Annotated in this window: 54 protein-coding genes and 1 other annotated feature (1 of these 55 only partly in view); of the genes, 41 read left to right on the top strand and 13 right to left on the bottom strand. The window is 40.2% G+C overall.

Annotated features, from left to right (window positions below; translation table 11 throughout):
• Window positions 1-356: 356 nt before the first annotated feature.
• Window positions 357-1,484, top strand: coding sequence for a TIGR04053 family radical SAM/SPASM domain-containing protein (locus IQ19_RS23840; RefSeq protein WP_144545795.1), 1,128 nt, complete (start codon window positions 357-359; stop codon window positions 1,482-1,484).
• Window positions 1,485-1,520: 36 nt separating this feature from the next.
• Here IQ19_RS23840 and IQ19_RS23845 read toward each other — a convergent pair whose 3' ends face one another.
• A complete protein-coding gene (locus IQ19_RS23845; RefSeq protein ID WP_144545797.1) occupies window positions 1,521-2,222 on the bottom strand; it encodes a Crp/Fnr family transcriptional regulator in 702 nt (233 codons plus the stop codon).
• A 339-nt stretch (window positions 2,223-2,561) separates the two neighbouring features.
• Between IQ19_RS23845 and moaA the strand changes: the two genes are divergently transcribed.
• The gene (gene moaA, locus IQ19_RS23850) at window positions 2,562-3,578 is read left to right on the top strand and encodes a GTP 3',8-cyclase MoaA (RefSeq protein WP_144545799.1); all 1,017 of its coding nucleotides are present in this window, start codon (window positions 2,562-2,564) and stop codon (window positions 3,576-3,578) included.
• 400 nt (window positions 3,579-3,978) lie between these two features.
• Here the strand turns inward: moaA and ric are convergent, their stop codons facing one another.
• A complete protein-coding gene (gene ric / locus IQ19_RS23855; protein ID WP_144545801.1) occupies window positions 3,979-4,671 on the bottom strand; it encodes an iron-sulfur cluster repair di-iron protein in 693 nt (230 codons plus the stop codon).
• A gap of 434 nt (window positions 4,672-5,105) precedes the next feature.
• Between ric and IQ19_RS23860 the strand changes: the two genes are divergently transcribed.
• The 3 genes from IQ19_RS23860 (at window position 5,106) to IQ19_RS23870 (ending at window position 7,766) form a co-directional block, all read left to right on the top strand.
• On the top strand, window positions 5,106-6,371 hold the full coding sequence (locus tag IQ19_RS23860; protein ID WP_144545803.1) for a molybdopterin molybdotransferase MoeA: 1,266 nt from the start codon (window positions 5,106-5,108) through the stop codon (window positions 6,369-6,371).
• Complete coding sequence (mobB, locus tag IQ19_RS23865) at window positions 6,359-6,901, top strand: molybdopterin-guanine dinucleotide biosynthesis protein B (RefSeq protein ID WP_144545804.1); 543 nt, start codon at window positions 6,359-6,361, stop codon at window positions 6,899-6,901. The genes IQ19_RS23860 and mobB overlap by 13 nt, the downstream gene beginning before the upstream one ends.
• A 148-nt stretch (window positions 6,902-7,049) precedes the next feature.
• Complete coding sequence (locus tag IQ19_RS23870) at window positions 7,050-7,766, top strand: YwiC-like family protein (RefSeq protein WP_144545806.1); 717 nt, start codon at window positions 7,050-7,052, stop codon at window positions 7,764-7,766.
• A gap of 29 nt (window positions 7,767-7,795) precedes the next feature.
• On the opposite strand, the gene IQ19_RS23875 is transcribed toward IQ19_RS23870, so the two are convergent.
• On the bottom strand, window positions 7,796-8,488 hold the full coding sequence (locus tag IQ19_RS23875; protein ID WP_199749544.1) for a Crp/Fnr family transcriptional regulator: 693 nt from the start codon (window positions 8,486-8,488) through the stop codon (window positions 7,796-7,798).
• 277 nt (window positions 8,489-8,765) lie between these two features.
• On the opposite strand from IQ19_RS23875, the gene argC reads away from it, so the two are divergent.
• The 7 genes from argC (at window position 8,766) to argF (ending at window position 18,228) form a co-directional block, all read left to right on the top strand.
• Window positions 8,766-9,797, top strand: coding sequence for an N-acetyl-gamma-glutamyl-phosphate reductase (gene argC / locus IQ19_RS23880; protein WP_144545808.1), 1,032 nt, complete (start codon window positions 8,766-8,768; stop codon window positions 9,795-9,797).
• A 13-nt stretch (window positions 9,798-9,810) separates the two neighbouring features.
• The gene (gene argJ / locus IQ19_RS23885) at window positions 9,811-11,043 is read left to right on the top strand and encodes a bifunctional ornithine acetyltransferase/N-acetylglutamate synthase (protein ID WP_144545810.1); all 1,233 of its coding nucleotides are present in this window, start codon (window positions 9,811-9,813) and stop codon (window positions 11,041-11,043) included.
• 11 nt (window positions 11,044-11,054) lie between these two features.
• A complete protein-coding gene (gene argB, locus IQ19_RS23890; protein ID WP_144545812.1) occupies window positions 11,055-11,828 on the top strand; it encodes an acetylglutamate kinase in 774 nt (257 codons plus the stop codon).
• Window positions 11,825-12,982 carry an acetylornithine transaminase gene (locus tag IQ19_RS23895; protein WP_144545814.1) on the top strand — a complete coding sequence of 386 codons (1,158 nt, stop codon included), beginning with the start codon at window positions 11,825-11,827 and terminating at the stop codon, window positions 12,980-12,982. Before argB ends, IQ19_RS23895 begins: the two co-directional genes overlap by 4 nt.
• A 77-nt stretch (window positions 12,983-13,059) precedes the next feature.
• On the top strand, window positions 13,060-14,142 hold the full coding sequence (locus tag IQ19_RS23900) for a carbamoyl phosphate synthase small subunit (protein WP_144545816.1): 1,083 nt from the start codon (window positions 13,060-13,062) through the stop codon (window positions 14,140-14,142).
• On the top strand, window positions 14,135-17,275 hold the full coding sequence (locus IQ19_RS23905; protein ID WP_144545818.1) for a carbamoyl phosphate synthase large subunit: 3,141 nt from the start codon (window positions 14,135-14,137) through the stop codon (window positions 17,273-17,275). The genes IQ19_RS23900 and IQ19_RS23905 overlap by 8 nt, the downstream gene beginning before the upstream one ends.
• Window positions 17,272-18,228 carry an ornithine carbamoyltransferase gene (gene argF / locus IQ19_RS23910; protein ID WP_144545819.1) on the top strand — a complete coding sequence of 319 codons (957 nt, stop codon included), beginning with the start codon at window positions 17,272-17,274 and terminating at the stop codon, window positions 18,226-18,228. Before IQ19_RS23905 ends, argF begins: the two co-directional genes overlap by 4 nt.
• 38 nt (window positions 18,229-18,266) lie before the next feature.
• On the opposite strand, the gene IQ19_RS23915 is transcribed toward argF, so the two are convergent.
• Complete coding sequence (locus IQ19_RS23915; RefSeq protein WP_144545821.1) at window positions 18,267-19,070, bottom strand: undecaprenyl-diphosphate phosphatase; 804 nt, start codon at window positions 19,068-19,070, stop codon at window positions 18,267-18,269.
• 207 nt (window positions 19,071-19,277) lie between these two features.
• Here IQ19_RS23915 and IQ19_RS23920 point away from each other — a divergent pair, with 207 nt between their 5' ends.
• Together IQ19_RS23920 and clpB are read left to right on the top strand one after the other, a co-directional pair.
• Window positions 19,278-19,457, top strand: coding sequence for a YjzC family protein (locus IQ19_RS23920; protein ID WP_110065343.1), 180 nt, complete (start codon window positions 19,278-19,280; stop codon window positions 19,455-19,457).
• A 317-nt stretch (window positions 19,458-19,774) separates the two neighbouring features.
• The gene (clpB, locus tag IQ19_RS23925) at window positions 19,775-22,375 is read left to right on the top strand and encodes an ATP-dependent chaperone ClpB (protein WP_144545823.1); all 2,601 of its coding nucleotides are present in this window, start codon (window positions 19,775-19,777) and stop codon (window positions 22,373-22,375) included.
• Window positions 22,376-22,460: 85 nt separating this feature from the next.
• On the opposite strand, the gene IQ19_RS23930 is transcribed toward clpB, so the two are convergent.
• On the bottom strand, window positions 22,461-22,652 hold the full coding sequence (locus tag IQ19_RS23930) for a DUF2929 family protein (RefSeq protein WP_144545825.1): 192 nt from the start codon (window positions 22,650-22,652) through the stop codon (window positions 22,461-22,463).
• Window positions 22,653-22,897: 245 nt separating this feature from the next.
• Between IQ19_RS23930 and IQ19_RS23935 the strand changes: the two genes are divergently transcribed.
• From IQ19_RS23935 to IQ19_RS28740, 6 genes are all read left to right on the top strand, one after another.
• Window positions 22,898-23,635 (top strand): alpha/beta fold hydrolase, encoded by a 738-nt coding sequence (locus IQ19_RS23935; protein ID WP_144545827.1) that lies wholly within the window; start codon window positions 22,898-22,900, stop codon window positions 23,633-23,635.
• A gap of 81 nt (window positions 23,636-23,716) precedes the next feature.
• Window positions 23,717-24,550, top strand: coding sequence for a Rossmann-fold NAD(P)-binding domain-containing protein (locus IQ19_RS23940; RefSeq protein ID WP_144545829.1), 834 nt, complete (start codon window positions 23,717-23,719; stop codon window positions 24,548-24,550).
• Window positions 24,551-24,683: 133 nt separating this feature from the next.
• Window positions 24,684-25,661, top strand: a complete 978-nt coding sequence (locus tag IQ19_RS23945; protein WP_144545831.1) for a BMP family ABC transporter substrate-binding protein — start codon at window positions 24,684-24,686, stop codon at window positions 25,659-25,661.
• A gap of 13 nt (window positions 25,662-25,674) precedes the next feature.
• Window positions 25,675-25,869 (top strand): ComZ family protein, encoded by a 195-nt coding sequence (locus tag IQ19_RS23950; RefSeq protein ID WP_144545833.1) that lies wholly within the window; start codon window positions 25,675-25,677, stop codon window positions 25,867-25,869.
• Window positions 25,870-26,286: 417 nt separating this feature from the next.
• Entirely contained in the window at window positions 26,287-26,637 is a 351-nt protein-coding gene (locus IQ19_RS28735) for a nuclease-related domain-containing protein (RefSeq protein WP_242021111.1), read from the top strand.
• A complete protein-coding gene (locus IQ19_RS28740) occupies window positions 26,628-26,954 on the top strand; it encodes a hypothetical protein (protein WP_242021113.1) in 327 nt (108 codons plus the stop codon). Before IQ19_RS28735 ends, IQ19_RS28740 begins: the two co-directional genes overlap by 10 nt.
• 267 nt (window positions 26,955-27,221) lie before the next feature.
• Here IQ19_RS28740 and IQ19_RS23960 read toward each other — a convergent pair whose 3' ends face one another.
• Complete coding sequence (locus IQ19_RS23960; RefSeq protein WP_144545835.1) at window positions 27,222-27,587, bottom strand: hypothetical protein; 366 nt, start codon at window positions 27,585-27,587, stop codon at window positions 27,222-27,224.
• Between the two features lie 237 nt (window positions 27,588-27,824).
• On the opposite strand from IQ19_RS23960, the gene IQ19_RS23965 reads away from it, so the two are divergent.
• The 10 genes from IQ19_RS23965 (at window position 27,825) to IQ19_RS24010 (ending at window position 38,518) form a co-directional block, all read left to right on the top strand.
• On the top strand, window positions 27,825-28,757 hold the full coding sequence (locus tag IQ19_RS23965) for a beta-ketoacyl-ACP synthase III (protein WP_144545837.1): 933 nt from the start codon (window positions 27,825-27,827) through the stop codon (window positions 28,755-28,757).
• A gap of 63 nt (window positions 28,758-28,820) precedes the next feature.
• Window positions 28,821-30,059, top strand: coding sequence for a beta-ketoacyl-ACP synthase II (fabF, locus tag IQ19_RS23970; RefSeq protein ID WP_144545839.1), 1,239 nt, complete (start codon window positions 28,821-28,823; stop codon window positions 30,057-30,059).
• Between the two features lie 305 nt (window positions 30,060-30,364).
• The gene (locus IQ19_RS23975; protein WP_144545841.1) at window positions 30,365-31,021 is read left to right on the top strand and encodes a DUF2268 domain-containing putative Zn-dependent protease; all 657 of its coding nucleotides are present in this window, start codon (window positions 30,365-30,367) and stop codon (window positions 31,019-31,021) included.
• A gap of 155 nt (window positions 31,022-31,176) precedes the next feature.
• Window positions 31,177-32,202: an ABC transporter ATP-binding protein gene (locus IQ19_RS23980; protein WP_144545843.1), complete on the top strand. Its 1,026-nt coding sequence runs from the start codon at window positions 31,177-31,179 to the stop codon at window positions 32,200-32,202.
• The gene (locus IQ19_RS23985) at window positions 32,202-33,218 is read left to right on the top strand and encodes an ABC transporter ATP-binding protein (RefSeq protein WP_199749545.1); all 1,017 of its coding nucleotides are present in this window, start codon (window positions 32,202-32,204) and stop codon (window positions 33,216-33,218) included. Before IQ19_RS23980 ends, IQ19_RS23985 begins: the two co-directional genes overlap by 1 nt.
• Before the next feature lie 35 nt (window positions 33,219-33,253).
• Complete coding sequence (opp4A, locus tag IQ19_RS23990; RefSeq protein ID WP_144545847.1) at window positions 33,254-34,984, top strand: oligopeptide ABC transporter substrate-binding protein; 1,731 nt, start codon at window positions 33,254-33,256, stop codon at window positions 34,982-34,984.
• A gap of 95 nt (window positions 34,985-35,079) precedes the next feature.
• Complete coding sequence (opp4B, locus tag IQ19_RS23995) at window positions 35,080-36,045, top strand: oligopeptide ABC transporter permease (RefSeq protein WP_144545849.1); 966 nt, start codon at window positions 35,080-35,082, stop codon at window positions 36,043-36,045.
• A gap of 12 nt (window positions 36,046-36,057) precedes the next feature.
• On the top strand, window positions 36,058-36,978 hold the full coding sequence (opp4C, locus tag IQ19_RS24000; protein ID WP_144545850.1) for an oligopeptide ABC transporter permease: 921 nt from the start codon (window positions 36,058-36,060) through the stop codon (window positions 36,976-36,978).
• A 486-nt stretch (window positions 36,979-37,464) separates the two neighbouring features.
• Window positions 37,465-37,680, top strand: a complete 216-nt coding sequence (locus tag IQ19_RS29450; RefSeq protein ID WP_144545852.1) for a YuzI family membrane protein — start codon at window positions 37,465-37,467, stop codon at window positions 37,678-37,680.
• A 91-nt stretch (window positions 37,681-37,771) separates the two neighbouring features.
• Complete coding sequence (locus tag IQ19_RS24010) at window positions 37,772-38,518, top strand: YjbA family protein (RefSeq protein ID WP_144545854.1); 747 nt, start codon at window positions 37,772-37,774, stop codon at window positions 38,516-38,518.
• Window positions 38,519-38,557: 39 nt separating this feature from the next.
• Here the strand turns inward: IQ19_RS24010 and trpS are convergent, their stop codons facing one another.
• On the bottom strand, window positions 38,558-39,547 hold the full coding sequence (gene trpS, locus IQ19_RS24015) for a tryptophan--tRNA ligase (protein ID WP_144545856.1): 990 nt from the start codon (window positions 39,545-39,547) through the stop codon (window positions 38,558-38,560).
• A gap of 123 nt (window positions 39,548-39,670) precedes the next feature.
• Window positions 39,671-39,889 (bottom strand) — a binding site (T-box leader).
• A gap of 616 nt (window positions 39,890-40,505) precedes the next feature.
• On the opposite strand from trpS, the gene IQ19_RS24020 reads away from it, so the two are divergent.
• From IQ19_RS24020 to IQ19_RS24045, 6 genes are all read left to right on the top strand, one after another.
• Window positions 40,506-42,152 (top strand): peptide ABC transporter substrate-binding protein, encoded by a 1,647-nt coding sequence (locus tag IQ19_RS24020; protein WP_144545858.1) that lies wholly within the window; start codon window positions 40,506-40,508, stop codon window positions 42,150-42,152.
• A gap of 94 nt (window positions 42,153-42,246) precedes the next feature.
• Entirely contained in the window at window positions 42,247-43,182 is a 936-nt protein-coding gene (locus tag IQ19_RS24025) for an ABC transporter permease (protein WP_144545860.1), read from the top strand.
• A complete protein-coding gene (locus IQ19_RS24030; protein ID WP_394137198.1) occupies window positions 43,182-44,099 on the top strand; it encodes an ABC transporter permease in 918 nt (305 codons plus the stop codon). Before IQ19_RS24025 ends, IQ19_RS24030 begins: the two co-directional genes overlap by 1 nt.
• Window positions 44,100-44,111: 12 nt before the next feature.
• On the top strand, window positions 44,112-45,179 hold the full coding sequence (locus tag IQ19_RS24035) for an ABC transporter ATP-binding protein (protein ID WP_144545864.1): 1,068 nt from the start codon (window positions 44,112-44,114) through the stop codon (window positions 45,177-45,179).
• A gap of 2 nt (window positions 45,180-45,181) precedes the next feature.
• Entirely contained in the window at window positions 45,182-46,117 is a 936-nt protein-coding gene (locus tag IQ19_RS24040) for an ABC transporter ATP-binding protein (RefSeq protein WP_144545866.1), read from the top strand.
• Window positions 46,118-46,586: 469 nt separating this feature from the next.
• Entirely contained in the window at window positions 46,587-47,753 is a 1,167-nt protein-coding gene (locus IQ19_RS24045) for a putative glycoside hydrolase (RefSeq protein WP_199749546.1), read from the top strand.
• 152 nt (window positions 47,754-47,905) lie between these two features.
• Here IQ19_RS24045 and IQ19_RS24050 read toward each other — a convergent pair whose 3' ends face one another.
• On the bottom strand, window positions 47,906-48,091 hold the full coding sequence (locus tag IQ19_RS24050; protein ID WP_144545870.1) for a hypothetical protein: 186 nt from the start codon (window positions 48,089-48,091) through the stop codon (window positions 47,906-47,908).
• 270 nt (window positions 48,092-48,361) lie between these two features.
• On the opposite strand from IQ19_RS24050, the gene IQ19_RS24055 reads away from it, so the two are divergent.
• The 5 genes from IQ19_RS24055 to pepF all read left to right on the top strand — a co-directional run bounded on the left by IQ19_RS24055 (window position 48,362) and on the right by pepF (window position 54,418).
• On the top strand, window positions 48,362-48,937 hold the full coding sequence (locus IQ19_RS24055; RefSeq protein WP_144545872.1) for a GNAT family N-acetyltransferase: 576 nt from the start codon (window positions 48,362-48,364) through the stop codon (window positions 48,935-48,937).
• Window positions 48,938-49,437: 500 nt separating this feature from the next.
• Window positions 49,438-49,833, top strand: coding sequence for a transcriptional regulator SpxA (spxA, locus tag IQ19_RS24060; protein WP_144545874.1), 396 nt, complete (start codon window positions 49,438-49,440; stop codon window positions 49,831-49,833).
• Window positions 49,834-50,209: 376 nt separating this feature from the next.
• Window positions 50,210-50,872, top strand: a complete 663-nt coding sequence (mecA, locus tag IQ19_RS24065; RefSeq protein ID WP_144545876.1) for an adaptor protein MecA — start codon at window positions 50,210-50,212, stop codon at window positions 50,870-50,872.
• Between the two features lie 371 nt (window positions 50,873-51,243).
• Window positions 51,244-52,458: a competence protein CoiA gene (locus tag IQ19_RS24070; protein ID WP_144545878.1), complete on the top strand. Its 1,215-nt coding sequence runs from the start codon at window positions 51,244-51,246 to the stop codon at window positions 52,456-52,458.
• A 142-nt stretch (window positions 52,459-52,600) separates the two neighbouring features.
• Complete coding sequence (gene pepF / locus IQ19_RS24075) at window positions 52,601-54,418, top strand: oligoendopeptidase F (protein WP_144545880.1); 1,818 nt, start codon at window positions 52,601-52,603, stop codon at window positions 54,416-54,418.
• A gap of 44 nt (window positions 54,419-54,462) precedes the next feature.
• Here the strand turns inward: pepF and IQ19_RS28225 are convergent, their stop codons facing one another.
• The 5 genes from IQ19_RS28225 to IQ19_RS24095 all read right to left on the bottom strand — a co-directional run.
• A complete protein-coding gene (locus tag IQ19_RS28225; protein WP_181396143.1) occupies window positions 54,463-54,636 on the bottom strand; it encodes a hypothetical protein in 174 nt (57 codons plus the stop codon).
• A gap of 371 nt (window positions 54,637-55,007) precedes the next feature.
• Window positions 55,008-55,883 (bottom strand): ClpXP adapter SpxH family protein, encoded by an 876-nt coding sequence (locus IQ19_RS24080; protein WP_144545882.1) that lies wholly within the window; start codon window positions 55,881-55,883, stop codon window positions 55,008-55,010.
• Window positions 55,880-56,284: a globin domain-containing protein gene (locus IQ19_RS24085; protein WP_144545884.1), complete on the bottom strand. Its 405-nt coding sequence runs from the start codon at window positions 56,282-56,284 to the stop codon at window positions 55,880-55,882. The genes IQ19_RS24080 and IQ19_RS24085 overlap by 4 nt, the downstream gene beginning before the upstream one ends.
• A 280-nt stretch (window positions 56,285-56,564) precedes the next feature.
• On the bottom strand, window positions 56,565-57,209 hold the full coding sequence (locus IQ19_RS24090) for a lytic transglycosylase domain-containing protein (protein WP_144545886.1): 645 nt from the start codon (window positions 57,207-57,209) through the stop codon (window positions 56,565-56,567).
• A gap of 31 nt (window positions 57,210-57,240) precedes the next feature.
• Window positions 57,241-57,671 carry the 3' portion of a CYTH domain-containing protein gene (locus IQ19_RS24095; protein WP_144545888.1) on the bottom strand. The gene runs 163 nt beyond the window's last position, so the window shows 431 of its 594 coding nt (coding positions 164-594); its start codon lies off the right edge, out of view — the gene reads right to left on this strand; it ends in the stop codon at window positions 57,241-57,243.

Genomic DNA, 57,671 nt, shown 5'->3' on the forward strand with positions numbered 1-57,671 from the left:
AATTGGTTAAAGGGTTGGAGGATGGTCGTTAATCACCAGGAATAACGACCATATTAGGTAAGTATCTTATTTTTCGTCGTTAATCAGCAGCATTAATGACCATAGCCAACTAACAGCATCGAGTTTCGTCGTTAACATAATAACCTCTTTCAGCAGCACATCCCCAATCTTCCTGGCTCAGCTTTGTCACATCCCTGTCAAATTTCCTGAAAAGAACGTATATTTGTGAGATAGTTCACTTAATTGCGATAGGAATTACCCTATAATAACGATGCAAAGACAAAATATCGTTCACTTCAAATGGCATTACATTGAAGAAGCTGCCTGGATTAGAGGTGGCTAAGGAGGCATCTATTATGGGATTCAGTAGAGATTTTAATAAAGACCCTTTTATTGTGATATGGGAATTAACAAGAGCTTGCCAGTTAAAATGCCTGCATTGCCGAGCCGAAGCCCAATACAGAAGAGATCCGAGAGAGCTCTCCTTTGAAGAAGGGAAAGCATTGATCGACCAAATATATGAAATGAATAACCCTATGCTTGTATTCACCGGTGGAGATCCTTTAATGAGACAGGATGTTTTCGAAATTGCCGAATATGCAGTGAGAAAAGGTGTCCGGGTTTCCATGACACCGAGCGCCACTCCAAATGTGACAAAGGAAGCAATCGAAAAAGCCAAAGAAGTAGGCCTATCTCGCTGGGCGTTCAGCCTCGACGGCCCAAATGCGGAAATTCATGACCATTTCCGGGGGACATCAGGTTCCTTTGATTTAACGATTGAAAGGATAAAATATTTGCATGAGCTGGAGATCCCAGTCCAAATTAATACGGTTATTTCACGTTATAATATTGATTATTTGGAGGAAATGGCTAAGGTGGTAGAGGAACTGAAATGTGTTCTTTGGAGCGTATTTTTCCTTGTTCCAACAGGAAGGGGGCAGGAAAAAGATATGATTTCTCCTGTTGAGCATGAAATGGTATTTACCTGGCTTTATGATTTGAGCAAAAGAGTGCCATTTGACATAAAAACAACTGCTGCACAGCATTACCGCCGCGTGGTCATTCAGCAAAAAGTGAAAGAAGCAAAAGCACAGAACGAAGATATTCAATATCTCGATGCTCTTACACAGCAAGGCTTAACTGGCTCAATTGATGGTTTGGGCAGGGCGCCAAAAGGAGTAAACGACGGCAACGGATTTGTTTTCATTTCGCATATAGGCGATGTTTATCCGAGCGGCCTTCTTCCTGTTAAAGCAGGCAACGTAAGGGAACAGCCTCTTGCCGAAATTTATAGGGAATCTCCAATTTTTAAAGATCTAAGAAATCCTGATAAATACAAAGGAAAATGCGGACAATGCGAGTTCCGTTATGTTTGTGGAGGATCCAGATCGCGTGCCTATGCCATGACTGGAGACTATTTGGAAAGTGAACCGTTCTGTGTGTATATTCCCAAAGCACTTAGGAAGAAAGTGAAGACCACTTAAAAAGAAAAAAAGAGTGCAGCTGAAATGGCTGCACTCTTATTCAATGCTGCAGTATACTGCCGGACAATTTTCACAGCCAATTTCATTCTTTAAGTATTGCAGATTCTTAACGACTATTTTTCCATTTAAGCTGGTAATGATATCGTCCTTTTTTAATTCGCTTAGAATCCGATTTGTGCTTTCCCTTGAAGTTCCGCAGAAGTTGCCCAGCTCCTGATTTGTGAGGGGAAGGTCAATCAGAATTCCTTCGTCAACCTTGAATCCGTAGCTGTTGGTCATCCTAATAAGAGTGGAATAAAGGGCGCCTTTTTTTCCGTTCAGGACAAGGTCCCTGAATTTTGTCTGTGTTTTGCGGAAATGATCACTCATCCATTTCATAAATTCAAAAGCAAGGCTGCTGTTTTTAAAGATTTCCCTTTCCAGCACATCCTTTTTAATAATAGCGATTTCACCCGCTTCCAGCACTAAAGCATTTAATAAATATTTAGGGGAACTTGTAAAAAGGGTCAATTCACCAATGATGTCATTTTTCCCGCATATTCTAAACGTAAGCTCTCTACCATCAGCTGTTATTTTGCTGATTTGAATTTTGCCGGAAAGAATGATATAGAGCTCATCAGCATCCGTTCCTTCCTGAAATATGTATGAGCCTTTTTTTGTTTGCATATGCCGGTCTGCGAAGTGTAGAAGCTCCTTAATTTCAATCGAATGGGTTGGTTTTATGTTTGCCTGTGTCATACTAAACCTCCTTTTATAAAAAAATCTTTCTGTCTTTTTTCACAATAATAACATCCAAATAGTGAAAACATACCCGGTGTTTGTGTCTTAATTGTGGCATTTTTTTTCTGTTTTTTGAAAACGAAGATTTATCTGGCCGTTGCATCATCAAAAAAATTTAATTAACCTGTTAACATTAGGAGAGTTTTATGTTCTAATAGTAAAAGCCCTTAATTTGAGGTGTTAGGTTATTTCTGTTATTTTAAGGGAAAGGTTAAAATATAAATCAAATATGAAACATATTAACTTTAAATAGATGGAAAAATAAAGGGAGTCACTCTTTAAATGGAGTTGAAAGCAATGGCTAAAACAATCATAAAAGACCAATTGAATAGACCTTTGAGAGACCTGCGCATATCTGTTATTGACCGCTGTAATTTCCGCTGCCAATACTGTATGCCGGCAGATATTTTCGGGCCTGATTTTGCTTTTCTCCCTAAAAGCGAGCTGCTTAGTTATGAAGAGATTGAACGGCTTGCCAAAATCTTCGTAAGCCTTGGAGTAGAAAAAATTAGATTAACAGGCGGAGAACCCTTGATGAGAAAAGACTTGCCCAAACTGGTAAAAATGCTCTCGAACATTAAGGGGCTGAACGATATTGGGCTCACTACCAATGGTGTATTGCTCCCCAAACATGCCAAGGATCTGAAGGAAGCAGGACTAAAAAGGGTGAATATCAGCCTGGATAGCTTGGATGATGAACTGTTTGGAAAAATTAATGGACGCAATGTGGGTGTCAAACCCGTACTAAAAGGGATTGAGGCAGCAAAGGAAGCTGGACTTGGCGTTAAACTAAATATGGTCGTAAAAAAAGGGCTGAATGATTCGGAAATTGTGCCAATGGCCAAGTTTTGCAAAGAAAACGGATTGCAGCTCCGTTTTATTGAATATATGGATGTCGGAAGCACAAACGGCTGGAAAATGGACGAAGTTGTCACCAAAAAAGAGATCTATGAAATTCTAAAGGAACATTATTTATTAGAACCAGTAGATCCGGATTACTTCGGTGAAGTTGCCAAGCGCTACCGATATAAGGGCTCAGATGTTGATGTTGGATTTATTACCTCTGTCTCTGAATCCTTCTGTTCAAGCTGTACACGTTCAAGGCTGTCAGCAAATGGGCAAATCTTTACGTGTCTCTTTAATGGCGAAGGACACGATTTGAAGGAGTTTATGAGAAAAGGCGCTAACGATGAAGAAATAACAGAGCGCATTGTTAACATTTGGAATGTAAGAAAAGACCGATACTCCGATGAACGAACGGAAGAAACGATAGCCAACAGGAAAAAGATTGAAATGTCCTATATAGGCGGGTAAAGTTTGATTAAAAAGGCCAGCTCAGCAAAGTCATGGAATTTTGGCTTAGCAGAGCTGGCTTTTTATTATTAGGCTATGTTAAAGCTCATTGTTGATTTTGGCACTATGTTAATTGGAGCGGAAGGTGCGAGATCCTCAAAAATGCCTTCACATTTCCTTCGTTAGGTCTTTATTCGAGGATACTGGTTCAATGTCCTGCGGGTAAAGCGGGGTTTAAGGGAGACCCCGCAAGGCGCATGGGTCGAGGAGCGTCGATCCATGCGCCTTGCGCGGAAATCAACAGGCAAGGTTAGCTGATTAAAGTAATTGAATACTGTACATTGCTAAAACTTAAATGGCAAGGTGTGTGAGGAAAATAAAAAATCTGCAGCTGAAAATTCTACAGATTTTTTTATTTGCATTAAATATATCGAGGGAACAGAATATTATTTTCAAGGTGAACATGCATAAAAGTCTGCCCTTCAAGGTCTTCCAGGCGTTTATATACAAGGCGGTAAGATCCGCAGGCATCTGCTGGCGGTGCAAAATCAGATGTAATATCCCGCAATTCTTTTAAAATCGCGCCGGCATGGTCATGTTCTTTTTCGAGTTCTTGTATATAGCTAATTATTTCTTCGCGATTTTCAACAGCAGGATCCTCGAGCATAAGCAGCAATGGAAAAACAGATTCTTCTTCCTTGGCAGTATGTTCGAGCATTTCCTTCTTAAGTTCAAAGAACAAATCGTGTACTCTTAGCAGTTCCTCATGGCTTCCGCCGTGAACTCTTGCAACCTTTGTAACATAGGGACTCAAAAGTGAAAGCTCTTCCTCAAGCGGTCGATGGTATTGATTGATGACATGTTCAATAATATCTTCTGAAGTGCTTTCCGTCCAAACCTTCAAATCCTCTTTTGGGTTTTCTTTTTGAATTACCTCGTTTAACTCTTTTAAAAGAACTTGCATATCAGCAGATTGTTCAGCAGCGGCACGAAGCAATGGGATATTTCCTCCGCAGCAGAAGTCAATGCGGTGGCGTTTGAACACATCACTTGTCTTAGGGAATTCGTTTACAATATCTTTTACAAGACGATCTTCTGTAAGTTGCATGGTCATTGAGTGTTCCTCCTTTAATCTTGTGAACTATATCTATAGAATAAAGGACGAATGGCGGCAAGTTGGTGATGGGCATCACACCTGAAGGTTTTTTTAAAAATTTTTTACTGTAAAAGCATGCAGGCGAAGGAAACGCTATGTGTGATGTTTGTCATGTTGGGCCATTTCATGTACGTTTATAATAAAGTCAGTGTTAATGCTTATTTTTGATTTTTGCACCCTGTTGATTGGAGTGGAAGGGGCGAGATCCTCGAAATTGCATTCGCATTTTCTCCGTGCGGTGTTTATTCGAGGATGCTGATTCAATATCAAGCGGGAGGAGGCTCCCGGACCGCCCGCGGTTCGCTGAGTCCCTGGAGCGGAAATCAACAGGACCATAATTAAAGAAACAGAAAGAGGGCATTTTTAGTCTTTTATACATAGGAGCTGATAATATGTTGGAAAAAAGAACTCCCATTCCAGTCGGGGAAGCAGTTGAAAAAATAATGGCTTATCAAAAAAGCGGAAGTATAGAATATGTTTCCATTAATGATAGCTTTGGCCGCTTTCTGGCAGAGGATTTAAAAGCTACCAATGATGTCCCCCATTTCGATAGATCGCCATATGATGGCTTTGCGGTCCGGTCAGCAGATACAAAGGAAGCTTCAATGGAAAATCCCCTTGAATTTGAAGTAGTAGACCATATTGGTGCCGGACACGTAACCTCCAAACAGGTGGGCTCCTTTCAGGCTGTAAGAATTATGACTGGCGCGCAAATGCCTGAAGAATGTGATGCCGTTGTCATGCTGGAATTGGCAAAGGCATATGAGAGGAACGGCAAAAATTATATGTCCATCAAGCGGGTCTATAATCCTGGAGATAATGTTTCCTTCAAGGGGGAAGATGCCAAGGAAGGGGAATCCCTAGTCAAAAAAGGCACGAGGATTAATCCCGGAATACAGGCCATTCTCGCAACTTTTGGCTATGCTGAGGTTCCTGTTGCCCAAAAGCCTGTCATCGGATTATTTGCAACAGGTACGGAGCTTTTGGAGGTACATGAGCCATTGGAGCCAGGAAAGATCAGAAACAGCAATGCACACATGATTTCGGCGCAAATAGACAGAGCCGGGGCAGAGGTTATTTATTTCGGCAAGCTTCCGGATGAATTTGATACCTGCTTCAATGCTGTTAAAGAAGCATTGGAAAAAGTGGATATGCTGATCACGACAGGCGGCGTGTCAGTGGGTGATTTTGATTATCTTCCTGCCATTTATGAAAAACTTCAGGCAGAGGTTCTTTTTAACAAGGTTGCAATGCGCCCTGGAAGTGTCACGACAGTTGCCCAGCATGAAGGCAAGCTGCTGTTTGGCCTTTCAGGAAACCCTTCTGCCTGCTACGTCGGATTTGAACTATTTGCAAGGCCAATCATCCGCAGGATGCTTTTTGCTGAGAAGCCGCATTTAAGGAAAGAAAAAGCTGAGCTTGTAGCTGATTTTCCAAAAGCAAATCCATTTACCCGATTCGTTAGAACGGCACTGAATTATTCTAATGGCAGGCTTGTAGCTGCACCAAGCGGAGTTGATAAATCAAATATTGTCATGAGCCTTGCGGGCGCCAATTCATTAATGATCCTGCCAGGCGGTACAAGAGGCTATGGCAAAGGGGATGAAGTAGAAGTCTTATTGCTGGAGGACCATGAAGGAAGCGAATGGCCATGGTAAAGGAGCCTGTTATTATTCAGGTCTCCGGTTATCAAAACAGCGGCAAAACCACTTTGGCAATTAGATTAATCTCCGAATTAAAAAAAGCGGGTGCTTCCGTTGTAACCATTAAGCACCATGGGCACGGAGGAAAGCCTGAGGTTCCTTGCGGGAAGGATGCCAGCAGACATATTGAATCAGGGGCAGCGGCGACACTAGTTGAAGGGGGAGGCAGGCTCCTTATCCAGGCAGAGAAAAAAGCTTGGAGCCTCGAGGAACAAATCAGCGTAGCTTCACAGCTTCACCCGGATATAATTATTATTGAAGGGCATAAGCAGGCTCCATACCCAAAAGTACTCCTTTTAAGGGATGCAGACGATCGACACCTGCTTAAGCAGCTAACAAATATCGTGGCAGTGTTTTACTGGAATGAGGAAGTGAAGATCCTGGAAGATGGGGATCCACAAGTTCCATTTTTCAGTATCTATGATTCTAAAGGACCTGAGTGGCTCATTGATTATTTAAAGAGCAGATTAAAGCGTAGGTCTTAAATTTTTTTACCCTCTGGCGTCAATGACCCAGAGGGTTTTTTAGCATTATTGAACGTTATGTGTCGGATGAGCCAGAGTGATGAGCCTCACTTATTTCCAAGGAGAAAAGTTATATAGTATAGGCAGAAAGCAATGGGGAGGAGTATAGATGAAATTATTTTTGCCGAAACAGCATGGAGCTTGGGCAATGCTGATCCTGCCTTTTTGGCTGGGAGCAGCATCGTCTGAAATTATTTGGCCTCATATCCCCTTTTTTTTAGGATGGACATTATTATATCTGGCTACTTATCCGTCCCTTCTTTTGTTTAAAAGGAAAAGAATCACCTATTATGCAAAGTGGACAGCTATTTATATGGTGCCAGCCATTTTGCTGCTTTTGGTGCCTCTATTGACAAGGCCATCGATCATTGTATTCGGACTTCTCATGGTTCCTTTTTTTATCATAAATGCCTATTTCTCATCAAAAAATCAGGATAGGGCACTGGGAAATGACTTCAGTGCAATTTTTTCATTTTCAATAGCAGGCCTGGCGAGCAGCTATTTGCCCGGTGGGGAAGTTACAGCGCTATCCTGGACAGTATTTGCAGCTTCCGTTTTATTTTTTTCAGGCAGCACCTTTTATGTAAAATCAATGATTCGGGAGAAGAAGAACCTTTCCTTTAGGTGGATATCGTGGATTTATCATGCGGCAGTTCCGCTTGTTTGTCTATTGATGGGGGAGTGGGTTGTGGCAGCAGCGTTCCTTCCCAGCCTCTACAGATCGATTGCGTTTTATGGAAAACTTTTTTCTCCTAAAAGAATTGGCATCTATGAGATTGCAAATGCCGCTATTTTCTTTATCATGATTTTAATAGCCATGAACTAAAAAAAGCCGGCCCGATTAGGCCGGCTTTTCTATTCAATATTGCAAATGTCGACGGGACAATCTTCACAGTCAATTTCCATTTTCAAATAATCAAGGTCAAGAATCGTAATGATACCTTTATTAATAGAAATAGCTCCTGTTTTCCGCAATTCGCTTAAAAGGCGATTCACGACTTCCCTGGAAGTTCCGCAAAAATTGGCCAGCTCCTGATTCGTAAGCGCCACATCTATTAAAATTCCTTCTCGGGATCTAGCCCCATAGCTATTGGAAAGGCGAATCAAAGTCGAATACAGGGCACCTTTTTTTCCGTGCAGGATCAAATCCCTGAATTTAGTCTGGGTTTTCCGATGCTGCAGGCTCATCCACTTCATTAGCTCCAAGGCTAGCTTGTTATCCTTGCTTAACTGATCCTCAAGTGCATCTTTGTATATAACGGCTGCCTCCCCGCTTTCAGTTACTTTAGCATTTAACATATATTTTGGCGAGGAAGAAAACAAAGATAATTCGCCAACCAAATCTCCATCCGTACACATACGGACTGTCAATTCACGGCCATCCGGAATAATTTTGCCTACCTGTACTTTCCCGCTCAGAACGATATATAGCTCCTTGGCCGCTGAGCCTTCCTGAAACAAGAAACTGCCTTTTTCCATTTTTACTTTATGGTGAACGGCCAGCAATAATTCTTTTAGCTCTGCTGATATCCCTGTCATTGGCTGCATGCTAAAACCACCTTTTCCCTAAATCATGTCCGTGGGAAAACGAACCTAGTCCAGATAAGTAAACAAAATTATCGAACTTACTTTTGATTTAAAGGGAAAAATGCAGTGCCGTCAACCTTTTCACCATTAAAAATGAAATCCGTATTTTAGGAATGTTTAAAACTTCGGGAAAATAGGTTGCAATTTTTTACTGCAGTTTCTATAATAAGAGAAACATAAACTTATAAATATGTATAACATTGATTAAATATACAAAATAGCAAGGAAGGGAGCAGTTATGAACGTTTCAATTATCGGAACAACCGGATATGGAGGTGCGGAATTGCTTCGCATCCTGCAGCACCATCCTGAATTTAACATTAAATCAATCCATTCAACGAAGGAAGATCTCCCCATCTGGAATGAATATCCGCATTTATATGGAATCATGGACAAAGCTTTACAAAAAATTGATCCCGATCAGATTGCAGAGCAATCAGAAATTGTCTTTCTGGCTACACCATCTGGGATATCAGGCAAACTGGCAGAAGCATTCTCGGGGAAGAGCATTAAGGTAATTGACCTTTCAGGTGACCTAAGAATTCCTGCAGATGAATATCTTGAGTGGTATAAACACGAGCCTGCTAACGAAAGCCTTGTTGAAAAAGCTGTATATGGGCTTTCAGAATGGCATCATGAGGAAATAGCTGCGGCTGAATTAATTTCCAATCCCGGCTGTTACCCAACATCGACACTGTTAAGTCTGGCCCCGATTGTAAAAGAAAACTTGATAGACCCAACAGGTATTATCGTGGATGCCAAATCCGGGGTATCTGGGGCAGGAAGATCACTTTCAAGAACTACAAGCTATGCGGAAGCAAATGAAAATTTGCGTGTGTATAAGGTAAACCAGCATCAGCATACACCGGAAATCGAACAACAGCTCATGAATTGGAATGCCGGAATTAAACCCATTACCTTCACGACCCATCTCCTCCCGATTACAAGAGGAATCATGACAACTAGCTATGTACAATTAACAAAAGAATATACTACTTCACAGATTCTTGAGCTATTCCAGTCAGTCTATGAGAAACATCCATTCATACGCATACGGCCGGAAAATACTTTTCCTTCTGTAAAAGAAGTGGCAGGCTCCAATTATTGTGATATAGGAGTACATGCCGATTCCCGGACAGGAAGGCTGACAGTAGTTTCAGTGATTGATAATTTAATGAAGGGGGCAGCAGGGCAGGCTGTCCAAAATGCCAATATTATGAGCGGGCTGGATGAAGCAGCAGGCCTTGGTTTTGTACCGCTCTATCCATAAGGAGGAATAGCAAATGCCAACATTATCACAAACTGCAGAAGTAACAGAACTATCCTCAGGAAGCATAATTACACCAAAGGGTTTTGCTGCTGCTGGCGTCCATGCAGGACTTCGATATTCAAAAAAAGATTTGGGGATTATTTTAAGTGAAACTCCGGCACATTGTGCGGCCGTTTATACAACAAGCCATTTTCAGGCTGCCCCGCTAAAAGTGACACAGGAAAGCATTGCATCGGAAGGGCTTATCCAGGCAGTCATCGTTAACAGTGCATGCGCCAATGCCTGTACAGGGGAGCAAGGGCTAAAGGATGCCTATCAAATGAGAAAATCTGCTGCAGATAAGTTCAATTTAGTGGAGCAGCATGTAGCCGTTGCCTCAACAGGTGTTATTGGTGAGTATATGCAAATGGATAAAATTGAAGCTGGCATTCAGACACTGCAACCTGGCAGCGAAACGGTTCACTCAGAGGATTTTCAAACAGCGATTTTAACGACTGATTTAGTGATGAAAAAGTGCTGCTATACGGCAGTCATCGATGGAAAAATGGTCACAATGGGCGGTTCGGCAAAAGGTTCAGGGATGATACACCCGAATATGGCGACCATGCTGGCATTTATTACGACAGATGCAAACATAGACAGCAGTCATTTGCAGACAGCTTTAAAGCAGGTTACTGACCGGACGTTCAATCAGATTACTGTTGATGGAGATACATCAACCAATGATATGGTTCTAGTAATGGCCAATGGAAAAAGCGATACAGATAAGCTTTCCCCGGATCATCCTGATTGGGAGGTATTCTTGCAGATGCTTGCAAAAACAAGTGAGAGCCTTGCCAAGCAGATCGCAAAGGATGGAGAAGGAGCGACAAAGTTAATTGAGGTTAAGGTTACCGGGACAGAGACAGACGAAGACGCTAGAAAGGTTGCGAAGCAGATTGTCGGCTCGAACCTTGTCAAAACGGCTATTTATGGAGCGGATGCTAACTGGGGCAGGATTATAGGCGCTATCGGGCAGAGCCAGGCAAACATTAATCCTTTTTCCGTTGATATCGCTATCGGGCCTATCATAATGCTAAAAGATAGTGAACCTCAGGCATTTTCAGAGGAAGAAGCAAAACAATACTTAACAAATCCTACAGTGAAAATTTCGGTTGACCTCCATCATGGAGAAGGAAAAGGAAAGGCATGGGGCTGCGATTTATCCTATGATTATGTCAAAATTAATGCAAGCTATCGTACTTAGGAGGTTGCAAATTGAAGAGTATAGTCATTAAGTGCGGTGGAAGTGTTATGGAAGAATTGGATGATTCATTTTTTAAGAGTCTGGCAGATTTGAAGAATCGGGGATATCAGCTTGTTTTTGTCCATGGAGGCGGTCCTGCCATCAACAAAATGCTAGAGCTCTATCAAGTACCCCATGAATTTGAGAATGGCCTAAGAAAAACGACTCCAGAAGTGATGGAAGTTGCAGAAATGGTATTGGCTGGCCAGTCAAACCGCAAGCTTACCGCCATGCTCGAAAAGCACGGTTTCGAAGCATTCGGAGTAAATGGAAGCGACGCGGGATTATTTAAGGGGGAGTTTCTGGATCAGGAGAAGCTGGGATTGGTTGGTGAAATTACGAGTGTTAATCAGCCCGTTCTTGAAATGTTCCTTAGTGAAGGTTTGGTGCCTGTAATAACACCTATTGCAGCAGGTGAGAACGGAACAAAGCTGAATATAAATGCCGACTATGCAGCGGCCGCAGTTGCCAGCGCAATTGATGCTGAACACTGTATCTTTGTAACAGATGTAAAGGGAATCTTCATTGACGGCAAGCTTTCTCCTCATTTGGATACAGAAGAAATTGAACAGCATATAAAAGATGAAAAAATAACAGGCGGGATGATTCCAAAGGTAACTTCGGCAATGAAGGCGATCAGCAAAGGATTAAATAGTGTAATGATCGTATCAGGCAAGGATAAGTTTTATGAAAATGGCAGTTGGGTCGGTACGAATGTTTCTGCCAAAATGGAGGTTTTCAAATGAGTTATCTATTCCCGACATATAGCCGGTGGGAAGTGGAGCCGGAATCAGCAGAAGGAAGTATTTTAATCGATAAAGACGGAAAACGCTATTTGGATTTCACCTCGGGCATTGGGGTTTGTAATTTAGGGCATCGTCCACCTGCAGTACAAGAAGCAATCAGCACCCAGTTGAATAAATTTTGGCATGTTTCCAATTTGTTTATACAGGAGCAGCAGGAAATCGCAGCAAAACATCTCTCGCAAGCAGCTGGCATGGATCTTGTTTTCTTTGCCAATAGTGGAGCAGAAGCAAATGAAGCTGCAATCAAGCTTGCAAGAAAAGCAACGGGGCGCCAGAAAATTATAACATTCCATCAGTCCTTCCATGGCAGAACCTTTGCAACCATGGCTGCTACAGGCCAGGAAAAAATAAAAGAAGGATACGGCTCCATGCTTGAAACATTTAAGTATATTCCTTTTAATGATTTTAGCGCTTTAAAGGGCGAGATGGATGAAAAAACAGCGGCTGTAATGCTTGAAATTGTCCAGGGGGAAGGAGGCATTCATATAGGGACACAGGAGTTCCTTAAGAAAACCGAGCAGTTATGCAAAGAATACGGGGCACTGCTAATTATTGATGAAATTCAGACTGGGATTGGCAGAACAGGAAAGGCTTTTGCATTTCAGCATTTTAATCTTGATCCGGATATCGTAACATCTGCCAAAGGGCTGGGAAGCGGATTGCCAATCGGTGCAGTGATCGGGAAGAAAAAATTAGAAAAAACTTTCGGACCAGGCAGCCATGGCTCAACATTCGGAGGAAATCCGATTAGCATTTCAGCGGCAATAGCCACAATGGAGACAATTTTTCAGGAAGAATTCTTAAAGGATGTGCAGGAAAAGAGCGTTTATCTGTCTAATAAATTGACTGAACTGCTTGAACCGATTCCAGCAGTGAAGGAAATACGCCAGCTTGGAATGATGATTGGCATTGAAACAGATGTAAATCTTCCATCCTTGTTAAAGGAATTAAGGGAAAAGGGTTTGCTGGCCTTGCCGGCAGGGGAAAATGTATTGCGCATGCTGCCTCCGCTGACTGCAACAGCAACAGAAATAAATGAAGCGGCCGAAACTCTTAAATCCACACTATTGGAATACTCTAAATCAGCTGTGTAGGCTGTATTATTTTTCATTGAAATGCATAAAAATTTATTAATTCATATAAATATACAGATAGCTTCGAGGTGTTGATAATGGAAGGTTACCTTCATTTAAAAAGCGGCCATTCTTATAAGGGCCAGTGGCTGACAAATCAGCCTAAAAAGGATATTGAGGGAGAAATTGTATTTTTTACAGGGATGACAGGCTACCAGGAAGTTTTGACAGATCCTTCATATAAAGACCAAATTATTGTTTTTACGTATCCTTTGATCGGAAATTATGGGATAAATGAATCTGATTTTGAGAGCAAGAAACCTCATGTGGCCGGGGTTATTGTATATGAAGGAAGCAAATGCCCTTCCCATTATAAATCAGCCTATACACTGGAGGAATATTTGCAAAAATGGAACATCCCCTTAATGGGGCATATGGATACAAGGGCAATCGTAAAGAAAATCCGGTCAGAAGGAAGCATGCCGGCAAAAATGTCCTTAAATGAAAGTGCAGAAGCTGAATCATTTCTTCTCCCAAAGGATGAAAAGGTTTGTAAAGTATCTTCAGAAGTGATTGAGACCTATGGTGAAGGAAAGAGCCATGTCGTGGTAATTGATTTTGGAGCAAAGAAGTCAATTGTAGATTCCTTGCTGAAAAGATCCTGCAAGGTTACTTCGGTTCCTTTTAACACAAAAATAGAAGAAATAAAAAAATTAAATCCTGATGGAGTAGTGCTTTCCAATGGACCAGGAGATCCAAAGGAACTAAAGGGCATATTGCCGGAAGTAAAAAAAATACTGGAGCAGTATCCAACATTGGGTATCTGTCTGGGACATCAGCTTGCCGCACTGGCTTTTGGCGGGAATACAAAAAAACTGTCATTCGGCCATAGGGGAGCAAATCATCCGGTTGCAGATATGCAAAAAGGCACCGTTTTTATGTCCTCACAAAACCATAGCTATGTGGTGGATGATGAAAGCTTAAAAGCAACTGGCTTTAAAACACGATATGTAAATCTGCATGACCAGTCAGTTGAGGGACTCATGCATCAGTTACTGCCAATCCAGACCGTTCAGTTCCATCCGGAGGCCCATCCGGGGCCGGCAGACGGGGATTATATTTTTGATGAATTTATGATCATGATAAAAGCCGAGAATAGGAGAGTATTTGCTTATGCCTAAAGACACCAGTATCCAATCCATTTTAGTGATCGGCTCAGGCCCGATTGTTATCGGCCAGGCAGCAGAATTTGATTATGCAGGCACACAGGCTTGTGCGGCATTAAAAGAAGAAGGCTATAAGGTTATCCTCGTCAATAATAATCCGGCCACTATAATGTCTGACAAGGCTTTTGCAGATAAAATTTATTTCGAGCCATTGACTGCAGACAGTCTTGAAAAAATTATCCGCAAAGAACGTCCCGATGGGCTGCTTGCCACCCTGGGAGGCCAGACCGGGCTTAATCTGGCTTTCCAGCTGAGTGAAACAGGCACGCTGGAGCGTTATGGAGTGAAGCTTTTGGGCAGCAGCATTGAATCAATTAAGAAAGGCGAAGACCGTGAAGCTTTTCGAAAATTGATGAAGGAGCTTAATGAACCTGTTCCTGAAAGCATCATTGTCCATGAAATTGAAGAGGCCATTCAGTTTGCGCATGAAATAGGATTCCCGATTATTGTCCGCCCTGCCTACACACTTGGGGGAACTGGGGGCGGGATCGCCGAAAACTTTGATGAGTTAACATCCCTGGTTGAAGGCGGCTTAAAAGAAAGTGCGATTAACCAATGCCTGATCGAAAAGAGTATTGCCGGCTTTAAGGAAGTTGAATATGAGGTAATGCGTGATTCAAAGAATACTTGTATCACCATTTGCAATATGGAGAATATTGATCCTGTCGGAGTCCACACTGGTGATTCAATTGTAGTCGCTCCTTCGCAAACCTTGACGGATGATGAATATCAAATGCTTAGAACAGCTTCTATTAAAATTATTTCTGAGCTTGGAATTATTGGCGGGTGCAATATTCAATTCGCTCTAGATCCTAATAGTAAAAATTATTATCTCATTGAAGTAAACCCGAGGGTAAGCCGCTCATCGGCACTCGCTTCCAAAGCAACAGGCTATCCAATTGCCAGAATGGCTGCAAAGCTGGCGGTCGGGTATACATTATCAGAAATTATCAACCCGGTTACAGGTGACACATTTGCCAGCTTTGAACCTGCTCTCGATTATGTCATTGTAAAATTCCCCAAATGGGCTTTTGATAAATTCCCGTCTGCAGACCGCAAGCTGGGTACTCAAATGAAGGCAACAGGAGAAGTAATGGGAATTGACCGAAACCTAGAACGGGCTCTTTTGAAGGCAGTTCATTCGCTTGAGGTAAAAGGCAATGACCTTAAAAATCCGGCATTATCGGCTAAAACAACAGAATCGCTTGAAGCATTGCTGAAAAAGCAGACGGATGAAAGATTCTTCATTTTGATGGAATTAATCCGCAGAGGCTATTCTTTAGAGGCATTGCACAGCATCACCAAAATAGATTATTTTTACATGAATCTGTTCCAGGGACTTGTGAAACTCGAAAATAAAATCACTTCTTCAACATTGGAGGAAGCAACGAAAGAAGAGCTGCAGCTTTTTAAGGAAAAAGGGTTCAGTGATAAATATATTGCAATGGAATGGAAAACATCTGAAAAAGCAGTCAGGGACAAACGCAAAGAGTTCGGTGTTTTACCCGCTTATAAAATGGTCGATACATGTGCTGCTGAATTTGAAGCACAGTCCAATTATTATTACTCAAGCTATTTTGGAGAAAATGAACAAGCAAAAAGCGATAAAAGGAAGGTTCTTATTATCGGAAGCGGCCCCATCCGGATTGGCCAGGGCATTGAATTCGATTATTGTTCAGTTCAAGGGGTATTTGCTTTAAAAGATTCGGGCGTTGAAACCATCATGATCAATAACAACCCTGAAACGGTAAGTACCGATTATACAACTGCTGACAGGCTTTATTTCGAGCCATTAATCCTTGAAGACATATTAAATGTAATCGAAGCAGAAGGGATAACGGAAGTCATTGTCCAGCTGGGCGGACAGACAGCGCTTAATCTGGCAGCAGAATTGGAAGCCTACGGTCTGACCTTGCTTGGAACAGACTCGAAAACAATCGATGCATTAGAAGACCGCAAGCTTTTTTATCAGCTTTTAGATGATTTGGAGATTCCGCGTATCAAAGGAGATGTCGTCTATTCTGAAAAGCAGCTTCATGAAGCTGTTGAAAAAATTGGATTCCCTATTTTAGTACGTCCTTCATATGTAATCGGCGGCAAGGGAATGGAACGGATTGGTTCAGCTTCTGAATTAGAAAGCTATTTAACTAAAGGGGATGTGCCTTATCCAATTCTCATTGACCAATTTATGCATGCTTTAGAAGCTGAACTGGATTTAGCAGCTGATGGAAACCATATTTGTGTACCGGCAATCATGGAGCATATTGAAAAAACGGGAGTTCATTCGGGAGATAGCATGTCAGTTCTTCCTCCCCAGAATTTATCAGAGAATGTACAGAAGAAAATGCTCTTATATGCAAAAGCAATTGTCCAAAAGCTTCAATACAAGGGGCTCATGAATATTCAGTATATCGTTGATGGAGAAGACGTTTATATTCTTGAAGTAAACCCGCGGGCAAGCCGTACTGTTCCTATTATCAGCAAAGTCACAGGGGTTCAGCTGGTACAAATTGCGACAAAAATATTGCTCGGGAAATATTCATTGTCGAAGGATGAAATACCTGTCACTGAGAACCTTCCATTTATTTGTGTTAAATATCCGGTGTTCTCCAATTACGCTTTGAAAGGGTTGGACTCCAAAGTCGGCCCTGAGATGAAATCAACTGGAGAGGGTATTTCCCTGGCGCGAAGCTATGAAGAGGCCATTAGGAAATCCTTCCATACAGGATTAAAAAATACCATGAACAGGAAAGTAGTTATAGCCGCAGATTTGAATTCTGATGAGCTTTCCCCTTATCTGGAAAAAGCAAAAGCCGAGGCTATTTACTTAAAAGAAAATGACAACGTCTGGAATGTTAAGGAAACTCTTGCTTTATATAATCCTAACCAGCAGAAAGAAGATAGAAAAATGAGGGAAACGGCAACTAAGAACAGGATTTTAACCTTTACAGAAAAAGAAACCCTTATTGCACTCTTAAAATCAATGGCAGTAGAGGAATGGGATGTCCAATCAATCGAGGATTGGCATCAAACAAAAAGCAATAACAATAATTCAGCATCTCCAGAAAAGGAAGTGAGCGTATTATGATATCAATTCAGGCGGCCGAAAAGAGTCTTAATATAAAAGGAAAGGATTTTTTAACTCTTGCCGATTTTTCATCTGAGGAAATTAAAGGCCTTTTAGAAAAAGCAAAGAAATTAAAAGATGCACATTTGCAAGGGAAAACATCTTCCCCTCTTAAAGGCAAAATTCTCGGAATGATCTTCGAAAAATCATCAACCCGCACGAGAGTTTCGTTTGAAGCAGGCATGATTCAGCTAGGAGGCCATGCCCTCTACCTTAATAGTCAGGATTTGCAGCTGGGAAGAGGAGAGAGCATTGCGGATACCGCCCAAGTACTGTCGCAGTACGTTGATGCTATCATGATACGCACTTTCTCGCATGAAAAAATTAAGGAACTCGCCCATCATGCAACTATTCCGGTAATTAACGGCCTGACAGACCTATACCATCCATGCCAGGCATTGGCCGATCTGTTAACCATACAGGAGAAGAAAGGAACTTTGGAAGGGCAAACTCTGGTATATGTCGGTGATGGCAATAATGTAGCCCATTCCCTAATGATTGCTTCAGCTAAAACGGGTGTAAATATCACTATTGCATGCCCGGAAGGCTACGAGCCAGACCCATCAGTTCTTAAGATATCAAAAGAATTTGCGGAACAAAGCGGTTCTGAAGTGAAGGTCTCCCATAATGCAGACGAAGCTGTCAAAGATGCCGATGCGATTTACACGGATGTCTGGACGAGCATGGGACAGGAAGCCGAAAATGAGCAAAGGCTTGAAGATTTTGCAAAATACCAGGTTAATGAATATCTTGTCCAAAAAGCTAAAAAAGATTTCGTCTTTTTACACTGCCTGCCGGCTCACCGCGGTGAGGAAGTTACAGCCGCAGTAATTGATGGCAGCAACTCTGCAGTCTTTCAGCAGGCTGGAAACAGGCTCCATGTCCAAAAAGCGGTTCTTTCAGAAATTCTATAACGCAAAAGCCTTCTCCGGCCGGAGAAGGCTTTTGCATTTTAAGAAAGAAAATATACAAGCGGCCCTACAATAAAACAGTAAATGGCGAAATACTTCAAATTCCCCTTGGCCATAATATTCATGAACCACTTCAGGGAGAAATAGGAAGCAACAAGAGATGCAAAAAAGGCAAGTGTATAAGGCAAGGCTAATTCATTCAAATTGGGGTCTCTAAGAATATCGTTAAAGCCTAATATCATTCCGCCCACGCTTACTGGAATATATAAAAGAAAGGAAAAACGCAAAGCGGTTTCCTGTTTCATTCCCAGGCCCATTGCGGCAACAATTGTTGCACCAGAGCGGCTAATACCAGGTATTAAGGCTACAGCCTGGGCAAAACCTATAATAATGGCATCTTTCAATGATAATTCTGCGTCATTTTTACGGCCTCTCATATTGCGGATCAGCCATAATGCCAGTCCGGTAACAAGCAAAGTTAGACCGACTGTTTTAATATTGCCTTCAAGATAATCACCAAACAAAACACCGATAACTCCAGCTGGTATGGTAGCAATAATTAAATAAATGATAAATCGAAAATCAGCTTCCGCCCTTTTATCCTTGGTTGTCACGTATGCAAGCCCATTGCGTATTAACCTCATAATATCTTCGCGATATATAATCAGGACAGCAAATAGCGAAGCCGTATTTACGAGCAATGCGAAACTCATACCTTTAATTTCAAGTCCAAAAAAATATTCAGCAATTTCCAGATGCCCACTCGAAGAAATCGGGATAGGCTCGGTAAATCCTTGAAATAACCCTAAAAATAAATATTTCAGCAATAAGAAAAAATCTTCCACTAATAAATCCTCCAACTATGAAATCTCATACCTTCTCATTTAACTATAAAAACCACAAAGGTGTAAAGGGATATCCAGTTCATTGCATAATTAAGGAAATTAGCTTTTGCCATTCACATCAGGAACAGCCGATGCCAATAGTTACCCACATGAGGAAATCTAGAGTGGAAATAATAAAAATGATTTAAGATTAAAGGAGGTATCTGCATGGGGCAAAATAGACAATTCAAGCCGGGGCAGAAAGCGCCCAACAATGGAATTTATATTGAAATCGGCGAAACAGGAAGCAACGTCAATAATCCTCAAATGCTTAAATTGAGAGCCGGAGATCAATTTCCGGAGGCTTCCAACCATAACCGCGTCTGGACATATAAAAGAAAGCCTTAATTCTGATTAGCCATTAGTACAATGGGAAAAGCATAACAATAACCTCTGGAGCCATCCCATTTGTGGATGGCTTTCAGACTGTTTCAAACGCTTTAATTTTTCGCTGTTCATCCTCCTGCAAAGCTTATTTTCCGATCAGGGCAAATTGCACCTTATTTTATCTCCCCTTGGAGGATAAACGCTATGATAACAGGTTTAATGTTCAAAAATAAATTTCTTACCATCATATAGCATACGATTGCAGAAAACTTTACATATGCAGAAAATGGATTATAATAAAAATAAAGGTCAAAGAAGGTCAAATAGGAGGTTTCGCAATGGATCTTAATCGAATGACAGAGCGGCTGCAGGAAGGATTTATGAATGCACAGTCAATTGCCATACGGGAACATCATCAGGAAGTGGATGAAGCCCATTTATTCTTGGCTCTAATGGATCAGGAAGATAACCTGATTATATCGATCCTGTCAAAACTGCAGATTCCTGCTGAATCTTTCATTAATAAAATGCATGAAGCTTTGCGGAAAAAACCTCAAGTGTCAGGGTCAGGAGCTGAGCAAGGCAAGCTATATATTACAGGAAAACTCCAGCGCATCCTGGCAGAAGCGGAAAGGTTTATGAAGAAGTATGAAGATGAATACATGTCTGTAGAACATGTTTTTATAGCAGCGGCTGCCGAAGCAGACTCAAATTCCGCTCCAATTTTAAAATCATACGGTGTGAATAAAGAAAAAGCGGAGCATGCCATTAAGGAAATTAGGGGGAATCAAAGAGTGACATCTCAAAATCCGGAATCAACATATGAAGCATTGAAAAAATACGGAAGAGATCTTGTTGTAGAGGTGAAGGAGGGGAAGGTTGACCCGGTTATCGGCAGAGACAGCGAAATCAGGCATATAATTCGCATCCTTTCAAGAAAGACGAAAAATAATCCAGTCCTGATCGGTGAACCGGGAGTAGGTAAAACAGCCATAGTAGAAGGGCTGGCACAACGGATTGTCCGTAAAGATGTTCCAGAGGGGTTAAAGGAGAAAACCATTTTCGCTCTAGATATGAGTGCCCTGATTGCCGGCGCTAAGTTTAGGGGGGAATTTGAGGAAAGATTGAAGGCTGTTCTGAATGAAGTGAAAAAAAGCGAAGGCAGAATTCTCCTTTTTATCGATGAGCTGCATACAATTGTGGGAGCTGGCAAAACAGAAGGAGCCATGGATGCCGGGAATATGCTTAAGCCAATGCTTGCGAGAGGAGAGTTGCACTGCATTGGGGCGACAACTCTTGAAGAGCATCGGAAGTATATTGAAAAGGATCCGGCTCTTGAACGCCGCTTTCAGCAGGTGTTAGTCCAGGAGCCAAATGTAGAAGATACAATCTCCATATTAAGAGGTCTGAAAGAGCGTTTTGAAATTCATCATGGGGTTAATATTCACGACAGAGCCCTGGTAGCTGCCTCAACATTATCTGACCGCTATATTACAGACCGCTTTCTCCCTGATAAAGCGATCGACTTGGTCGATGAGGCCTGTGCGATGATCAGGACTGAAATCGACTCCATGCCTTCTGAATTGGATGAAGTAACAAGGCGCGTGATGCAGCTGGAAATTGAAGAAGCTGCATTAAGAAAAGAAAACGATGAAGCGAGTAAAGAGAGGCTTTCTGTTTTGCAGAAGGAGCTTGCAGAGTTAAAAGATCAGGCCAACAGCATGAAGGCAAAATGGCAGCTTGAAAAGGAAGGCATTCAGAAAGTGCAGGAAAAGCGGGAACAGCTTGAAAAAATGCGCTGGGATCTAGAAGAAGCAGAAAATAATTATGATTTAAATAAAGCTGCGGAATTGCGCCACGGAAGAATACCTTCTTTGGAAAATGAGCTGAAGGAACTCGAAAATGCCGTAAATGAGAATCAAGGGGAACGACTATTAAGAGAGGAAGTTACTGAAGAAGAAATTGCCGGCATTGTCGCAAGATGGACGGGCATTCCAGTTGCCAAGCTTGTAGAAGGAGAACGGGAGAAACTTCTGCGTCTCGAAAGCATTTTACACGAAAGAGTAATTGGCCAAGATGAAGCTGTCCAGCTGGTTTCGGACGCAGTTCTAAGAGCCAGGGCAGGAATAAAAGATCCAAATCGTCCAATTGGTTCATTTATTTTCCTGGGACCGACCGGAGTAGGAAAAACAGAGCTGGCTAAAGCCCTGGCTCAATCACTGTTTGATAGCGAAGAACAAATAATTCGGATCGACATGTCCGAATATATGGAAAAACATGCTGTTTCAAGATTGATTGGGGCTCCTCCGGGGTATGTAGGGTATGAGGAAGGCGGGCAGCTTACAGAAGCAGTCCGAAGAAAGCCTTATTCTGTTATCCTGTTGGACGAAATCGAGAAGGCCCATCCTGAAGTATTTAATATCCTGCTTCAAATGCTTGATGATGGACGGATTACAGATTCACAGGGCAGGACAGTGGACTTTAAAAATACTGTCATTATCATGACTTCCAATATTGGTTCTCATTTTCTGCTGGAACGTTCTGAAGGAGAAGAAGAGATCAATGAAGAAAGAAGAAGCAAAGTAATGGGGCAGCTGCGTACCCACTTCCGCCCTGAGTTCTTAAACAGAGTAGACGAAATGATCCTGTTTAAGCCGTTAGCGATGAATGAAATAAAAGAAATTGTTTCTAAATTAGTAACTGAACTTCAATCAAGATTATCAGACCAGCATATCAAGCTAAGTATAAATGATCTTGCAAAGGAATATATTGCAGAAAACGGGTTCGATCCAGTATATGGAGCAAGGCCGCTCAAACGTTTTATACAAAGAAATGTAGAAACAGCCCTGGCTCGAAAAATAATAGCAGGACAAATCAAGGACCACAGTGAAGTAGTTATTTCTGCTGACAGCGGGAAAATAGAGCTTTCAGTAAAATAATTCCGGCTAAATTAAAAGAATCATCCTGACTCAGTCAGGATGACTCTTTTAAAGTCGGCATAATTTCTTGCAGACTTGCCTCTGATTAATGAAGTCCCTCTTTCCCAGCTGGGCCCTCAGGAATGATGGAAGCGACAACAAAAATTAAGATGGTTGTTCCTACTGCCAGGATGGCACCGGTTACAAAATTATAATGTGCTCCCAGCATCGAAGAAACCACGTACGTTAACATTTGAACAAGAAGGAAAGTCCAGAAAAATGTCCAAAAGAATTTCATCCATTTCACCTCTAACATAATTAAATCCCTTTTCATATTAGCATAAGCTGTTAAATAAATAAATTGATTTTTACAACATGCACACCTACTTTTCGGTGAATGTGCCTACCAGGGTAATCGTAAAAACAAAAAGAGTGCAGGAAGCCATGCTGGATATTGAACTTGTCTGAAACTGGGCAAATCTCCCTTTCATTTTATTTTTTTATACATACATTATAATGAACAAACTGCAAAGGAGTTTTACTATGGAAAGCCGGAACTTTCAATTGGATACCGAATGGTGCATGATTCATTACCCAGATAAACCAAGTGGTTTCGGTATTCTGATCATTGGGGATGATAGGCACTTTGTTGACGAGCACAGCAGTTTTTGGACACAAAATGAAGGGAAGCATTCATTAATAAGGAAGCTTAGGGAACATGGCTATACCATTTTTTATTCCAATCTATACGGTAGGAACTGGGGCAGCGATAAAGCTGTCGATAAAGCTAAATTTTTATACGAGCACATAGTCCGGACAGAAATTATAAATGAAAAAATCCACATTATCGCCGAAGGAATGGGATCCCTGGTTGCCCTTAAATTAATGCATGAAATGGGGCATATGATACGTTCAGCGGTACTAATTAATCCAATTTTGTCATTAAAGCACCATTTAGAACAGGAAAAGGAGCATAAATTCTTTTATAAAAGACTTTTAAAGGAGCTTGCATGTTCCTATGAAATTGAAACTGGAAAAATAGCCGAAGTATTAAACAAACATGAAGAAAATCTCACAGAAGGTCTTAAAGTTCCTGTTAGAATCATTCAAATTCTTTCAGGTGGAAGAGCTTACAAGCAATCAGACTATTTGAAAAAAAGATCTGTAAAATGGGAAAATGAAAATGCCCCCATAACTGTTTTTTATATTCTTCCGGACAAAAAACAGAGGATTTCTTCACAGATGACGAATTTCTTTAGAAAATATGAAAAGGAATTATAGCAGCTGCCTTTGTATTGATAAGAAATAAATACAATCCCTAAAGCATAGGATACATTGAGTATGCTTTGAGGAGGATTGAAGATGGACAGGGCAGTTATATTAGGTGCATATGAATTCGTTGGATTCAGTCTGTGTAAATATCTGCTTGATCAGGGCTGTGAGATAGATGGAATCCATATCAATAAAGGGGAGGAAGACCCTTATCTAAACGATAAGCGTTTAGAGATTGGACGAAATGCGAATTTCTATGAAATGAATTACTCTGAATGGCTGGAAACGCAAAAGGAAATAAAGGAAGATACAGTACTCTTTATTAATTTTTATGATTTCTATTTAAAGAATAATCTATCCGCATTAAGAGAGAATGAGCTTATAGAGAAATACCTTTTTAATAACATGAATGAATTGAAGAAATTCCATTCGAAAATTATGTTTCTATTCCCGCTACAGTGGCTGAAAGACATAAACCGGGCGCATAGCCGCTGTGAAACAGCGATTGAGCTTCTTAAGCAAAATAACATTGCGGTTCATTCTTTTTATCTGCCTGCAATTTACGGTCCCTGGCAGCCGGAGGAATTTATCTTTCACCAGGCTTTAGCTGATCGAAAAAGGGCAGAATTAAGTAACCGGGAATGGATTCATGATGCTATTTATATAGATGATCTCATTCATTCAATAATGGAGGAAACTGATAAAATTCAAGGAGGATCTTATTTATTAAAAAGCAGCCTCCCGGGACATTGGCAAAAATGCGCTGAATATCTGTCCCTTGAATATAACTTAAGTCACAGAAACGATGACTTGGAAAAAGGTAAAATAATAGACAAAACAGTGAAGAATTCAATGAAATATTCTGAGGGCCTGGAGCAGCAAAGGAGACACTTAAATGCTTTACTGAACAGGAATGAGTATTGATTAAGAAAAAAATCTTTCCAATTAACATATAGACAAGGTAGAATTAAATTAGTTTGGTAAAATAAACCGGACTTACCATCAGTATGAAGTGAAAGCCGAAAGGAGCTTTTACAGAGAGGCGGAGAAAAAGAAGATGCATAAGACATTAAAGAAATACGGGATCCTTCTTTTGTGCCTTCTTTTATTGGTCTCCTGTGGACAAGCAATATCCACAGGGAAACTTGAGAAAGCGGGATTATTAGTACCCGATACGGTGAACGATCAAGTATGGGGAACCAAAGGCTATAAAGGTATGTTAAAGATTCAATCCCAATATAATGTAGATGTCTATTATAAAGAAGGCATGAACTCCGAGATGGTTGTAGAAAGGGCCGTCAAAGAGTTTGACCAAAAAGGTGTAAATCTGATATTCGGCCATGGCAATGAATACGCGGAATACTTTAATAACATCTCTAAAAAATATCCACATATCCATTTTGTCAGCTTTAATGGCAATGCCAAAAATGAAAATACGACCAGCTTGAATTTTGAAGCCTATGCGATGGGCTTTTTCGGAGGTATGGTAGCAGGCCACGTAACCAAAACCGGAACCGTAGGCGTACTTGCGGCCTTTGAATGGCAGCCTGAAGTAGAAGGGTTTTATGAAGGTGCCAATTCTATTAATAATAAAAATGTTAATGTAGAAATCCAATATGTCGGCAACTGGGACAATGAAGAAAAAGCGATAAAACTGCTTGATAACCTCATTTTCAAAAACGCTGATGTTGTCTATCCTGCCGGTGATGGGTATAATGTTCCTGTTATCGAAAAACTAAAAGAAAAAGGACTGTATGCCATCGGGTTTATATCCGATCAGTCCGACCTGGGTGAATCGGTCGTGCTAACAAGCACAGTACAGCATGTCGACGTTTTGTATGAAGTAGTGGCAGAGAAATTCAACAAAGGCGAACTAAAGTCCGGCAACCTTTCCTTCGATTTTCAAGATGAAGTCATCTCACTAGGGAAATTCAGTCCTATTGTAGACGAAGACTTCAAAAAGGAATTAAATGCTGCCATTGAAGAGTACAAAAAGACAGGCAAACTGCCTGAAAAAAATCAGAACGATACATAGGAGGTAACAACAGATGCAGCCAAACGACAAAACGATGGAATTCATGCAAATCGCCATGAAACACATGCCTGAAGCCAAACAACAACTGGACGAAGCAGGCATCGAACTCTCCATGGAAATGATCCAGCCGTTCATGAATCTCTTCACCAAAGTCATGAACGAAGCCTATGAAATGGGCAAAGCAGACGCTCTGAAAGAAAATGAATAATTTGAGGAACCAGCCTGTGGGGGCTGGTTTTTTGTTGGGGGATTAAGGAGAAGGGTTAGTTGCTGAATCCGCGTGTTCCCAAGCTAAATTCGCGCGTAAAAGGAAGAAACCCGCGCACAAAAGGAGAGCAGCCGCGCGTAACCAGGCAATTGCCGCGCCCAAAGAAGGATCCCGCGCGCAACCAACTATAAAATCACGTACAAAAGAAACCCCTGCTTGCAAACTTGGTCTTATCATGATAAGAAAGCCAAGCAAAGAATGCAAAAAACTTGAAAAACTTCCATTCTCAAAAAGGATAAATTATTCGGTTTAACGAATTTTAAACGTGAAAGATATTCTTCCAGGAGGTATGCCATGATAATGAAACCAAGAACCAAGCCGCTAAGAATTTTGTAAAATGAAGCTTTACTGCGAAGGTTGCCGGATTACCATCGGAAAAGACAAGAAATCGAAACGGATTATAGGAATCGAATTGCGGGATATAATGGAGAGAAGCAGCTAGACTATTATTTAAGCCTTCTACCCAAGAATGAGTTTAGAATTTATAATGATCTTCGTCTTACCCTCCAAAACGCTTTTCAAATTGATTCCCTTATAATAACACCCTTTTTTGCAGCTATTATCGAAGTGAAAAATTACTCAGGTACTTTATATTTTGAACCACTTTCTGGTCAGCTTATCCAAATACACGGGCAGAAGGAAGAGGTAATACCTAACCCAATATCACAGGTGATGCGTCAGGTATCACAATTTCAGGAGTGTTACTAAAGGAAAGGCTTCCAGCCCTACCCATTGAACATTTTGTAGTTATAATAAACCCCTCCACCTATATAAAAACAGAGAAGGATAATAGTTATATTTTTAAAAGAGTAATCCATGCTGAAAAAATTGTTGATAGACTTATGGAAGCTAAATCGGCCTACAACAAACAAATAATGTGGCCAAACCAGCTTCAAACTCTAAATGAATTAATTTTTGCAAGAAATACACTCCTAGAAAACCGAATTCTCAGTGAATATGGGATAAGTGAAAAAGAGCTTTTTAAAAGGGGTGCAATGTCACTTCTGCAAATCTTTTACCCTTAAAATAAAAGATGGGATGTGGTGTTGTTCCAAATGTGCAAAGATTACAAGAACCGCCCATATTCAAGCAGTAACCGATTACTTTTTGCTGATCAACACGCAAATAACAAACAAGAATTGCCGGGACTTCTTAAACCTTAACTCCAGGCATACTGCTTATAGGATCCTAAAGTCTATGAATCTTACTTTTGCTGGACCTACAAAAACCAGATTTTACTTCAATCAAAATTCCTAACCTAAAAAGATGAAGAGTCTCCTCTTCATCCACCTTCAACCCTTCTTCTTCCAAAATTGTTCTAGGAACGGGCTTGCTTTTTTCAGAAGCGGCTTTAACTGGCTGGCTGAAGTCATTAGTGTGTCAATATTGTTCATAAGTTCCTCGTAGTTAATGTTGTTAAGTATATGGTTAACTTTGCCGTTTAAACTGTCATCTTCATGAGGGCGCTCTCTTCCGCCGAATAGCCAGTCATCATGCTGGGGCTTACTTCTTCTTTCAGGTTCTTTTTCTATATCTACTTCATCCTGCAGCTCTTCCTGGTGCCTTTTTCTTCTAAAATTGGGTCCAAACATAAATTGTGTAAACGGGTCCGCCTCTTTTTCATCTTCGTCTTTGTTTTTAAATTCCTCATCAAGCATATGCGATCTTCCTCCTTTCAGATGCCTATATCACAACATATGAAAGAAGCTTCTGGAGCGTATAGACATTTGTGGAGTAAATGGAGGGCAGCGTTTAAAAAGTGTTGCGTTTTTATATCTACCTTTGATAAAATTAGTACCAAGTCATAATAATTGATAATAATATATATTAAATATGCGATGAATGATTGTTGTATTGTAAACAATACGGGGATAACAGAAAGGGAGTGGGGCTCCATGAATGCAGGGATTATTGGGATTGGAAGATATCTGCCTGAAAAAGTGGTGACAAATGCTGACTTGGAAAAAATCGTAGATACTTCGGATGAATGGATTCGAACAAGGACTGGAATTGAAGAAAGAAGAATTGCGGATGATAACATTGATTCATCAGCCATGGCTTATGAATCAGCAATGAATGCCTTGGATAATGCGGGAATTGCAGCTGAGGATTTGGATATGATTCTGGTCGCAACGGTTACTCCGGATTACCCATTTCCTTCTGTTGCCTGTATGCTGCAAGAGCGTCTGGGAGCATCCAAGGCAGCAGCAATGGATGTCAGCGCTGCGTGTGCAGGATTCATGTATGGTATCATTACAGGTAAACAGTTTATTGAAACAGGAACCTATAAACATGTATTAGTAGTAGGTGTAGAAAAGTTATCAAAAATTACTGATTGGAATGACCGGAACACGGCTGTTTTATTTGGTGATGGAGCCGGCGCTGTTGTGCTTGGCCCTGTATCTGATGGAAGGGGCATCCTCTCGTTTGAACTGGGTGCCGATGGAACCGGAGCTAAGCATCTTTACCAGGATGAATATATCATCATGAACGGACGCGAGGTATTTAAATTTGCGGTCCGCCAGATGGGTGAAAGCTGTATTAACGTACTGGATAAAGCTGGGCTTTCAAAAGAGGATGTGGATTTTCTTATCCCTCACCAGGCAAATATCCGAATCATGGAAGCATCCAGGCAAAGGCTTGAACTCCCAGTTGAAAAGATGTCAAAAACCATTCATAAATACGGAAATACTTCAGCATCTTCAATTCCGATTGCGCTGGTTGAAGAGCTTGAGGCCGGTAAAATTAAAGACGATGATCTGCTTGTGATGGTTGGTTTTGGCGGAGGGTTAACATGGGGCGCCATTGCCATGCGCTGGGGAAAATAAACAGAGCAATATTAAATATTTATAAAACCATTTGATGATATTCTAAAAGGAGCTGCAATCACAATGGATAAGAGAAGAGTTGTCGTTACAGGCATTGGTGCTGTAACACCACTTGGAAATAATACAGAAACGACATGGACCAAAATTAAGTCAGGGGTATCCGGAGTAGGTCCTCTAACAAGATTAAATGCGGAGGAATATCCAGCCAAAGTGGCTGCAGAAGTAAAGGATTTCAGTCCTGAAGAGTACATGGACAAAAAAGATGCCAGAAAGATGGACCGGTTTACACATTATGCTGTTGCCTCTTCATTGATGGCAGTAAAAGATGCCAACCTTCAGATTACAGATGAAAACGCACATCGTATTGGTGTTTGGATCGGTTCCGGAATCGGGGGGATGGAAACCTTTGAAAACCAGTATGAAACGTTTTTAAAACGCGGATACAGAAGGGTTAGCCCGTTTTTTGTACCAATGATGATTCCGGATATGGCTACCGGCCAGGTCTCCATTTATCTTGGGGCAAAAGGATTTAACTCATGTACCGTTACGGCATGTGCAACAGGAACAAACTCGATTGGCGATGCTTTTAAGGTCATTCAACGGGGCGATGCTGATGCGATGATCACTGGCGGAGCAGAAGCGCCGATCACGAAAATGTCTGTGGCAGGATTCTGTGCCAATACGGCTCTATCCACTAATCCTGATCCGAAAACGGCCAGCCGTCCATTCGATCAAAATCGGGACGGATTTGTCATAGGTGAAGGAGCAGGTGTTGTCGTACTTGAGGAATTGGAACATGCACTTGCACGAGGTGCTAAAATCTATGCTGAAATTGTCGGATATGGAGCAACAGGAGATGCCTATCACATCACCGCTCCGGCACCAGGCGGAGAAGGCGGAGCGAGAGCGATGAAAATGGCGATTGAAGACGGCGGCTTAAATCCGGAGGATATCGACTATATTAATGCTCATGGAACGAGCACAGATTATAATGATAAATTTGAAACATTGGCGATTAAAGAGGTTTTTGGCGAGCATGCCTACAAATTGGCTGTAAGCTCGACTAAATCGATGACAGGCCACCTTCTTGGTGCAGCAGGCGGAATTGAAGCCATTTTTACAGTGCTGGCAATGAGAGAAGGCGTTTTGCCTCCTACGATTAACCTTGAAACACCTGATCCTGAATGTGACCTTGATTATGTGCCAAACAAGTCAAGAGAAAAAGAAATAAAGGCTGCGATGAGCAATTCATTAGGATTTGGCGGCCATAATGCAACGATTGTTTTTAAAAAATATGAGTAATTGAAGAGGCTGACTCAAAAAGTCGTTATATAACGACCTAATGAGTCAGCTTTTTATTTTGCGGGAATTTTTAGCCAGCTATATTGTATGCCTTTTTTATGTGTCCTCAAAGAACTAAAGTCCACTCATCTACATAAAATTGTAAGAGGATCATCAAAAGTTGGGGGTGGGAAAGTGGGATAGTCGAAACAGATAAATGGCTTGAAGAAAGCTTTAACAATCCGATTGAAATTTGTGAAAAGCTACTCAAATCCTTCAATGAAACGAATTCCCAAAAAATATATCAATACTTAATAAATTTCGGAATGTATAAGCCTGATCGCAGCAGCAGGAATACTTTCAGGGAATTAAAAGAAAAGGAAGCATGGTGCCTTGCTGAAAAAATATATTTAAAATATAAGCATAAATGGGCAGGGCCGGAAATTGATGTATACATTTTTCCGGCAGCAGCGGGAGGACTATTTTCAAGGAAGAACGGAAAATCAGGTGTATCATTTAAAAACATGTTTTTTCTATTTATAACCCCAGACGTAGATGAAAAGGAATTGGAGGCTATATTCGTTCATGAATACCACCATTCCTGCCGGATTAATAGCCAGAAAAAAAGTTTGGAAGATTATACTTTGCTGGATTCCATTATCCTGGAAGGCTTGGCTGAGCATTCTGTTGAAATGAATGTCGGTAAGCAGTACAGGGGGAAATGGTGCACATTATATTCGAAAGAAGAAATAAGACATTGGTGGGAAAAAATACTCAAGGATCATTTAAAGGTGAAAAAGGAGGAAAGGCTTCATCAGAAGTTATTATACGGTGAAAAGCCCTATCCGCAATTGCTGGGATATGCAGCGGGATATGAAATTATTAGAGAGTTTAGAGAGAAAAAAAGTTTTTCTACAAAACTATCTTTTATTGCGCCGTCCGAATATTTTGTAAAACCAACTAAATTTAAACTGGATATATAAACGCTTTAAAGCCCTAAAGTAGGGCTTTTTTAAAGGTTAGAAAAATGAATCTTAGCAAATTTTAAAAAAATCTTGCAATTGTAATAACTTTGTAATAATATTTTAGACAAATAGAACGAATTAACAGAATAATTCGAAAAGGTAAGAGGTGTCCCATGAGCGCTAAATCCCATTTACATAATGACACACCTTTGCTAGAGGTGAAGAATTTAGAAACGGCTTTTTCTATAGATGGTACATATTACAACGCTGTTGATAACGTTTCCTTTAGGGTTAAGCCTAGGCAAATAGTCGGAATCGTAGGGGAGTCCGGCTGCGGTAAATCTGTAATGAGTCTTTCAGTCATGCAGCTTCTGCCGAAAGGAATAGGAAAAATCCGCAACGGAGAAATTTTATTCGATGGTGTCCACTTGGAGAATATGACAGATTCAGAGATTAATAAGATTAGGGGAAAGGATATCGCGATGATATTCCAGGAGCCTATGACTTCATTAAACCCGGTATTTTCTATCGGCTTTCAATTGCAGGAAGTATTATTCAACCATATGAAAATATCAAAAAAAGAAGCTCGCCTTAAAAGTATTGCACTCTTAAAAAGTGTCGGAATTTCAAGGCCGGAAAAGATAGTTGATGAATATCCGCACCAGCTTTCAGGCGGTATGAGACAAAGGGTTATGATTGCCATTGCGATTGCGTGCCAGCCAAAGCTGCTGATTGCCGATGAACCGACAACAGCACTGGATGTAACGGTACAAGCCCAAATTCTGGAGCTTCTGAAAGAGATCCAGGAAGTCAATGATATGTCAGTTATTTTAATAACTCACGACCTGGGTGTTGTCGCGGAGATGTGCGATGAAGTAATCGTTATGTATGCAGGAAAAATTGCGGAGCGGACAGATGTCGATTCTTTATTCCATAATCCGAAACATCCTTATACACAGCTCTTAATGGGAGCCATTCCAAAAATGGATGAAGAAGTTGAAACACTCAGCACGATCAAAGGAATTGTGCCTTCATTGAAAAATATGCCTAAAACAGGGTGCAAATTTGCGGCGCGCTGCCCGAAGGCAATGCCAGAATGCTTAACCATTACACCTCAATTGGCAGAAAATGAAGAAGGACATGAGGTTGCCTGTCTCCTTTATGAGACAAGCCGCCCGAAAACAGAGGTGAACGCATAATGAATACAGAACATAAAAATACTGCTGTGTTAAAAAAGGATAAAAGCAACAATGAAATGCTTCTTGAGGTTAAAAACCTTAAAACGTACTATCCGATAAAAGGTGGAATACTTAGAAGAACAGTGGCAGTTGTCAAGGCGGTTGATGATGTTTCTTTTGAAATAAGAAAAGGGGAAACACTGGGGCTTGTAGGTGAATCAGGCTGCGGAAAATCAACAGCCGGCAGAACGATCCTCAGACTGCTCGAGCCAACTGAAGGGCAAATCATTTTTGACGGGCAGGATATAACGAATGTCAGAGGAACAAGCTTACGGAAAATCCGCCAGGACTTCCAAATGGTTTTCCAGGATCCTTATGCATCCTTAAATCCTATGATGATGGTTGGGCATCTGGTGTCTGAGCCGATCAGAAATTATAACAATAAATCTGAAAAAGAACTGAAGCCTGAAGTATTGGATCTTCTTGCAAAAGTTGGACTTCCTGAAGATGCATATTATAAATATCCACATGAATTCTCCGGCGGACAAAGGCAGCGTATCGGGATTGCCAGGGCACTGGCTTTAAGGCCTAAATTGATTATTGCAGATGAACCAGTTTCAGCCCTGGATGTATCTGTTCAGTCGCAGGTTTTGAATCTATTAAAAGAGCTACAGGATGAATTTGATCTTACTTTTTTGTTTATTGCCCATGATTTGAGCGTTGTTAAACATATGAGTGACCGGATTGGTGTCATGTACTTGGGCGGTCTGGTGGAAGTGGCGGATAAAGACAGCATTTATGCAGAACCTCTCCACCCGTATACTCAAGCACTTATTTCTGCTATCCCTGAACCGGATCCGCGCAAAAAGAAAGAAAGAATCATTTTAGAGGGGGATGTTCCGAGCCCGATCGATCCTCCAAAAGGATGCACATTCCATCCGCGCTGTGCGCATGCAATGCCGGAGTGCCAGAGTGTAAAACCGGAATTAAGGGAGGTGAAGCCTGGGCATAGAGTCGCTTGTCACTTATATAAATAATGCTTTGTCAAAAAATATTTTTCGGGGGGAAAACAATGAAGAAATCAGCATTTTGGCTTCTTTCAGTACTTCTGATCATGTCTGTATTCCTAGCAGCATGTTCTGGCGAGAAAGCTAATACTGAAAAAGAGCCTAAAGACGGTACGGATGGAGAAACAAAAACAGAAGCAACAGAAGGCGGAACAGTAACTTTCGGTTACACACAGCCATTTAAAGGCGTATTCTCTTATGCCTACTATGAAGGGGAAGATGATGCAAATGCCCTTCAGTTCATGCATGAGGGTTTAGTAGCTACAAATGACGAGTTACAGCCTGAGCCAAACCTGGCTGAATGGGAACTTTCAGAAGACAAAACAAAATTAACTTTCAAGCTTAAGCAAGGTGTTAAGTGGCATGATGGCGAAGAATTAACAGCTGAAGATATGGAATACGCCTGGTACTTAATTGCTGATCCAATTTACGAGGGACCTCGTTTTGCTAACGTAGCAATGATCAAAGGTGCTCAAGAATACAAAGATGGAAAAGCTGACACTATCGAAGGTATTAAAGTAATCGATGACTACACAATAGAAGTAACAGTAACAGAACCATCTGTTAACTTATTAGACAACATCTGGTCTTATCCTGAACCAAAGCATTATTACGGTGATATTTCTTCTAAAGAACTTCCAGATGCTGACCAAGTTCGTAAAAACCCAATCGGTGTTGGACCATTCAAGATTAAGAATATCGTACCAGGTGAAATGGTGGAATTTGAGCGTTTTGATGATTACTGGCAAGGCAAACCACAATTAGATGGTGTCGTTTACAAAATCATTGATGGATCTCTTGCACAAGGTTTAGTGCAAAACGGAGAAATCGATGTTATTGAAGCTCCAAAAGATCAGTGGGAAGCTATTAAAGCTCTTGATAATGTAAATCCGGTAGAAGCAGATGCAATGTCTTACAGCTATATTGGTTTCGACTGGGGTCACTATGACACTAAAAAAGGTGTAGTGGTTTCTGATAACCAGAAGTTCCAAAATAAAAACCTTCGCCATGCAATGGCACATGCTATTGACCGTCAAGCATTCATTGATGGTTTTGCAAACGGCTTAGGAAAACCTTTAAATACTCCATTCCCATCAGTATCTTGGGCTAAAATTGATGATTCTGAAATCAATCAATATGAGTATGATGTAGAAAAAGCAAAGAGCTTACTTGACGAAGCAGGATATGTTGATAAGGACGGCGACGGCTTCCGTGAAGATCCAGAAGGAAATCCATTCACAATTAACTTTGATGCAATGGCTGGAGCAGAAACTTCAGAAGCACGTGCTCAATTCATTCTTCAATCATGGCAGGAAATTGGCTTAAACGCTAAGCTTAACGGCGGTTCATTAAAAGACTTTAACCTATTCTATGACACTATTGAAGCAGATGATCCATCTGTTGAAACATTCATGGGCGCATGGGGACTTGCTGCAGATCCGGATCCAGCTGGAATCTGGTTATCTACTGATAAGTGGAACATGTGGAGATGGTACAGCGAAAAGTCTGATGAGCTAATCAAGAAGGGTGTAACATTCCCTGAAGACTCAAGCAAAGATGTAACTGAACACCGTCAGGAAATCTATAACGAATGGCAAAAGCTTGTTAACGAAGAATTGCCAATCATCTTCTTTGAACAGCGTATTGATCCATGGGCTATCAACAAGCGTGTTGGTGGAGTTAAAGTAACTCCATTTGGAACAGATGAGTTCCATAAGTGGCACATTGTAGAGTAATTGGATAAAAGGAAACTGCATCATTGGGGGATCTTCCCCCAATGATTGCTAGTTTAACCAACGAATAAATTTTTGTTTGGTAAGGGGAATGGAAAATGCTACAGTACACAATTCGACGACTAATAGGTATGATTCCAATAATTTTCCTTATCTCAGTAGTAGTATTTTCTTTGGCGAAGTTAATGCCTGGAGATGCACTATCTGGAAAAATTGACCCTTTAAACTCTGATCCGGAATATATCGAAGAAATGCGGGATAAGATGGGATTAAATGATCCTATACCTGTACAGTATGTCCGCTGGATGAGTGGAGTGGTCCAAGGAGATTTTGGAGATTCATTTGTTCATAAGCGCCCGGTTATGGAATTAATCGGAGACCGTTTGCCGAACACAATAATTTTGGGAATAGCAGCTCTTTTAATAACTTATTTATTGGCTTTTCTAATGGGAAGATATTCTGGGCGTTTTGCCTATAGCGTTGGAGATTATTTAATATCAGCATTTAACTATCTTGCACTTGCTATACCTAGCTTTGTTGCAGCTTTAGTTGCGATTTATGTATTTGCCATTAACCTCGGTTGGGTTCCGGCCAGCGGAAGTATTGGCAGCGGGGTAGAGCCAGGAACACTGGATTACTACTTAAGTAAAGCAAAACATACAGTATTGCCAGCTCTTGTATTGGGCGCCATGGCTACAGCCGCCTATACACAATTCTTAAGAAATGATATGATCGAAAGCTCTCGCAAAGATTATGTTCGTACTGCAAGAGCTAAAGGTACGAAGGAATCTGCGATTTATAATAAGCACATTCTAAGAAACTCAATCATACCTATCGTTACTTTGCTTGGATTCGATATTGCTAATCTTTTTGGAGGGGCAATCATTACCGAAACCATTTTCACATACCCTGGCATCGGCTATTTATTCGTAGAGTCAGTTAACGCACGTGATTATTCTGTTATGATGGCCATTGCCATGATGTTGACCATTTTAACGCTAATTGGAAATCTAATTGCAGATTTACTATACGGTTTAGTAGATCCGCGTATTCGTTTAAGTTAGGTAGGTGAGAGTATGGAACCTTCAATTTCACAGCAAACTTCGCCTGGTTTAGTAGAACCTGTTAAACCGCCGAAGAGTCAATCACCATGGGCTCTCGCCCGCCGTAAGTTTTTGCGCAATAAAATAGCAATGGTTAGTTTGGTCTTTTTGCTGATTGTCTGTGCAATGTCCATATTGGCTGAGCCGCTAACTATGCCGGTTGAGGAAACAGCTAAGATTAATTTAACGCAAATGAGTAAAGAGCCGTCTGCTGAGCATTATTTCGGTACTGATAAGTCAGGACGAGATGTATTTGCCCGTACTTTACACGGCGGTAAAACTTCACTATTACTTGCATTTTCAATCACGATCTCAGTTATTACAATTGGTACTCTTGTAGGTGCCACTGCGGGATATTTTGGCGGTTGGGTCGATAATGCCCTAATGAGATTCACAGACTTTATGATGAACTTTCCGTTTCTTCTATTTGTTATTGTGTTAAAATCAATTTTTATCGAATCAAGTACAGGTACTCTTATATTTGTAATCAGTGTACTCAGCTGGACCGGTACTGCCCGTCTGGTGCGAAGCAAGGTTATGGCTGAGAAAGAAAATGAATATATTATGAGTGCAGTCTCTATCGGCTGTTCAGCACCTAAAACAATCTTTAAGCATTTGCTCCCAAACGTAATGTCGACTATTATTGTACAAGCAACGATTACATTGGCAGCAATGATTGTTGCTGAGACAGGACTAAGCTTCTTGGGGTTCGGTGTTCCAATCAACATTCCTACCTGGGGTAATATGCTTCAGGAGGCCAGAAGCCCTGATGTTTTAACTAGCAAATGGTGGATCTGGATTCCGCCGGCAGCCGTTTTAACTTTCACTATTCTTTCCATTAACTTTATAGGTGAAGGGTTAAAGGATGCCTTCAACCCTAAATCAAACCGTTAATAAAAGCAAAAAAACGCCATAGTGTGGCGTTTCAGACTGTGGACAAACTCGATGAAAATCGGATTTGCCTACAGTCTTTTTTAGTCCGTCTGTGAAATGGGTCTGTTGATTTCCGTTCCAGGTGCTCAGCGAACGCGGGCGGCCCGGGGAGCCTCCTCGTCACTCCGTTCCAGCGGGGTCTCCCCTGACCCTTGCTCCCGCAGGAGTCTTCGCACATTCCACTCCAATCAAAAACGCCATAGTGTGGCGTTTTTTTTGTTGTATAAATGCTTTCTAAACCTGATAACTGTCTAGTTCCAAGAAGTAAGGCTTCGTTAGAATAAAAATCGGTCCCCCAAGTGGGGGAGGCCAAATCGTTTCTGCTTTTCGGATAGCTTGTACATAACCGATCAAGTTCTTTCATATATATGTTTAAAAAGGACAAGGCAAGGAGTGGGTTCATGGCAGCTTTAATACAATTTAGGGCTCACAGCACAGTGATACGGTATGCTATTTAGAGCGTTTTTGCTATTGACTGGTTTCGGAATTGCGGTCTCAGGCGGTGTCAGCGTTATAGCGTATTTGAATTTGCTTGCTACGGGACATGCCTTTAAGGAATATTTGTTTTTTATTACTTCCCGGCCAGAATGTTATCTGCTTCCGGCAGGCATGTTAATCATTTGGATAAGTATATACTTTCCTTTTGACAGTAATAAAAGATAAAAAAATGGATTCTGAATGTAATTAAGGAATAAATTTACTGCTGACTGCCCATACTGAGTGACAAACAGTTTGTTGAAGTGGGGGTTTAAAAATGTTATATCTTCATGATGTTTGGGTGAACTGGTTTGAAGGGGAAGAAAATGGATATAATGTATGCCATTTTCACGAATGGAGAAAAGATGATGGCGTTGAATTGCTAGACCAGGTACCGTTATTAAAGATTGACCCGATTTTGTTTAATTACATTGAAAATGATCTTTCAGAGCTACCACAACAACTGCTTGATGACATCTATCAAAAGGCTTATTTAAGGAAAAATCATGAGAGAATCCAATTGGAATACTGCTTTGTTGTATCAGATGGGACAGGCATCCTGGCTGTGGACACAATAGGTTATAACATTCCAATCAGAAAGAGCAGGCTGATTCCTCGCCAGGAACAGCTTGCTTACGAAATGCTGGATAATCAAGATGCGAAAACCTACTCATTTAATGACCAAACAGCACTAAAGGATTTTCATATTCTTTCACCATCACCTGATCTTATGATGGGGCTTACCAGGAAAGAAAGGCAACTGAAACAATTGCTTTTTATGGCCCTTGATCAGCTGCATTCCTCAAAGAATGATGCTGAAGTCCGCTACTGGTACACCGAATGGAGTCCGGAAAGGTATTCCAAAATCCAGTCATTGAATTTTGAAGAAGCATGGTATGAACTGTACGAGGAAAGCAAATATGGCTGGTCAAGCAAGCATGAGCAATTTTGTGAGAATTTGATTAAAGGGCAGCCGTTTTTTGAAAAGTTATGGGAAATGGAGCATGGTCCAAAGGTGAATTAGAGATTTCCAATAATAAAAAAACAGCCAAATGGCTGTTTTTTATTTTCTTTTCCGGCCTAGTCCCATGGCATTTTCCATTTTCCCAATCATTTTATTTGCGACTTTACGTGCTTTTTCAGCTCCCTGATCAAGGACATCATCAAGTTCTTGAGATTCCATTAGCTCATAATATTTATCCTGGATTGGCTTAATCGTATGAATAACAACTTCTGCCAGGCCAGCTTTGAACTCGCCATAGCCCTTGCCTTCGTATTCATTTTCGATTTCCGCTACCGGTTTACCCGAAAGAATGGAGTATATTGAAAGAAGATTGGAAACTCCCGGCTTATTTTCCTTGTCATACTTAACGATTCCTTCTGAATCAGTAACTGCGCTTTTAATTTTCTTTTCGATTTGTTTAGGGTCATCCAATAGTGAAATAAATGACTTTTTATTTGGGTCCGATTTGCTCATTTTCTTTAACGGATCCTGAAGCGACATAACCCGGGCGCCAACTTTAGCGATTCTCACATTAGGAATTGTAAAGATATCATTGTATTTCTTATTGAATCTTTCTGCTAAATCACGCGTCAATTCCAAGTGCTGTTTTTGGTCTTCTCCTACAGGCACTAAATCAGTATTGTATAAAAGGATATCAGCAGCCATAAGTGGCGGATAAGTAAGTAATCCCGCAGAGACCGCATCCTTTCCTTCAGACTTATCCTTGAACTGAGTCATGCGTTCCAGTTCCCCGATATAAGAAACGCATTGCATCATCCAGCCAGCCTGGGCATGTGCAGGAACCTCTGATTGGATGAATAATGTGGATTTTTCTGGATCAATCCCCACTGCCAAGTAGAGGGCAGCAAGGCTGCGGATGTTCTTTCGTAATTCAAGTCTGTCTTGGGGAACTGTTATCGCATGCTGGTCAACAATGCAAAAATAACAATTGTATTCATTTTGCAATTCAACAAATTGCTTCATGGCACCAATGTAATTTCCGAGGGTAATCGTCCCGCTCGGCTGGATGCCGGAAAAGATGGTTTTCATGTTTTTCCTCCTTTATTCGGCTGAAAAAAGCACTTTTAACAAGCTGTAAAATGTAGGATATATTGCAAGCATTTACATATTATGCTTAAAATAAGCATAAAAAAGACCATTCATCCCTAAAAAAATAGGGACGAATGGTCCGCGTTGCCACCCTAATTACTCAATATGAGTCACTCTGTCCTATGCATATTTTATGCATAGATCCTCGATAACGAGAGGATACGCCTGAAAAATTCAGAAGGCTCAAAAGTCCATTCGATTTACCGGGTTTCCTGTTTTCACCAGCCACAGGCTCTCTACCAACCCTAAATAAATGTACTACTCTTTTTTCATTGCCGATTTCTAATAAATTTTATTGTTATTATATAATAAAATATACTATTGATATACAAAAATCAAGTAAATAACTGGGAGTAAGACGAGTATGACAACTGCCTTTCCGGGAAAGGGGATTGGGAAAAATAGGATTATTTTCACTATTAATAATCTATAAAGTGATAAATTTTAAATTTTTTTTAAAATCTTAAAAATCTTAATTTATAAGAGGTTAAACAAAAAATATAATGCTAGATTGTTTTGAAGCAGTTAAAAGCTACTTGCAATAAGTTTTTAAACTATTTATAATAAACGTAACAAACATATTCTTTACGATTTTGTTACATTTTAAAACAAAACTATATAACTCCGGATAGCGAGAGTATGGTACATAATGAGTAAGTTTATAGCTTACATATTAAAGATTCATTTCTTTTAGGCTGAATTGTCAGAATAAAGGAATAATCTATCTTTAAGAGAATATAAACTTGCTTTTTTTGTTGCCTTCTAAATAGTCTGCAAATTTTTGCAAATTGAATTAACAGACTATTTAAGCAATATATCTGGGGCGTACAGTTGTGTTTTAAAATAGGGTTATCCCGTAAAGGTACTGTTTGAGGAAATTATATAGGGGGTTAAAACCGTGAACAAAAGATTATCGATCTTTTTTAGCATGCTGCTAGTGCTAAGCATGTTCCTTGCTGCGTGCAACGGCGGAGGAGACAATGCTGGCGGCGGCGACAAAGGCGGCGACGAAGGCGGAAAGTCTGATGTACCGCAGGAATTAAGAGTAAATATCAATACTGAACCACCATCTTTACACCCAGGATTAGCTGAGGATTCCACATCCGGAACTGTTCTTCGTCAGGTTCTTGAAGGCTTAACTCGTATCAACCAAGATGGTAAGCCTGAAAATGCAATGGCTGAAGATGTTCAGGTTTCTGAGGATGGAAAGACTTACACTTTCAAAATCCGTGATGCAAAATGGTCAAATGGAGATCCTGTAACTGCTCAAGACTTTGCAACTGCTTGGAAATGGGCTTTGGATCCTGCCAATAACTCAACATATGCTTATCAGCTTTACTACATCGAAGGTGCTGAAGCAGCTAACACTGGTGAAGGTTCACTGGATGATGTAGGTGTTACAGCAGTCGATGACAAAACTCTTGAAGTTAAATTAGTAAACCCAACACCATATTTCTTGGAATTAACAGCATTCTACACTTATCTACCATTTAACAGCAAAGTTGCTGAAGCTAACCCAGAATGGGCAACAGATGCTGGTGATAATTTCACAACTAACGGACCTTTCCATATGACTGAATGGTCTCATAGTGACAAAATTGTCCTTGAGAAGAGTGAAACATACTGGGATGCAGAAACAGTTAAGCTAGACAAGATCGAAATGATCATGATCAATGATCCAAACACTGAATTATCAATGTTTGACAACGGCGAATTAGATTGGGCAGGTGCTCCAACAGGTGCACTTCCAACTGATGCTATGCAGGCTCTTAAAGATGAAGGCCGCCTAGTAACTCAACCTATCGCAGGTATCTACAATTACAAGTTCAATACAACTGCTGAGCCTTTCAACAATGTAAATATCCGTAAAGCATTTGCACATGCAATCAACCGTCAGGAGCTTATTGATAACATCCTTCAGGGTGAACAGCTTCCAGCAATGGCAATTGTTCCTCCATCAATGTTTGAAGAAAACGAGAAGGGTTATTTCCCTGACAATGATGTAGAAAAGGCTAAAGAATTTTTACAAAAAGGTTTAGAAGAGCTTGGATATAAAGATGCTTCTGAACTTCCAGCTGTAACGCTATCTTACAACACTTCTGAAGCACATCAAAAGATTGCCCAGGCAATCCAGGATATGTGGAAACAAAATCTTGGTGTTGAAGTAACTCTTGATAACTCAGAGTGGAATGTATACCTTGATAAAGTAAATCAAATGGATTACCAAGTTGCACGTATGGGCTGGTTAGGTGACTTTAACGATGCAATCAACTTCTTAGAAATGTATCGTGACGCTGACGGCGGAAACAATAATACTGGATGGGAAAGCAAAGAGTTCCAGGATCTGCTTGCTAAATCGGCAACAGAAACTGACGCTGATGCTCGCCAGCAATTATTGAAAGATGCAGAAGCAATCTTCATGGAAGAGATGCCTGTAGCACCTATCTATTTCTACACAAACAACTGGGTACAAGCTGAGAACTTAAAAGATGTGGCTGTATCTGGCCTTGGTGATGTTCAGTACAAATGGGCTTACTTTGAATAAGAATAGCTAACTTGACGAAAGGTATATGGGATATTAAATCCCATATACCTTCGTTTCTGATTAAGGCATTGTAATAATTTGGAGGTGTTTGACAATGGCGAAATATATTGGAAAGCGCTTACTGTATATGATCCTATCCTTGTGGATGATCGTATCAGCAACGTTTTTCTTCATGCGCATTGCACCCGGAAACCCATTTGCATCAGAGAAAAAACTTCCTCCCGAAATTGAAGCTAACCTGAATGCCCACTTTGGCTTAGACAAGCCATGGTATGCACAATATTGGGAGTATCTAGTTAGAATTGTAAATTGGGATTTCGGCCCATCATTTAAATATAAAAGCCAAACGGTTAATGATTTAATAAATGAAGGTTTCCCGGTATCATTCCTACTGGGGATGGAAGCAATTTTTATCGCGGTGGCACTTGGAGTTCTCTTAGGAATCATTGCAGCGTTAAAACATAATAGATGGCCTGACTATACAGCGATGATTATTGCAGTTCTTGGTATTTCTGTGCCTTCCTTTATCATGGCATCTTTCCTGCAGTATTTCCTCGCTATTAAAATGGGGATTTTCCCTGTAGCACGTTGGGAATCATTCATGCATACTATTCTCCCAGCCTTGGCACTTGCTTCAACACCGATGGCATTCATTGCCCGTTTAACACGCTCAAGCATGCTTGAGGTTTTGGCAAATGATTATATTAAAACAGCAAAATCAAAAGGACTAAGCAGTGGAGTAATTACAATAAAGCATACAATCCGTAATGCACTATTACCAGTTGTAACATATATGGGGCCGTTGACTGCCGGCATTTTGACAGGAAGCTTTGTAATTGAAAGGATCTTTGGTATTCCTGGGTTAGGTGCACACTTTGTAACAAGTATTAACAACCGTGACTATACGGTAATTATGGGTGTAACAGTTTTCTACAGTATTCTGTTGCTTGTATCTATTCTCCTTGTTGACATTGCATACGGAATCATCGACCCACGCATAAAACTTGCTGGCGGGAAGAAAGGAGAGTAATTATGCAGATTTCGAAAGATAAGTTTAAGTTAGTCGGTACACAGCTAAGCGAAGCTGAAAAAATTTCAAAACCAAGTCTTTCATTTTGGAAAGATGTTTTTATCCGATTTCGAAAAAACAAGCTCGCTTTATTTGGGTTAGTTTTACTTGGATTACTAATCTTCATGGCGATCTTTGGACCATATATGACTCCATATGATTACGCTTCAAATGATCTGAGCAATAAGAATCAGCCTCCTTCTTCTGAACATTGGTTTGGTACAGACGACCTCGGACGTGATGTGTTTGCACGTACATGGGAGGGTGCAAGAATATCAATCTTTATCGGTGTTGCTGCAGCGTTGATTGATTTGATTATCGGTGTAATCTGGGGCGGAATCGCCGGATATAAAGGCGGGCGTACTGATGAATTTATGATGCGTTTTGCCGATATTCTTTACGGTGTTCCTTATCTTCTATTAGTTATTTTGTTAATGGTTGTTCTTGGACAGGGTTTAACTACTATGATCATAGCGATGTCTATCACAGGCTGGATCAACATGTCACGTATTGTCCGTGGACAGGTATTATCACTAAAGAGTCAGGAATATGTTCTGGCAGCGAAAACGCTTGGTGCCAATACTAATAGAATTATGAGCAAACATCTAATTCCAAACTCTATGGGACCGATTCTAGTTACCATGACATTAACTGTCCCTTCTGCAATATTTACTGAAGCATTCTTAAGCTTTCTGGGGCTTGGATTGACTCCACCGCTTGCCAGCTGGGGTACAATGGCCAATGACGGCCTTCCAGCGATGCGTTACTATCCATGGCGTTTATTCTTCCCTGCTACGTTTATCTGTCTAACAATCTTCGCTTTCAACGTAGTTGGTGACGGATTACGTGATGCTCTAGATCCTAGAATGCGCAAATAAAGGAGTGAGAATATGGAAAAATTACTTGAAGTCAAAAATTTAGAAGTCTCATTCCAAACATATGGAGGTACAGTAAAAGCAGTCCGCGGTGTCAGCTTTGACCTTCATAAGGGAGAGACGCTTGCCATCGTTGGTGAATCAGGGTCAGGTAAAAGTGTTACGTCCCAGTCAATTATGAAGCTAATACCCATGCCGCCAGGCCAAATTTCCGGAGGCCAGATTTTATTAAACGGTGACGATATAGTACCTAAAACCGAAAAACAAATGGAAAAAATCCGTGGAAAAGAAATCAGTATGATATTCCAGGATCCTATGACATCCCTAAACCCGACAATGAAAATAGGGAACCAGATAACGGAAGGCTTAATAAAGCACCAAAATATGTCCAAGCAGGATGCAAAGAATAGAGCGATTGAACTTCTTCGCTTAGTAGGTATTCCGATGCCTGAAAAAAGAGTAAACCAATATCCTCATGAATTCTCAGGCGGTATGAGACAGCGTGCCATGATTGCGATTGCTCTTGCTGCTAATCCAAAGCTTTTAATTGCCGATGAGCCGACAACAGCACTTGATGTTACAATCCAGGCACAAATTCTTGAGCTAATGAAGGATCTCCAGAGCAAAATGGATACATCCATCATTTTTATCACCCATGATCTTGGAGTGGTAGCCAATGTTGCAGATAGAGTAGCTGTAATGTACGCCGGACAAATTGTTGAGATGGGTACTGTAGATGAAATATTCTATGACCCGCGCCATCCATATACATGGGGTCTTCTTGCTTCCATGCCAAGTGTGGATAGTGATGATTCAGCTGAATTAGCTGCCATACCTGGTACTCCTCCGGATTTAACAAATCCTCCAAAAGGAGACGCGTTTGCAGCAAGAAATAGCTATGCGCTTGCAATTGACTTTGAAGAAGAACCGCCAATGTTCCAGATTTCAGAAACTCACTTTGCAAAAACATGGCTTCTTCATCCGGATGCTCCAAAGGTTGAGCCGCCTGAAGCTGTAAAGAAACGTATGCGCCAATTATCCTCCACATTTGAAAAGCCAGTATTAGTGAAGGAGGGTAAATAATCATGGCAGAAAAATTACTTGAAATTAAAAACTTGAAACAACACTTTAATGTTGGACGCCCGAATATGGTAAAAGCAGTTGATGGCATTACTTTTGATATCTACAGAGGTGAAACTCTTGGCCTTGTAGGTGAATCAGGCTGCGGAAAATCAACAACTGGACGTACCATCATCAGATTATATGATGCAACTGATGGCCAGGTTCTCTTTGAAGGTGAAGATGTACATGGCAAAAAGTCTGCAAAAGAACTAAAAAAGTTTAATCGTAAAATGCAGATGATCTTCCAGGATCCTTACGCATCTTTAAACCCTCGTATGACTGTTGCTGACATCATTGCTGAGGGCATTGATATTCATGGTCTGGCTAAAGATAAGAAAGCACGCATGGAGAGAGTCTATGAGCTTTTAGAAACGGTTGGTCTAAACAAAGAGCACGCTAACCGTTATCCTCATGAATTCTCTGGCGGACAAAGACAGCGTATCGGTATTGCACGTGCGCTAGCTGTTGATCCGGATTTTATCATTGCTGATGAACCAATTTCAGCCTTGGACGTTTCTATTCAGGCCCAGGTAGTAAACTTGATGAAGAAGCTTCAGCGAGAAAAAGGATTAACTTACTTGTTTATCGCACATGATTTGTCAATGGTTAAGTATATCAGTGACAGAATTGGGGTTATGTACTTTGGTAAGCTGGTAGAATTAGCACCAGCAGATGATCTGTATAACAATCCAATGCACCCATATACTCAATCGCTATTATCAGCGATTCCGCTGCCGGATCCTGAAACGGAACGGACACGCAGAAGAAAATCCTATGCCCCTTCTGTACACAATTATGCTGAAGGTGAACAACTGGAAATGCGTGAAATTACACCAGGACATTTTGTTTATTGTTCAGAAAAAGAGTACCAGCAATTAAAAGCTCAATACGCCAAATAACAAAAAACGATCTCATTTTGAGATCGTTTTTTTACATCCTGGTAAAGTTATAATTGATAAACTTAATGCCTAATCCTTTCCATTATAAAAAGGATATCCAAGATGTAAAAAAGATCTGAAACATTTAAAGAGTGAAAAGATGACTTTAACACTTTTATTCGTTAATGTATTTTGCTTTAGTTTATAATACAACATTTTGAACAATATTACTATTAGAATTTTCGATTAATTATATTTTTCCGTCAAATTGTTTAATTAAACATCTAAAGTATTTAATTATTTTGATAAAAAAGGTTTAAAGTTTAAGAGGAAAAGATACATATAAGAAAGAGGATACAAGTTTTTAAGAATCATCATAGCATAGGTTTTGAAATAACTTTATAATAAAAGTAACGTTAAGGACGTCTGCAAGGAAGAGGGGGCATAACATTTGAAAAAAGCAAAGAAGATAACTGCATCCTTGTTGGTTATGGCAGGTATTTCATTTTCGGCAGGAACTAGTGAAGCAAAAGAACTAGAAAACCTGGATATAGGGAAACAGCCTCAAAGAGAGCATATTTCGCTAGTGAAGGAACTGCCTGAACAGATTAGCCGTTTTCAATTTGATTCCGGCTATGCCTTTCAATATCCAGATGCTGTAAGAGGGGTTTACGTAACAGGACATTCTGCAGGAGGAGAAAGGTTTAATAAGCTTACCAGTTTAATGGATGAAACGGAATTAAATGCTGTGGTAATAGATATTAAGGATGATTGGGGCAATCTTACTTTTATCCCGGAAGAAAACTCCCCTTACAGTGACATAGGGAAGCCTTACATAAAAGATACGGAGAAGGTCCTGAAAACGATGGAAGAAAAGCAAATTTACCCGATCGCAAGGGTGGTTGTTTTTAAAGATTCTGTGCTTGCCAATAAGAAGCCGGAGTTGACATTTAAAGAAGGAAATAAGGTATGGAAAAATGGCAGAGGCGAGTCGTTTGTCAATCCATTCTTAAAAGAGGTCTGGGATTATAATGTAGGAATAGCTATCGAAGCTGCTAAAATGGGTTTCCAGGAAATACAGTTTGACTATGTCCGTTTCCCGGAAGGATTTGAACACAGGGATACATCATTGACATATGGTCTGGGAGAATATAAAGATTTGGAAATGGAAAATGTTCAGAAACGCGTTAAGGCTGTTACAGATTTTGTTGCCTATGCAAAGGAACAATTGGAACCATATGGAGTCAAGGTGTCTGTTGACATCTTTGGCTATACAGCAACCTTGCCGGAAGCTCCGGGAATTGGGCAAAATTTCTCGAAGATCTCTGAACACGTAGATGTAATTTCCTCCATGATTTATCCAAGCCATTGGACATCTTACTTTGGAATAGCTAAACCTGATCTGGAACCTTATAAACTGGTTGCAGAATATGCAAAGCTAGAGAAAAAGAAGTTGGGTGAGCTGGAAAACCCGCCTATATCCAGGCCATGGCTTCAGGATTTTACAGCCTCTTACTTGGGTGCAGGAAACTACAAGAATTATGGAAAGGCCGAAGTCGAAGCCCAGATTAAGGCTTTAAACGAACAAGGGATAAATGAATTCTTGTTATGGAATGCAGGTAATACGTATACGCAAAACGTTGATTATACACCATAGAAAAAGAGGCTGAAGTTATCAGCCTCTTTTTCTATATACAGTTTGATCTTTAAATATAATAAAGTCCTGGTTCGGTCACCTAAAAGCAAAATGCTCTTTTTATTTGACACCAATTTTGTATGCGGTATCATAGTATATGGGCATATCGGAATTTACTTTTTCTTTCCGCCTACGCTTTTCCATCCAGTCTGCACTCTTACAGATTGATCCACGAATTGGGATTTATTTTTACCGCCAAAAAACCTTTCTCCAATACCATTAGTTAGTACACCTAATAAGGCAGTAAATCCAATTATAAGCAAAGCAACAATTGTTAAATCTGTTATGTAACCAACCATGATAAACCTCCATCTTTCTTTTCACAGTTTCCTGTGATTAGTATGAATCATCCCCTATCCTTATTTTATTCGAAACTTTCGTGTATTAAAAGGGGTAATTCCACAAATACTTAATCTGGCAGGATATATCGTTTTTTAGGCCAAATTATAGCTTATTTACTTTCTTTTCGCGTACACCATAATGGAAAGGAAAGCTGGGAGCTTATCATGCTGGAATAAATATTTGCGCCACCAAATCTAAGGTTTGGGAAGCAGAAAAGGAGCAGATCCATGCATTGGTATGAAAAATTGAATCAGTATTTCCCTATTGAGGAAATGAAATCGAAAGATCATATGGAAACACTTCTAAAGGAGCGTTCAGACATTTATCATAAGGATGAAGGCCCTCACCATGTCCTTATGTATGTAGAGCTCGATAATTTTGTATTTATTGATTATTTATTTGTATCAACGGAATCCCGTGGCCAAGGGCTGGGCCATAAATTGCTTGAAAAGCTTAAAGCGAAGGGGAAACCTATTATTTTAGAAGTTGAGCCAGTTGATTATGAAGATACCGATACAGAAAAACGTTTGCGTTTTTATAAAAGGGAAGGATTTGAGCATGCCCAATCAATTGGTTACAGCCGTAGATCACTTGCAACTAATGAAATTAATACGATGGAAATTCTTTATTGGTCCCCGGGGAATGAAAGTGAAGAAATGATTTATGAAGCAATGAAAAAAACATATGAAATGATTCACACCTATAGGGACACGCACTTTTATGGCCAATCTTATCAGCCGGTTGATGAAGTTCTAACTTTTGAAGAAGATAAAAATGGCCAGGATGTTTTGGAGGATGTATAAGTAACGCAATATAAGCAGATCGTCACTTAATGGAAAAACACAGCCACTTATGGAAATGGCTGTGTTTTCATTTTCATAAACTAATTGAGAATAAAAAAATTGAATTTTAGGTTTAATCAACAGAAACATGGGTATTTATTAAGGGATTAGAAAAAATATTTATTCTATTTCTACATAATTTTCCTTAAAACAGTAAGTTGTTGTCTTCTTTAATAATAAAATAGGAAAATTAATTAAAAAAATGAAACTTTTCGCTTGCTGGTTCGTCTTATATAGTAGATTTGTTTCTCAAACAGGTTTGTTTAATTTATGTATAAGACTTTTATCATATTTATAAAAAGTTATACCAAATGGATCTTGTTTAGTGTATAATAATTAATATAAATTACTTGATTAAAGTTATTTTAATTTAGGTAGCTCTAAATATATGTAATTAAACAAATATTAATCTAAATAATGGATTTATAAATGTCTAAATTTAAGGAGTGTGAATTTGTAAAATGGTCACATTATACACTTCACCAAGTTGTACATCTTGCAGAAAAGCGAAATCATGGCTGGAAGAACATGAAATTAGCTATAAAGAAAGAAATATCTTTTCAGAGCCGCTGTCCATTGAGGAGATTAAAGAAATTCTTCGAATGACAGAAGATGGGACAGATGAAATTATTTCTACTCGCTCCAAGACATTCCAAAAGCTTGATGTGAACCTTGAAACAATGCCGTTACAAGATTTGTTCGAGCTGATTAAAGATAACCCTGGTCTTCTTCGCCGCCCAATCATTATTGACGAAAAACGTCTGCAGGTTGGATATAACGAAGATGAAATCAGACGTTTCCTACCAAGAAAGGTTCGTACTTACCAGCTGCGTGAAGCACAGCGCATGGTTAACTAATATTACAGTCAGGCCTTCTTTCTGCTTGCAGAAGAGGGTCTTTTTTATTATCAATGTGAAAAAAACAAGGAAAATGGAGATAATAATAGAATAAATAAAAAACCACATATGCAATTTCATTATTGGAATATACACATTGCTAAAGGGGCAATAATTTAGGCCAATGGTAATAGGCATATAACGGTTTTTTTAAAGATATGACTTTTTAATTCCCTTTATTCTTATTTTGTCATAAAATAAAAGTACAAGGTACAAAATACACTTTACCTTCTTTTAAATGGGGATTAACCAATTGATTTACGGGTAAATGGATAACACACATGACTGCTGGGGGTATTTAGTCCCTTCAATCATAGCCAGAAGGGAGAGTTGCTGCATGGAAATCGAACGTATTAATGATCATACAGTTAAATTTTATATTTCTTATCTTGATATAGAAGAAAGAGGCTTTGACCGTGAAGAGATTTGGTACAATCGTGAACGGAGTGAAGAACTCTTTTGGGAAATGATGGATGAAGTTCATCAGGAGGAAGAATTTCTTGTGGAGGGGCCGCTGTGGATACAGGTTCAGGCTTTGGATAAAGGCTTGGAGGTATTGGTTACAAAGGCTCAGCTTTCCAAGGATGGGCAAAAATTTGAACTTCCTGTTCCTGATGAAAAAGTGAAAGACTTGCCTGTTGATGAACATATAGAGGATATGCTTGATCATCACTTCCGCAAATCAGATGATGATGACGAAGGATATGAGGGAGACCTTGAATTTCTTTTAACTTTTAAAGACTTTGAAGATATTATATCCTTATCGAAACGTACCAACCTTGATGCCATTAACACCAAGTTATATTCCTTTGAAGGGAAATACTATTTATTTGCCGAGTTTCCGGAAGATTTTTTTGAAGAAGATGATATAGATAACATGCTAAGCATTCTTCTGGAGTATGGGCAAGAAACAAGCACTACGATTCACCGTATTGTGGAATACGGTAAATTGATTATAGAAGAAAATGTCTTTGAACATTTAAGAAAACATTTTAAATAATTATAGCCGATTTCATTTTTGAAATCGGTTTTTTTATTTGGTTCTGTTAAAGCTCATTGTTGTTTTTGGCACTTTGTTGATTGGAGCGGAAGGCACGAGATCCTCGAAAATGCATTCGCATTTCCTTCGTGCGGTGTGTTTCAACGATGTTTATTCAAAATCCTGCGGGAGTGCGGATTAAAGGGAGACCCCGCAGGCTTAATGCTTAAGGAGGCTCCCGGACCGCCCTCGGTTCGACGAGCGCTTGGAGCGGAAATCAACAAGCAAAGTTAACAGAGCTTTATTTAAAAAGTGATATTATTTTTTCAGGGGTGAGAGGAATTTGGGAGCAGAATGGAGAAATAGCACTTGTTAGGAAAGGAGCTGATTATTTGTTAGTTGCTAACACAAAGGGAGGGGAACGAGTAAATTTATTTGAAAAGCATAACCTCCTCACTTTAAAAGAATTCAGGAAACTGAACGCCTTTTTTTGCCCTGAATGCAACGAAGAGGTTGTCCTGAAAATTGGTTCGAAGCGTATTCCTCATTTTAGCCACAAAAAGGGGTCGGAATGTCCAGAAAGCTATGAAAGGGAGTCGGATTATCATATTAACGGCAAACTTCTCTTATTTGCCTGGCTAAAAGAAAAAGGGCTTGATCCGGTTCTTGAACCTTACTACTCGAACATATCCCAAAGGCCTGACGTTGGCGTCAATTATGAAGGAGCAGACTATGCTATTGAATATCAGTGTTCAGTCATATCTGAGGCCTTATTTAAAAAACGTTCAGAGGCGTATATTCAGTCAGGCATCATTCCTATATGGATACTGGCAGGCAAAAATTTAAGGCGCATAGGAAAAAATAAAATATCTTTATCTGGTTTCCAGTATTTATTTCTTCGCAAAACTGCTTTAGGAAATTGGGTGATTCCTTTCTTTTGCCCCATCACTAAGTCTTTCATCAATACTCATCAGATCGTTCCATTTACAGTTAGAAACTCTTTTTCAAATTTTGATATTAACCCATTGAGTCATGCCAGCTTGAAAATGTTATTTGATCCACCGCATCTTCCAGGCAACCTAAGCCATTATGAGTGGCGAAGGGAGATAAGACAAACTAAAAATTTTCTTTCGCAAACCCGCGGGTCTTTCCACAATAAATTTCTGCAAGAGTTATATTCCCGATCACTTATTCCCTCTCTCCTCCCTCCTGAGATTGGCCTTCCGGTATTTCACGCTCCTTATATCGAAACATCCCCTTTACAGTGGCAAGGTTATTTATTTATGGATGTACTTATGAAGGATGATGTGTTTTCTTTGGAAAAAATGATTTCATGCTTTCATAAAAGGGTATGGAAAAGTGATATTAAAACCAGAAAGCTTCCTCTTGTTCACAGTGGAGAGGCTGTTCTTGCCGTGAAAGAATATGTGGAGTTGCTTGTTAACCTAAAGATTCTTGAAAAAGCAGGAAAGGGTCTATTTAGAAAAACGGCTCCTTATTCAGCATCTGAAAATCAGACCTCGCTGCTTCAACGGGAAGAGGACTTTTACCGGGAAAAAGGTACTATTATTGTTGACGGTACAAAGCAATCTATTTTTGTTAAATAAGAATTAATGAAAATGCCTTATTTAACATAAAATAATTGAGGATTGCGCAATAAATACCCTTAAAAGAAGGATTTTTTCGCTGGAAAGAGAAGATACAGTAATGGTGATTTAGAAAATAGGACCTTTGAATGGAGGATGAAGAATGGCAAACGAAGCAACGGTAAAAAAACTTCCTGCAAGAAGCGAGATTGCAGCAGAAGATACTTGGCGTCTTGAAGACGTTTTTTCTACAGATAATGATTGGGATAAAGAATATAAAGAAGTAGAGAAACTAATTCCTGAAGCAGGCAAGTATCAGGGCAAGCTTGGTGAAAACGCGGAGACCTTATACGAAGCCCTGCAGTTCCAGGATCATTTATTATCTCGCCTCGGGAAGCTATATACATATGCCCATATGCGTTATGACCAGGATACAACAAATTCTTTTTACCAGGGCATGGATGACAGGATTAAAAATCTATACTCGGAAGCTGCCAGTACATTGGCTTATATTGTGCCAGAACTGCTTGCGGTTGATGAACAAAAAATTGGCGGTTTTCTAGAAGAAAAGAAAGAACTTCAGCTATATAAGCATTCTCTTGAGGAAATTAATCTTCAAAGGCCGCATGTATTATCTGCTGAGCAGGAGGCGCTGCTGGCTCAGGCTTCCGAAGTGCTTGGGGCGTCCAGCAATACATTTGGCATGTTGAATAATGCCGACTTGGAGTTTCCGTCCATTAAGGATGAAAATGGCGAGGAAGTAGAAATAACCCATGGACGATTTATCCGCTTTCTTGAAAGTGATGATCAGCGTGTCCGCCACGATGCCTTTAAAGCTGTGTACGGCACTTACGGGAAGTTCCGCAATACGTTCGCAAGCACTTTAAGCGGAAATATTAAGAAGGACAATTTCAACGCCAAGATTCGAAACTATGATTCCGCACGCCATGCGGCACTAGCAGCCAATAATATTCCTGAAAGTGTTTATGAAAATTTAGTTAACACCGTCAACAATAATCTTCATCTCCTGCACCGCTATGTGAAGCTGCGCAAGAAGGTTTTAGGCGTTGATGAGCTTCATATGTATGATTTATATACACCATTGGTTAAAGAAGTAAAAATGGAGATACCTTATGATGAAGCAAAAGATTTAATTCTTAAAGGATTAAAACCGCTTGGCGGGGATTATTTAAATATCTTAAAAGAAGGATTTGAAAACCGCTGGGTGGATGTCCATGAAAATAAAGGCAAAAGAAGCGGTGCCTATTCTTCCGGGACATATGGAACCAATCCATATATCCTAATGAACTGGCAGGATAATGTGAATAATTTGTTTACCCTTGCCCATGAATTTGGGCATTCCGTACACAGTTATTACACTCGCAAACACCAGCCATATCCATATGGAAATTATTCAATCTTTGTTGCTGAGGTGGCCTCTACCTGCAATGAAGCACTTTTAAATGACTATTTGCTGAAAACCATTGATGATGATAAGAAACGTTTATATTTGCTGAACCATTACCTTGAAGGCTTTAGAGGAACTGTTTTCCGCCAGACGATGTTTGCGGAGTTTGAGCATATGATCCACAAAAAGGCGCAAAACAATGAAGCTTTGACTGCAGATTCATTAACAAAAGAGTATTATGAACTGAACAAGAAATATTTTGGGGAAGAAGACATTGTCATCGATGAAGAAATTGGGCTTGAATGGTCAAGAATCCCACATTTCTATTACAATTATTATGTATATCAATATGCAACTGGATTTAGCGCAGCGACAGCGTTAAGCAAACAAATCCTTGAGGAAGGCCAACCTGCAGTCGATAGATATATTGAGTTCCTAAAGTCCGGAAGCTCTGATTATCCGATCGAAGTCCTGAGAAAAGCGGGTGTCGATATGACAAGCAGCAAGCCAATTGAAGATGCATGCAAAGTTTTTGAATATAAGCTAAACGAAATGGAGAGCCTGCTTTCATAATAATAAAGGGACCAGTCAAATTGACTGGTCCCTTTTTGTTTTGGTTAGAAGCCTTTAAACCGCCTGCGGTCATTCAAATACAATAAAAGGATCAGCAGGGAGACAAATAGAAGGGGAGAGGTAATAAAAATAGGGATGAGCTTCATTAAACCAAAAATATTTAAAATAAAGGAGAGCAAAATGAGTACAAGCATGACGATGATCGGCAGTTTTTTCATTTATGGTCTCCTCCTTATCTTATTGTTTTCAAAGATCCGTCTTTGTAAGGGAACCACTGCAGAAGAACATTTTGTATAATCTTATGCGTTTGTCCGATCTATCATGACTTGATTATGACAATATTGTGAAAAAGCACACAAACTTATTGTTTGCTTGTTTTTATCATGGTATATTACAGGTGTGAAGTTGATCACAAGCAAACATATACCCCTTTGTTTGATCGTGAAAAATTTCTCCCATCCCCTTTGTTCGTATAAATAATCCGAAAAAAGCCGTGCTCACGATCTGCATGGTTTTTTTCATTTGAAAGGCCATATCCTTTTGGCTCTGTTAAAAATAGAAAAAGCTGTGCACTCTGCACAGCTTTTTGCTAACCTATATATTTCCAAAACTTCCCGTACTTAGCCGGAATATGTTCAACTACTTGTTTTAACTGCAGTTTCTTCATTTCCCGGTTTACATCGCTTTCTGACATCTCATATACAACTGAGATTTCCTTGCTTGCAACAAGCTTAAAATATTTTAAGAAATATTCAAGCGGTGGAAGGGCAGATCGCTCTGGCTTTGCAGGAAGCATTTCTTCCAAAATCTGTTCATAAATTTCATAAGGGTAATAACCGGTAACTTTGATTCCTTCTTCTTCAATATTCTCATTGAAGAATACAAGAGTTGGGATTTCCTGGACATCCATTTCAGCGGTAATTTTTAAGTCACATTGAAAAGCTTTCGCTGCACTATCTGAATGGATATCAGAAACAAACTCGACTACATCAAGACCGACATCTTTTGCACAATCCTTTAGTACCTCAAAGTTGGAGACATTCTGTTTCTCAAGAAACAAAACCTCCTGAAGCTTGCGTAAAAATTTGATCCCCGCTCTTCTGCCCTGCAATTCAGCTGCTTTAATTGCAATAGATGCAAGATGGGGAGAGGAAATCGGATTCTCAAACCAGACGCTTCCATCGCAAGACATCCCGGAGCGGCTTGCTGTTTTTTCCCACAAGTCCGCAATGTTTTCGTAATTTTGCCTTTTTCCCATATTTAAGGTTGCCAACCGTCCGCTTAATACATGCTTTATGGAAAAATAACGGCCATACTCAATCAGCAGCTTTTTAATGATCGGCTCCAATGCCCAGCATTCCGGACAAAGGGGGTCGACGAACATATATACTTCAATCGGCTTTTTCTCACTGCCGTGGCAATGCGGAGAGGCCTGCTTTTTTTCATATGATTCCCGCTTGTTCACGAGCCTTCACCTTTCACATCGTTTTCAGGTGTATTAATCATATGCTGTGCAGTAAGAACAAGCCTTGCAAAAAAATCCTCCCGCAAAGGACCCTCAAGCCCTATTTCATCCATTGCGCTATCCATGCAGGAAAGCCAAGCCCGGGCCCGGGTTTCCGTTATTGGGAAAGGAATGTGCCTGGCACGCAGCATTGGATGCCCATGTTCTGAAGTATATAATGGAGGCCCCCCTAAATATTGGGTCAGGAATTGTTTTTGTTTTCTGGCTGTCTCTGTCAGGTCATCTGGAAAAATAGGAACGAGATCAGGATGTTGTCCTACGCGCAGGTAAAAAGCGTCTATAAGCTGGTGGAGCTTTTCCTCGCCAATAGCGTCGAAGGGAGTGTGCATTTTCTCGGCCATATTTAAAACTCCTTTTATGAGTTAGTTCATTAAATGAAAATCTTCCTATTTAATATTGGATGATGTTATCTGTTTATATTCTATCAATGAGGCATTTATATCTCAAACAAATAGCTTACAGCAGAACTTTAGCTTTGGAAATGACCTGGCAATGGCACTTAATCTTTCTTTTAGTATGAGTTAACAGCATAGCATCAATCCGGGTGAAAGATAAAACATTAGCCTAACGAGGACATAGCAAAAGCCGCCTAAAAAACAGGCGGCTTTTGCTATACAATTTTTAAGCTATAAAAGATGCGGTTATCTTTTTTATGTAGTTCAGTGTCTCCTTAAATGGGGGAACACCGCCGTACTTATCTACATTTCCGGGCCCTGCATTATAGGCGGCAAGTGCCAATTCAATATTATCCCCATACCTGTCCATCATTTGGCGAAGATATTTTACCCCGCCAAATATGTTTTCCGCTGGGTCAAATATATTTTTTACGCCAAGGCCCCTGGCGGTTTCGGGCATAAGCTGCATCAGGCCTGAAGCGCCTGCTTGGCTAACGGCATTTGGATTAAAATTCGATTCTTGTTTGATAACAGATTTAATTAAATGAACAGGCACATTAAACATGTCTGATGCTTTTAGAATCAAATCATCGAAATCTCCAGTTGGCGATCCGGCGATTTTTGTAAGCTTGACCGGAGGCAGGGCAGCAGCATTCAAACGATTATTATCAGTTAGGTTAAAGTAAGGCTCCAGGGAAGCAATGGTGCCAAGGCCCCCAGTAACTTGGAGTGGGGAAGACTGGTCACTAGCCGATACAAGACCTGTTAAAAGCTGTTGAAACAAAGGGCTTGAGTTGTGATTTTGCTTTACATGGTTAAAGCCTTGAAGAGCCTGCAATTCAAGCATGATTTTCATTTGATCTACATTCATAGTAAAGCTCCTTGGCAAAAGGGAAACTTCCTTATTGTGATTCCTTTTGCTGTCTATATTTTTCATTATAGAAACGCTTAATTTTATTTTCGGTTTTCCTGACAGGAATGTTTAGCTGTTTAAGCAGATTAAGAAAAATGGATTCGCCTTCTTCTCTTTTGCCCACTTCATACTCTATCTCAAAATCTTCCTTGTTTAAATAGCGGCTGTGATCTAAAACAGCTAGTCCGTTCAAATATTTTTTTTCTGCCCGGGTGGTTGAGAGTGAGCCGAAGTATTGAAGATTATCAGGGTTTATACCCATTTCCTCGATCGCCTTTTTTATTTGTTCAAAAGGAATTTTTCCTGTTTTTATAATCTGCTGGGCCTCAGGCGCTGTAAGGTTTTCGTTGGTTTCCAAAAGCCCTTCCGGGTGAGGCTGTTTTAGCGTGATTTCAAATGATTCATTTTTCCTTCTTATTC

Origin of the sequence: Cytobacillus oceanisediminis (assembly GCF_007830235.1) — a bacterium.
GTDB lineage: Bacteria > Bacillota > Bacilli > Bacillales > Cytobacillaceae > Cytobacillus > Cytobacillus oceanisediminis.

Excerpts from the sequence above, each read along its gene's own strand:
- argC (WP_144545808.1), top strand. The coding sequence starts at position 8,766 with ATGAACGTTTCAATTATCGGAACAACCGGATATGGAGGTGCGGAATTG.
- fabF (WP_144545839.1), top strand. The coding sequence starts at position 28,821 with ATGGATAAGAGAAGAGTTGTCGTTACAGGCATTGGTGCTGTAACACCA.
- ric (WP_144545801.1), bottom strand. The coding sequence starts at position 4,671 with ATGACCATGCAACTTACAGAAGATCGTCTTGTAAAAGATATTGTAAAC.
- IQ19_RS23950 (WP_144545833.1), top strand. The coding sequence starts at position 25,675 with ATGCAGCCAAACGACAAAACGATGGAATTCATGCAAATCGCCATGAAA.
- IQ19_RS23975 (WP_144545841.1), top strand. The coding sequence starts at position 30,365 with ATGTATAAGCCTGATCGCAGCAGCAGGAATACTTTCAGGGAATTAAAA.
- IQ19_RS23920 (WP_110065343.1), top strand. The coding sequence starts at position 19,278 with ATGGGGCAAAATAGACAATTCAAGCCGGGGCAGAAAGCGCCCAACAAT.
- IQ19_RS23900 (WP_144545816.1), top strand. The coding sequence starts at position 13,060 with ATGGAAGGTTACCTTCATTTAAAAAGCGGCCATTCTTATAAGGGCCAG.
- IQ19_RS24045 (WP_199749546.1), top strand. The coding sequence starts at position 46,587 with ATGGCAGGTATTTCATTTTCGGCAGGAACTAGTGAAGCAAAAGAACTA.
- IQ19_RS24010 (WP_144545854.1), top strand. The coding sequence starts at position 37,772 with ATGTTATATCTTCATGATGTTTGGGTGAACTGGTTTGAAGGGGAAGAA.
- IQ19_RS24085 (WP_144545884.1), bottom strand. The coding sequence starts at position 56,284 with ATGGCCGAGAAAATGCACACTCCCTTCGACGCTATTGGCGAGGAAAAG.
- mobB (WP_144545804.1), top strand. The coding sequence starts at position 6,359 with ATGGCCATGGTAAAGGAGCCTGTTATTATTCAGGTCTCCGGTTATCAA.
- trpS (WP_144545856.1), bottom strand. The coding sequence starts at position 39,547 with ATGAAAACCATCTTTTCCGGCATCCAGCCGAGCGGGACGATTACCCTC.
- spxA (WP_144545874.1), top strand. The coding sequence starts at position 49,438 with ATGGTCACATTATACACTTCACCAAGTTGTACATCTTGCAGAAAAGCG.
- IQ19_RS23945 (WP_144545831.1), top strand. The coding sequence starts at position 24,684 with ATGCATAAGACATTAAAGAAATACGGGATCCTTCTTTTGTGCCTTCTT.
- IQ19_RS24035 (WP_144545864.1), top strand. The coding sequence starts at position 44,112 with ATGGAAAAATTACTTGAAGTCAAAAATTTAGAAGTCTCATTCCAAACA.
- IQ19_RS23840 (WP_144545795.1), top strand. The coding sequence starts at position 357 with ATGGGATTCAGTAGAGATTTTAATAAAGACCCTTTTATTGTGATATGG.
- IQ19_RS28225 (WP_181396143.1), bottom strand. The coding sequence starts at position 54,636 with ATGAAAAAACTGCCGATCATCGTCATGCTTGTACTCATTTTGCTCTCC.
- IQ19_RS23980 (WP_144545843.1), top strand. The coding sequence starts at position 31,177 with ATGAGCGCTAAATCCCATTTACATAATGACACACCTTTGCTAGAGGTG.
- IQ19_RS23940 (WP_144545829.1), top strand. The coding sequence starts at position 23,717 with ATGGACAGGGCAGTTATATTAGGTGCATATGAATTCGTTGGATTCAGT.
- IQ19_RS23930 (WP_144545825.1), bottom strand. The coding sequence starts at position 22,652 with ATGAAATTCTTTTGGACATTTTTCTGGACTTTCCTTCTTGTTCAAATG.
- IQ19_RS23875 (WP_199749544.1), bottom strand. The coding sequence starts at position 8,488 with ATGCAGCCAATGACAGGGATATCAGCAGAGCTAAAAGAATTATTGCTG.
- IQ19_RS23895 (WP_144545814.1), top strand. The coding sequence starts at position 11,825 with ATGAGTTATCTATTCCCGACATATAGCCGGTGGGAAGTGGAGCCGGAA.
- IQ19_RS24055 (WP_144545872.1), top strand. The coding sequence starts at position 48,362 with ATGCATTGGTATGAAAAATTGAATCAGTATTTCCCTATTGAGGAAATG.
- moaA (WP_144545799.1), top strand. The coding sequence starts at position 2,562 with ATGGCTAAAACAATCATAAAAGACCAATTGAATAGACCTTTGAGAGAC.
- opp4B (WP_144545849.1), top strand. The coding sequence starts at position 35,080 with ATGCTACAGTACACAATTCGACGACTAATAGGTATGATTCCAATAATT.
- opp4C (WP_144545850.1), top strand. The coding sequence starts at position 36,058 with ATGGAACCTTCAATTTCACAGCAAACTTCGCCTGGTTTAGTAGAACCT.
- opp4A (WP_144545847.1), top strand. The coding sequence starts at position 33,254 with ATGAAGAAATCAGCATTTTGGCTTCTTTCAGTACTTCTGATCATGTCT.
- IQ19_RS29450 (WP_144545852.1), top strand. The coding sequence starts at position 37,465 with ATGCTATTTAGAGCGTTTTTGCTATTGACTGGTTTCGGAATTGCGGTC.
- pepF (WP_144545880.1), top strand. The coding sequence starts at position 52,601 with ATGGCAAACGAAGCAACGGTAAAAAAACTTCCTGCAAGAAGCGAGATT.
- IQ19_RS23935 (WP_144545827.1), top strand. The coding sequence starts at position 22,898 with ATGGAAAGCCGGAACTTTCAATTGGATACCGAATGGTGCATGATTCAT.
- IQ19_RS23965 (WP_144545837.1), top strand. The coding sequence starts at position 27,825 with ATGAATGCAGGGATTATTGGGATTGGAAGATATCTGCCTGAAAAAGTG.
- IQ19_RS23870 (WP_144545806.1), top strand. The coding sequence starts at position 7,050 with ATGAAATTATTTTTGCCGAAACAGCATGGAGCTTGGGCAATGCTGATC.
- argF (WP_144545819.1), top strand. The coding sequence starts at position 17,272 with ATGATATCAATTCAGGCGGCCGAAAAGAGTCTTAATATAAAAGGAAAG.
- IQ19_RS24025 (WP_144545860.1), top strand. The coding sequence starts at position 42,247 with ATGGCGAAATATATTGGAAAGCGCTTACTGTATATGATCCTATCCTTG.
- IQ19_RS23860 (WP_144545803.1), top strand. The coding sequence starts at position 5,106 with ATGTTGGAAAAAAGAACTCCCATTCCAGTCGGGGAAGCAGTTGAAAAA.
- IQ19_RS24090 (WP_144545886.1), bottom strand. The coding sequence starts at position 57,209 with ATGAATGTAGATCAAATGAAAATCATGCTTGAATTGCAGGCTCTTCAA.
- IQ19_RS23960 (WP_144545835.1), bottom strand. The coding sequence starts at position 27,587 with ATGCTTGATGAGGAATTTAAAAACAAAGACGAAGATGAAAAAGAGGCG.
- IQ19_RS23845 (WP_144545797.1), bottom strand. The coding sequence starts at position 2,222 with ATGACACAGGCAAACATAAAACCAACCCATTCGATTGAAATTAAGGAG.
- mecA (WP_144545876.1), top strand. The coding sequence starts at position 50,210 with ATGGAAATCGAACGTATTAATGATCATACAGTTAAATTTTATATTTCT.
- IQ19_RS24040 (WP_144545866.1), top strand. The coding sequence starts at position 45,182 with ATGGCAGAAAAATTACTTGAAATTAAAAACTTGAAACAACACTTTAAT.
- argJ (WP_144545810.1), top strand. The coding sequence starts at position 9,811 with ATGCCAACATTATCACAAACTGCAGAAGTAACAGAACTATCCTCAGGA.
- clpB (WP_144545823.1), top strand. The coding sequence starts at position 19,775 with ATGGATCTTAATCGAATGACAGAGCGGCTGCAGGAAGGATTTATGAAT.
- IQ19_RS24050 (WP_144545870.1), bottom strand. The coding sequence starts at position 48,091 with ATGGTTGGTTACATAACAGATTTAACAATTGTTGCTTTGCTTATAATT.
- IQ19_RS23905 (WP_144545818.1), top strand. The coding sequence starts at position 14,135 with ATGCCTAAAGACACCAGTATCCAATCCATTTTAGTGATCGGCTCAGGC.
- IQ19_RS23985 (WP_199749545.1), top strand. The coding sequence starts at position 32,202 with ATGAATACAGAACATAAAAATACTGCTGTGTTAAAAAAGGATAAAAGC.